The sequence below is a fragment of the Streptococcus sp. HMSC064H09 genome (assembly GCF_001812625.1).
In the GTDB taxonomy this organism is placed as follows: Bacteria; Bacillota; Bacilli; order Lactobacillales; family Streptococcaceae; genus Streptococcus.
The window spans coordinates 144,415-201,341 of the sequence record NZ_KV809556.1; the positions used below are offsets into that span (position 1 = coordinate 144,415).

A 56,927-nucleotide genomic window follows, 5' to 3' on the forward strand; every position below is an offset into this window, starting at 1 on the left:
TTTCCTGTCTTTGAAAAGTATGGTCAAGACTATAAGTTGCTCTACAAGAGGCGTTCCAAGAAGCTTCAAATAGAGTATTTGCTTATATGTTTAGGGTACTTTTGTGGACTCACTCATATTGTGATTGGTTACGCCTTTATACTCAGGAAAATTCTGGAGTCCTTAAAATTGACATTTACCGACTTTGCTAGATATCCTGCTTTTTTAGTTTATATGGTAACGATAATCGTTATCATTATGGGAAATCGTAGCTGGAAAAAAATCACAGAGAGATTAAAAGCTAGAAAAAATGTGACAGTTCTAGCTGTCGAGCATGGTTATCCTATATTTGCGACAAAAGAAGAAGCTTAAGCAGTAGGTCAACTGCTTAAGCTTTTTTGCTTATTAAGGATTTTTCAACAGTAATGTGTTGGATACCAGCTTCTTCAAAGATGTTACCGACTTCTTGATAGCCATTATTGAGGTAGAACTTAAGTGCACCGAGTTGAGCATGGAGAGAAATAGTCTGGAAGCCTTGTTCTTGTGCAAAATCTTCAACTTCTTTTAGGAGAATGCTCCCCAGACCTTGACCTTGGTAGTCAACAAGCACCGCCATACGTTGAAGGGTAACCTGAGTCAAGTCTTTATTCGGTAGTAGGCGTACGGTTGCTGCAGCCTTGCCTTTGTCATCATATAGAACAAAGTGGATGCAGTAGGCTTCATTCGCACCAATCTCGATGGAGCGAGGAACGCCTTGACCCTTTACAAAAACAGTGTTTCGGATGGCTACGGCATCGAGGTAAGTTTCTGAGAGTGTGTCTCTTGTATGTTTGATAATCATAGGGCAAGTGTAACAAAGTCTATAGTTAGTTGTCAATGAAAAAAAGCTCGATGCGAGGAGGTATCATCAAGCTTTTGATCTTGTTTTATTCTTTAATTTTTCGACCGTTTGTATCTTGGATAGGGCGGTTATTTTCAAATCCAAGGGTTTGGGTGAATTTTTCCACTTGTTCTTTGCTAACGGTTTCTTGATTCTTGAAGACAATCCAGTTAACACCCTCAGTACATGGAGGTGTTGTCAAGGAACCTTCGAAGTTGTAGTAGTCCTTGTCTTCAGGATAGAAATCGTCTAGTGATATAGCCTGAGGAAGCTCGGTTTCTGTATTGGCCGCCTGAGGCATTTTATCCCAGATTTGTTTTAAGGCTTGATTTTCATCGCCATAATTATAGAGAACTGAGATAACTGTGATTTTTCCATTATCTGTCTTATAGACGAAGTGCCCCTCTAGAGGATAAGTCTGACCATCAATTTCATTCTCACTAGGTGCGTGAAAATGAAACTGCTGTAATTTATAGACATCATCACCAATCGTTAGGGTATTCTTTGGATTTTTAAAGCTGACTTCAATCGTATGCCCGTTATTTTCAACTTGAGCTTCTGATTCTTGATTATTAAGGTTTAGTTCTGGAAGATCAACGTCCTCAGCTCCGGTGATATTGATCGGAGATTGTTCTTTACCATTTTTGCTGAGTTCATAATCTTTAGAAAGGTCATCCCAATGGTCTGGACCAGTAGCACCAGTATAACCCCATTGAACGTCCTTGGACTTTGAGGATTCGTTTTTTGTATCAGACTGGTAGGCTACGAGTAGGACAGTGCTTGCTACGAGAGAGACTAATCCAATTATCTTAAAACTTTTCTTATTCATTTGTCCTCCTTATACTCTTTAATCTTATAACAATGATAGTCTACGTGTTATTAGAAACCATCCGTTTAACAGTCATTGAGTATCGTTTCTCTAAGGTGCTTCTGAGAAGGAAGCGTTTGGAGATACCAAACGGAAACGCTCTAATTTTATAGCTAATCTGATGAAAAGTCAAATGTAAATGATAGCAGATTTAGAAAAATATAATGAAAACTAGTTTTTGGCAAAAATAAAAGAACCCGCTATTGCGAGCTCTTTAGTTATTTTATCCCAAAGCGTCGTCCATTGAAAGAACTTCGTGGAAGACACGTTGTGTCAATTCAGTTTTTTGTTCTGGAGTGAGGTATTTAGTGTTTACACAGTATCCAGAGATACGTACGATAACATCTTCACCGCTCATAATCTTTTCGTAAACGTCTGACAAGTCCATAACGTTCAAGTTAACGTGTTGTCCACCGTTTTCGAAGTATCCGTCAAGGATAGTTACGAGGTTGTCAACTTGTTCGTCGTGAGTCTTACCAAGGGCACGAGGCGATACTTGAGTAGTAAGTGAGATACCGTCAGCTGCATAACCGAAGTCAAGGCTTGCAAGTGAGTTCAAGTTTTGCAACCATCCACCTTTAGCTTTGTTAGATGGGTTAGCACCTGGTGAGAAGAATTCCAATTTAGACAAGTTCACTGAACCATCTTCGTTGAGGTATACCCCTTTGTGAACTGGAGAGTTACCAGTTTGTTTAGAGTAAGCAACGTTAGAAGTGATTGTAAGAAGTGAAACTGTAGCTTCTGCATCTTTGTAGAGTTTGTGGCTACGAAGACGAGTAGTGTAAGCTTCAATCAACCATTCTGCCAATTCGTTTGAACGTGGGTCATCTTCACCCCAACGTGGGTATTCACCGATTGTTTCGTAGTCGTAGATGTAGCCATCTTCGTCACGGATTGGTTTAACTGTAGCGTATTTGATTGCTGACAATGTATCAACAGTATTTGCGAAACCACAGATACCGAATCCCATGTTAGCACGTTGTTTAGTTGGCAAGAAGGCCATTTGAACAGCTTCATAGTTGTACTTATCAGTCATGTAGTGGATGATGTTAAGGGCATCTACGTAAGTGTCAGTCAACCAGTCAAGAGATTTTTCGAAGTTAGCTTTAACAGTGTCAAAGTCAAGAACTTCATCACGGATTGGATCGATATCAAATACTTTGTAGTCTTTATGAACATCGTCGTAACCACCGTTCAAACCAGTAAGAAGGGCTTTAAGTACGTTAACACGAGCACCGAAGTATTGGATGTTGTGACGTTGTTCTTCGTTTTCTGGGTCAAGTGGTGATACACAACATGAGATACAGCTCATTTCACCGTATCCGTCTTTAGCCATAGTAGTTACACCTTCGTATTGGATAGAAGAGTGTTTGTGGCTCATGTGCATACAGTAGCGACGGAATGAGTAAGGCAATTTGTCAGTCCAAAGAACTGTCAAGTTTGGTTCTGGAGAGTTACCGATGTTATCAAGAGTGTTCAAGAAACGGTAGTCCATCTTAGTAACACGGTGACGTCCGTCAGCACCCATACCAGCCATAGAAGTTGTGATGAATGTTGGGTCACCTGAGTACAATTGGTCGTAAGCTTTTGTACGAGCAAACTTAACTGTACGAAGTTTCATAACGAAATCATCAACGAATTCTTGGATTTCTGATTCAGTGTAAGTACCACGAGCAAGGTCACGTTCTGCGTATACGTCAAGGACGATTGGCACACGACCAAGTGAAGTAGCGGCACCGTTGATTACACGACATACTGCCATGAAAGCAATGTTTGTCCATTGGATAGCTTCTTTAGTATCGAAGGCTGGACGACGAACATCTACACCATAAAGGTCACCAAGGCGAACAACGTCTTGAAGTGCTTGGTATTGAAGGTTAACTTCTTCACGAAGACGGATAGTTTCTTCGTCGATTTCTTTGATAGCATTCCAGTCGTTAACTTTTTCTTGCATCAAGTAGTCAGCACCGTAGAGGGCAAGACGAGCGTAAACCCCGATGATACGTCCACGTGAGTAAGCATCTGGAAGACCAGTAACTGTGTGAGCGTGACGTGCACGACGGATGTTTGAAGTGTAAGCACGGAAGATACCATCGTTAACTGTAGTCACGTATTTTGTGAAAATTTCGTGTACAGCTGGGTCTGGTTCATAACCGTGTTCTTTCAAAGCAGTTTCCGCCATACGGATACCACCTTTAGGCATGAAGTTCAATTTAAAGAGCTCATCATTTTGGATACCATAGATAAGTTCATCTTCTTTTGAAATGTATCCTGCGTCAATGTCAGCGATTGAAGTTGGACGAGTATCCATTGGGAAGCGTCCTTCAGCTTCATAGCCTGCTTTAGTTTCATCTACGATTTTTTTAATTTTTAGAGAGCGTTCAGTTGGTCCTGCAAGGAAGCTTTCGTCACCATCATAAGGTGTGTAGTTTGCTTGAACGAAACGTGAAACGCTAGCTTTTTCTTTCCAGTCAGTTCCTTTAAAGCCTTCCCACGCTTTTTCAAAAACATCTGTGTTGGTTTTAACCGTTGCCATAGTTTGAATCTCCTATAATTCTAGTAACAAAATTATCTGTTACATTCTCTAGAAGTATTCTATCACACAGTAACCGCTTACACAACTTTAAAACTGTGTTTTTAGAGACATTCTTTTATAATACAGTTTTGAAAACGACAAATCTGTATTATAAATTTCTGTTTTTTGGTAGATTTTGGTATCATAAGGGGAGAATGCTTTGTAGTCCCAAAGTTTTATGTGAAAAGCTTTACAATGAGATAAATCTGAGAAAGGAGGCAGGGAGCCATGTTAGAGTTTCCTCTAATAAATGATACCAGTCGGAAAATCATCCATATTGACATGGACGCCTTTTTTGCTCAGGTCGAGATGAGGGATGACCCCAGTCTTAAGGACAAACCGGTTATTATCGGTCACGACCCTAGAAAAACAGGGGGACGTGGTGTGGTATCAACCTGTAATTACGAGGCTAGAAAATATGGTGTCCATTCAGCCATGTCTTCTAAGGAAGCCTATGAACGTTGTCCTAATGCTGTCTTTATCTCAGGAAATTATAGTCATTACCGAGAGGTAGGGATGCAGATTCGTGAGATTTTTAAACGCTATACCGACTTGGTAGAGCCTATGTCTATCGACGAAGCCTATCTTGATGTGACGATAAATAAACTTGGTATCAAATCGGCGGTTAAGGTAGCTAAACTTATCCAGTATGATATCTGGCAGGAACTTCATCTGACTTGTTCAGCAGGCGTTTCCTACAATAAATTTATCGCCAAACTAGCTTCTGATTTTCAAAAGCCTGCTGGTTTGACGGTGGTGCTTCCAGAGGAGGCTCAGGAATTTTTGGAAAAGCTCCCTATTGAAAAGTTTCATGGGGTAGGTAAAAAGTCAGTTGAACGTCTTCATGATATGGAAATATACACCGGTGCCGATCTTCTGAAGATTCCTGAGATGACGCTGATTGATCGTTTTGGACGTTTTGGATTTGATCTCTTTCGAAAGGCCAGAGGGATTTCCAATAGTCCTGTCAGGCCCAATCGCGTCCGTAAATCTATCGGAAGTGAGCGAACCTACGGCAAGCTTCTTTATAATGAAGATGACATCAAGGCTGAGTTGACTAAGAATGCTAGGCGGGTAGCTGAAAGTGCTCAGAAAAATAAAAAAGTTGGTCGAATTATTGTCATCAAGGTCCGTTATTCGGATTTCTCGACCTTAACCAAGCGTATGACCTTGGACAAATCGACTCAGGATTTCGACACCATCGAAAGAATTGCCCATACCATTTTTGATCAATTGGAGGAAAATAGCAGCGGTGTTCGCCTGCTCGGTGTGACGCTGACGGGTCTGGAAGATCAAGAAGGCAGGCAATTGGACCTAGATGATTTAGAGTCATTATAATAGTAGAGTTTTGATTTTTTCTTTTGGAAAGTGACCTTGAAGAATCATCAGACCTATGCTATCTTAAATAGTAACTAAAAGAAATGAGGGAATAATCTTAATGAAAAAAGTTCTTACCTATTTAGGACTGATTCTGGCAGCTTGCTTGCTTCTCGTAGCTTGTGCTTCCAATAAGCCAGCTGAGAAGAAAAAAGCGACACCAACTCCGACAGAACGTGCCAAGGCTGATGCGACAGTCTTAATTGATACTATGCTTGGAAAATCTAGTAACGGTTTTTCAAAACTATACGGTGAAAATTACGAAACCTGGACTGAAACGAAAGTCTTTGAAAAACAAGTTGCAGATACTATCGAAGAAAAGGGCTATACACCGGAAGAAAAGTATACATTTAAATACATTGAAGGCTATGATGCCAAGACTCCAACCCAAGTGCTTTCTAAGTTCCTTAAGGTCCGTCGTAATATGATTGGTAAGATTCAGGACTATAAGCTGAAGGATGTCAAAGTTAAAGGAAATGAAGCGACAGTTACCTTTACTTCACGCTCTGTTAGTGCCTATGGTGCTGCAGCTGCTGTTCGTACTCTCCTTATGAGTCTCTATGACAACGACATTGACAAGTTGAAACAATGGAATCAAGCTGATAACAACGATGTGGAAAAAGGTAAAGCCAAAGATCTCACAACGAAATTCCTTTATGGTGAAAACTTTAACGGAGATTTGACACAATTTAAGGATATTGATAAAGAAATGGCCTATACACCTTTGACAGGTGCTGATAATCTAGAAAAGACCTTCAAGCTTACCAAAGATGATGGAGGCAACTGGACGATTTCTATAGAAGATTATAAAGAGCTTGCCGAAGCTTTGGTCGATCATGATGAATCAGGAAGCAGAGCTGTTTACGCTGAACGCATCCATAAGAATTTATCAGATTATCAACCTGAAGACAGTAGCGATTCAAGCAGTAAGTCATCAAGTAAGGAAAAATAGAGTTTTATTGCATTTGATGTTAAACATGTACAGAAAGCTTTTTTGGGCGAGAAGAGTTGTCACACCAGTGGCAGCTCTTTTCTTATTGTTCGTTGTATCGATTCCCCTATAACCTTTATCTATCACCTCTTAGGATTTTATTATTAGACGAGTTTGTAGGAAGATGATAAACTGTTATCACTAACTATTAATGAAAGTATCGAGGATTATAGATATGAAAAAATGGCTTACAGGTTTAGGGATTCTTGGCTTGTCGGTTTTGACTTTGGCTGCTTGTGGGAACAAGAGTGACAGTAAGGCATCTGGTGAAAAGCAGACGATTACTGTTGCGACAGACTCTGATACGGCGCCTTTCACTTTCAAAAAAGGCGACGACTTCAAGGGTTATGATATTGATTTGGTCAAGGCTATTTTCAAGGATTCGGACAAGTATGAGGTCAAGTTTGTGACGACACCTTTTGATTCCATCTTGACAGGGGTGGATTCTGGACGTTATCAGATTGCGGCTAACGACTTCAACTACAATGAAGAACGTGCTCAGAAATATGGTTTCTCAGATCCGATTTCACGTTCTAACTATGCCATCACTAGTGCTGAGGGTACCAAGTTTACCAGCCTAGATGATTTGTCTGGTAAGACGACAGAGGTGCTTCCTGGCTCTAATTATGCTCAGTTGCTTGAAAATTGGAACCATGCCAATGCGGACAAGACACCAATTACTATCAACTATGCTTCTAGCTCAACGGGTCTTTCAACACGTATTCAACACATTCAAGAAGGAAAAATTGATTTTATCCTTTACGATGCCATTTCGTCTGAGTACATTGTCAAAGATCAAGGCTATAAGCTAGCTGTAAACAAGATTAAAGACGATATTGGTATGAAGACTGATGGTCTTGAATATCTTCTATTCTCAAATGATAAGCAAGGTAAGGAACTCAAGGCCTTTGTTAATAAGCGTATCAAAGAGCTTAAGAAGGATGGAACCCTTGCCAAACTCAGCAAGGAATACTTCGGTGGCGATTACGTCAGTGATTTGAAATAAGACTGTTAAAAGTTGAGACTGCTGTCTCAGCTTTGAATTGAACACAAAGCTTTCTTTTGAGGCTTTCCTGAGGTGATGACGGACGTCAGCGACCTTCGTCGAAGCTCCATGACTAAGTTTTGAGCCTAAGGTCTCAAAACTTCCGAACACCTGAAACTTTAAAGTTTCAGGTGTTTTTCTCACGTCGGAAAGCCTCGGTTTATGCTCACTTTGTTCGTGAAATAAGGAATTAGTTCAAATCTTCTTAGTCTTAATAAGGTATTGCTATCAGTGATACGATTTTCTTATCACTATGATAAGAAAAGACTATTTCACAGACTTTCTGAGTCGTGCTAAAATGAATACTATAGAATTTATGATAAGATAATTGGACGGTTAGCACTAGGCTAACCTACTTTTTTAGAAAGAAAGGGCGACATTGTGAAAAAGAGTATAGAAGCATTTAATCGGTCACCTTGGTATCTCCAAGTTATCATGGGTTTGGTTGGTTTGGCAGTAGCAGTTACTTTAGCCATTCCCTTGTCTTGGCTAGTAGAAATTCTTTGGGGTTATATTTTGCAACTGGTTACGATTGTCTTCAAGTGGATTTCATCTTGGATGCCAGCTGGTAAACTCTTCTCATGGAAGGCAGTCTTCGATGCTGTTCCTAAGATTGTGGAACGCTTGCCTTTAACTTTGGGCTTGACCATTGCAGGTGCTTTCTTCGGTTTGATTTTGGCCCTTGTCTTTGCGGTCGTTAAGATCAATCGAGTACGTATCCTTTATCCGATTCAAGCAGTTTTTGTAAGCTTCTTACGTGGGACACCAATCCTTGTACAACTCATGTTGACTTACTATGGTATTCCACTCTTCCTTCGTTACTTGAATGGTGAGTTTGGTTTAGATTGGAACATTAATGAGATTCCACCAGCTATCTTTGCCATTACAGCCTTTGCCTTTAACGAAGCAGCCTACATGAGTGAAACCATTCGTGCAGCAATTCAAGCTGTTGATGCGGGGGAAATCGAAGCAGCCCGTTCTCTTGGGATGACATCGGCACAGGTTTACCGTCGTGTTATTATTCCAAATGCCGCTGTTATTGCGACACCAAGTTTGATTAACAGTTTGATTGGTTTGACTAAGGGAACATCACTTGCCTTTAGTGCGGGTATCGTTGAAATGTATGCACAGGCTCAAATCTTGGGTGGTGCTGACTACCGTTACTTTGAACGTTATATCTCAGTAGCCCTTGTATACTGGGTAATCTCAATCTTGATTGAGTATATTGGTCGTTCGGTTGAAAATCATATGGCTATTAAGGCGCCTGAAGCGACTGACATTTCTGGAATTGGAGGGGACCGCTAATGATTAGCATCAAAAATTTGACCAAGGAATTTTCAGGCCAAAAGGTTCTTGATGGCATTAACTTCGATATTAAAAAAGGTGAAGTTGTAGCGCTTGTCGGTGCCTCTGGTGCAGGTAAGTCAACTATCCTTCGTAGCTTGAACTATTTGGAACAACCTGATTCTGGCACTATTACCATTGATGATTTTAAAGTAGACTTCAAGACTATCACTAAAGAACAAATTCTTACGCTTCGCCGTAAGTTGGCCATGGTTTTCCAACAGTTCAACCTCTTTGAACGTCGTACAGCCTTGGATAATGTTAAGGAAGGTCTTAAGATTGTTAAGAAACTTTCTGACGAAGAAGCTACTAAGATTGCCAAAGAAGAGCTTGCTAAGGTTGGACTTTCAAATCGCGAAAATCACTACCCACGTCACTTGTCAGGTGGTCAAAAGCAACGTGTGGCCTTGGCCCGTGCCCTTGCTATGAAGCCAGATGTGCTCTTGCTTGACGAACCAACATCTGCCCTTGACCCTGAGTTGGTTGGTGAGGTTGAAAAATCAATCGCTGATGCAGCTAAGTCAGGTCAAACCATGATTTTGGTCAGTCACGACATGAACTTTGTTTATCAAGTGGCTGACAAGGTACTCTTCCTTGAAAAAGGGCATATCCTTGAACAAGGAACACCTGATGAAATCTTTAACCATCCGAAAGAAGAACGAACAAAAGAATTTTTCGCTTCTTATTCAAAACAATATCTTTAAGATGGGATTTTTGTTACAATAGAAAAGGTAATGGGATGGGGCTACATTTTAGTCCATAGTTAAACTCCCACTAGGATGATTAGGAGCTTTTGAAAACCTCAAAGGTGACTAAGTGTCAAGTCAGATACTGCATCGCGCAGTTATTACTAGTCGAATTCAGAGGTTGGAGAATGTTATCTCAGCCTTTTCTATTTCTCACTTTAGGATGTTTTATGTTATTAAATATTTTTAAATTTTACCTCTTAGGCCTTGTGATTGCTTTCTTTATGTGCTTGGTGATTGGTGCCATTTGGCTTGGATGGCGTGCCTTACGTCGTGCAGACAAAACTGTTAAGGAGCGTCAAGGTGCCCTCTATGATGCTATTATGATGTCGATGGTTTCGATTCCCGTTTTGGCATTTGCTTTTATGGCGATTCTTATCGTGCTGAATGCATAATTCTAGCTTTGTTGGCACATTAGGTGTAAGATATCTCTACAAGAAAATCATATAAGGAGTTACTCATGTACGATACAATTGTTATTGGAGCTGGTCCTGCGGGGATGACTGCAGCACTCTATGCAGCACGTGCCAACCTTAAAGTGGCAACTTTGGAGCAAGGTGCTCCTGGTGGACAGATGAATAACACGTCTGATATTGAAAATTACCCTGGTTTTGAAAGTATTTCTGGTCCAGAATTGTCAATGAAGATGTTCGAACCCTTGGAAAAATTGGGCGTTGAAAATCTTTATGGTATCGTGTCTGGTATCGAAGACAAGGGTGACTATAAAGTTGTCAAAACTGGTGATGAAGAGTACCAAACCAAGACAGTTATCATTGCGACTGGTGCCAAACATCGCCACATTGGTGTTGCTGGCGAAGAAGAGTACAACAGCCGTGGGGTATCTTACTGTGCGGTCTGTGATGGTGCCTTCTTCCGTAATCAAGACCTCTTGGTCGTTGGTGGTGGAGACTCTGCCGTTGAAGAAGGAATTTATTTGACACGCTTTGCCAATAGCGTGACCATTGTTCACCGTCGTGATGAATTGCGTGCTCAAAAGGTTCTTCAAGACCGTGCCTTCGCCAATGAGAAAGTCAAGTTTATCTGGGACTCAGTCGTTGAAGAAATCAAGGGTGATGACATCAAGGTTCGCAGTGTTGATATCAAGAATGTTAAAACTGGTGAGGTGACTAACCACGAATTTGGCGGTGTCTTTGTTTATGTTGGACTTGATCCTGTTTCAGATTACTTGACTGGTCTCGATATCACTGACCAGGACGGTTGGGTGATTACAGATGATAAGATGGCGACACGTATTCCTGGTATCTTTGCTATTGGGGATGTCCGTCAGAAAGATCTTCGCCAAATCACCACAGCCGTAGGTGATGGTGCCACAGCTGGTATTGAAGCTTATAACTACGTGACTGCACTTGGTGATAAGTAAAATGAATAGAAACTCGAGGAAATCTCGAGTTTTTTGTGTTCTTTTGAAGGTCTTAAGCTTGTCTAGTCCCCTTTGGACCAACATCTATGTGTGTTTTTTGGTATAATAGAAAAGTCTTACTAAAAATCAGTAAAAACGAGGTGACCGACTTGCGTGTTGTAGCAGGTGAATTTGGCGGGCGTCCGCTTAAAACGTTAGAAGGCAAAACGACTCGTCCAACAACGGACAAGGTCAAGGGTGCCATTTTCAATATGATTGGTCCTTTCTTTGATGGAGGGCGTGTTTTGGATCTTTTCTCTGGGAGCGGTAGTCTGGCTATTGAGGCTATCAGTCGTGGCATGTCGTCTGCTGTCCTCGTGGAAAAAGACCGTCGGGCACAGGCTGTTATCCAGGAAAATATCAAGATGACCAAGAGTGAGAAGCAGTTCCAGCTTTTGAAGATGGATGCGGCGCGTGCGCTGACACAATTGACAGGTCAGTTTGACTTGGTGCTTCTAGATCCGCCTTATGCCAAAGAGCAGATTGTGGCCAATATTACTCAGTTAGAAGAGCAAGGGCTCTTGGCTGAGGAAGTTATGTTGGTTTGTGAGACGGATAAGGCTGTGGACCTGCCTGAAGAAATTTCAAACTTTGGGATTTGGAAACAGAAAACCTATGGTATCAGTAAGGTGACCGTATACGTGCGTTAGCCTTTGATAGGGAAGTTGTAGAAAGGAATGCTATGACAAAGATTGCTATGTTTACGGGGTCTTTTGATCCGATTACCAATGGGCATGTGGATATTATTGCCAGAGCCAGCAAGCTCTTTGATGAGCTTTATATCGGTCTCTTTTATAATAAAAATAAGCAGGGCTTCTGGGATGTGGAGACTCGAAAGCGTATCTTGGAAGAGGTCGTGGCAGATCTTCCCAATGTCAAGGTTATAACGGCTCACGATAGTCTGGCTGTAGATATCGCCAGAAATCTTGGGGTGACTTATTTGGTCCGAGGCCTTCGTAATACGACAGATTTTGACTATGAGGCCAATATGGACTATTTCAATAAGGGGCTGGCACCTGAAATTGAAACGGTTTATTTGATTGCTAGTCATGAGGTGACACCAGTGTCCTCGAGTCGTGTGCGTGAGTTGATTTATTTTGAGGGGGATATTAGTTCCTATGTTCCTCAAGCAGTTGTTAAGGAAGTGGAGGCCAAGCGTGGCAAAAGAGAACGCATCTAAATCGATATTAGGGAAACTTTGGCGCATCAAGTGGTGGTTATTAAGTATTTTTACGATACTTTTCCTCCTGTTTGCCCTCTTTTTCCCGCTTAATAATTATTATGTTGAGCTTCCGGGTGGTGCTTTTGATACTAAAGAAGTCTTGACTGTAGATAAGAAAGCTGATGATTCAAAGGGATCCTATAATTTTGTGGCGGTGGCTCAAACCAAGGCGACTTTGGCCCTCATGCTCTATGCTCAGCTTAATGACTTTGCAAAGCTTCAAACAGCTGAGGAGGCAACTGGAAATTACTCTGATGAAGATTTCATGCGAATCAATCAATTTTATATGGAGACTTCGCAAAATCAAGCGATTTATCAGGGTTTGACTCTGGCTGGTAAGGAGGCTAGCTTGGAGTATATGGGTGTCTATGTGCTTCAAGTGGCTGATGATTCTAGCTTTAAGGGTGTCCTCAATATTGCGGATACAGTGACTGCTGTCAATGGCAAGAGCTTTGATAATTCTACTGACTTGATCAAATACGTTCAAGGACTTAAGCTTGGTTCAAAGGTCAAGGTCACTTATACAACAGATGACAAAGAAAAGACTGCCACTGGTAAAATCATTAAGATTGCCAATGGTAAAAATGGTATCGGTATTGGTTTGACGGATCATACCGAGGTCAAGAGCCCTGAGGATGTGAAGTTTAAACTTGATGGTGTCGGAGGGCCCAGTGCGGGTCTTATGTTTACTCTGGCAATTTACGATCAGGTGTCTGGTCAAGACCTCAAGGCTGGCCGAAAGATTGCTGGAACAGGGACTATTGAAAAGGATGGCTCTGTTGGTGATATCGGTGGTGCCTACCTTAAGGTGAAATCAGCGGCTGATAGTGGTGCAGATATTTTCTTTGTGCCAAATAATCCAGTGACTAAGGAAATGAAAAAGGCTGATCCGGATGCCAAAACCAACTATCAAGAGGCCAAGGAAGCTGCTAAGAAATTGGGAACAAAGATGAAAATTGTTCCTGTTAAAACAGCTCAAGAAGCTATTGATTATTTGGAAAAAACTAAATAAGAAGAGAGAGTAGGACAGGCGGAAATCCATGATTTTTGTCTGAGTCTTACTCTCTTTTTTAGGTCAAAGTGTTATAATAGTCTTTATGAAAAAACGTTATAGAACAGTCAATGATTACTATCGTGAAATTTTTGGCGAAAAGATTTTCAAACTACCAATAGATGCGGGTTTTGATTGTCCCAACCGTGATGGCACAGTGGCTCATGGTGGCTGTACCTTTTGTACGGTATCGGGGTCTGGGGACGCCATTGTAGCTCCTGAGGCACCGATTCGTGAGCAGTTTTACCATGAGATTGACTTCATGCACCGCAAGTGGCCAGAAGTTCAGAAATATCTGGTTTATTTTCAAAACTTTACCAATACCCACGCGCCGCTTGAAGTTATCAAGGAACGCTACGAACAGGCTATCAATGAGCCTGGTGTTGTTGGTATCAATATCGGTACCCGCCCAGACTGTTTGCCAGATGATGTGATTGATTATCTGGCAGAACTCACAGAACGTATGCATGTGACCGTTGAACTTGGCTTGCAGACGACTTATGAAGAAACGTCAGAACTCATTAACCGAGCACACAGCTATGATCTTTATGTGGAGACGGTTAAGCGTGTGCGTGAGCGTGCGCCAAAGGCTGAGATTGTGTCGCATCTGATTAATGGGCTGCCAGGGGAAACCCACGAGATGATGGTGGAGAATGTTCGCCGTTGTGTGACGGACAATGACATTCAGGGGATTAAACTCCACCTCCTCCACCTGATGACCAATACGCGTATGCAAAGGGACTACCACGAGGGTCGTCTTAAATTGCTGAGTCAGGAAGAGTATGTGTCCATCATCTGTGACCAGTTGGAAATCATCCCTGAGGATATCGTCATTCATCGTATCACTGGTGATGCGCCACGAGATATGCTGATTGGTCCTATGTGGAGTCTCAACAAGTGGGAAGTCCTCAATGCCATTGACAAAGAGATGGAACGTCGCGACTCATGGCAAGGGTGCAAAGTAGCTAACGAGAAGGAGGAAAAAGCATGATTAAACGTCCGATTCATCTGTCTCATGACTTTTTAGCAGAAGTGCTGGACGATGAGAGTGTCGCTGTTGATGCAACCATGGGAAATGGGAACGATACAGCCTTTCTGGCTGGTCTTGCTAAAAAGGTTTATGCCTTTGACGTGCAGGAGCAGGCACTTGAAAAGACTCGTCAACGCTTGTTAGACTTGGAAATTGAAAATGCAGAACTTATTTTAGATGGTCATGAAAATCTGGATTGTTATGTCGCGGAACCTATTCGAGCAGCTATTTTCAATCTAGGCTATCTGCCATCTGCAGATAAGAGTGTTATTACTAAGCCCCACACGACTCTTGAGGCCATTGAGAAGATTCTTGACCGCTTAGAGGTTGGTGGTCGCTTGGCTATTATGATTTACTATGGTCATGACGGTGGTGATATGGAGAAGGATGCTGTACTTGAGTACGTTATCGGTTTGGATCAACGTGATTTTACAGCTATGCTTTACCAACCCCTTAATCAAATTAACACCCCACCATTTTTGGTGATGTTGGAGAAACTACAATGATTACAGATATTAAAGAAAAACTTGCCAATATGCAGGCCAAATATATAGATAAACAGGGCGATGAGGACACTTTGAAGAAGGTCGATAATCGTAAAACAGCTAAAATTAAGAAGAAACTAGCTAGTCTTGAGGTCGAACGTTGCCATAAACTTTTGGCCAAGGAAGACGTGACTGCTATTGATAAAAAGATTAGTAAGCAAAAAGAATTATTCTCAAATTGTTGCCATAAGGAAGGGTAGGAGGAAGGGTAGGAGGAGCTATGCATTTATCATTAGCTTTGCTTGTTCTTCTTTTTAGCTTGATATTATCGAATGTTATCAATCGTGTTTTCCCTCGTCTGCCCTTACCCTTGATTCAAATTATTTTTGGAGTGGGTATCGGTTTACTTTTTAAAGGGAAAGCTTTTGAGCTTGAAACAGAACTTTTTCTAGCGTTTATTATTGCTCCCTTGCTGTTTCGTGAAGGTGGAGAGAGTGATATTACTAGTATTTTACGCAACTGGAAGTTGATTCTATTTTTGATATTTCCAGTGATCTTTGTCTCGACGCTAGGAATCGGTTATTTTGCTAAGGCCGTCTTGCCTGCTGCTGTGCCTTTGTCTGCCTGCCTAGCCATTGGGGCGGCTCTTGGGCCAACGGATTTAGTAGCCTATTCGGCTATTTCCAAACGCTTCAGTTTTCCAAAGTGGATTAGCTACATTTTGCAGGGGGAAGGTCTTCTAAACGATGCCTCTGGCTTGGTTGCCTTTCAGGTGGCAGTGACTGCTTTGACGACAGGTGCCTTCTCCCTACTTGGTGCGAGCTGGAATTTGCTTATTTCTGTGCTTGGTGGTTTTTTAGTTGGCTTGATTACAGCCTTATTTAATCGCCTCTTTTTGACCATTTTGGACAATATGGATGCTGCAGATGTTACAGGTGCCCTCTTACTAGAGTTAGTATTACCGATTTCTTCTTACTTTGTCGCTGAGGAAATTCATGCTTCTGGAATTATTGCTGTGGTAGTAGCAGGGATCTCGCTTGCCAGTCGTTTCAAAAAAATCACCGTTTTTGATGCCAAGCTGGATAATGTTTCCCATACGATTTGGGGAACCATTACCTTTATGCTTAATGGCATGGTCTTTTTCCTCTTGGGTACGGAACTGCCGAGCTTGGCAGCTCCAGTGCTACGTAGTAGTACCTACGATAATCTCTGGATGCTTCTTGCTATCGTCCTCTTAACAGCGACTATGTTTGGCATTCGCTTTGTTATGATTAGTGCAGTTTTTGCCCAAAGATCTTGGCGGACCAAACGACCATTGAAGAAAATCTGGAAGAGTGCTACTCTTTTAACCTTTTCTGGTGTCAAAGGAACAGTTTCGATTGCAACCATTCTTTTGCTTCCGGTTGCCAATATGACTGCTCTGGAACATAGTCTCTTGCTCTTTACAGTAGCGGGTGTAACCTTATTGAGTTTCTTAACTGGTATCTTAGTCCTACCTAAGTTAGCCACTGGACCAGCTCACACGACCAACCATTATATGCAGATTGCCATTCTCAATGATGTTGTTGGAGAGCTAGAGAAGGACCTCAAGCAGTCTAAACATCAAGGGGCTATCTATGCGACTATTGACAATTATAACCAACGCTTGGAAAATCTAATCTTGGAGCAGGAATCCAATAATGTCAAAGAAGAGTTGGCTAATATCCGTGTCATGATTATGGAAATCGAGAGTGAAGGTCTAGAATATGCCTACAAGAAGGGCAAGATTTCTGAACTCGAATATAACCTTTATCAACGTTATATCAAGGGGTTGGAGCGTCGTATCAACCGTGGCTTTGTTTCTAGTCTTTCTTATGCCTTCGTTGTCTTTGTGCGTGGTCTTCGTCGACTCTTACACTTGGTTTTAACCTTTAGGTTTAGCCTTGATCATGATGAAATTCTGCGTGTTACTCGTTTGACAGAGGAGAATCGTGACCATATAGCTGAGGTATATTTGACAAATACGGAGCAAATTTTGGAAGCCTTAAGTAACTTGGAAGGTGTCTACCACTCAGACCTCTTGTCTTATATGAAACGTAGTCGTCTTCAGGAAGCTGAAATTATCCAATCAGGAGCCTTTGTAGAGCGGGTTATCACCCACCTCAATCCAGACAATATCGATGAAATGTTGCGTGGTTATTATTTGGAACGCAAGGTTATTAACGAGTATGAGCAGGCCGAACTGATCTCTAGCCGTTATGCCAAGCAGCTTCGTAAGGAAGTCAATACTTTGGAGGATTACTCTCTTAAAGAAACTAGCAATACTTTAACCTATGATATGATTAATCTTGCTCGAGGTCGAGCTTAAGCAAAGAATTTATAACACAAAAAAGCCAAATTTCCTTGGCTTTTTTTAATGTCTCTTTTTTTCCGTCTCATGGTTTGGAAAAAGAAAGCCTAGTCCTAGGCATGTTAGGATTCCTGCTACAATCAGAATACCATTTGAGATAGGGAGTATGTCATAGATTGCATTAGCAATCATTAAACCAATCAAAGTACTCATGAGGCTAGATTTATAGTCTTTTTTGATAAGATTTTCTATTGCAAAGAAGGCAAATAGAACAACAGGAAATAGTGGCCAAAGGGACACCTCTATTTGGGGGAAGCCGAGAATACTGTAAGTGATAACTGTTATTGCTGTAGCGATTAATCCAAAACCTATTACTTTAGTCATGTTTCTACCTCGTTTTCTTTGTTTGAAAGTTTTTTTGCTTTAACACCTACTAAGTTATCAAAAGGCTACCTCGCAGACAATATCATATGTCTATGTGGTTCATTCTAGAGTCTATTCGGTCAAAAAAGAGCGTCTTATGATCAAGTAAAGAAAAGTGAAAATATTTTACCATATAAATAAAACGCTTACACAAAAAAGAGTATAATGGTGTTGAAAGATGTTTTCTCTAAGATTAAATGAAAGGCGGGGTGGTTGTATGTCTAGAAAAATTCATTTTTATATACTTATCTTTTTTGAAGTATTATTGGCTCTTTCTATGCTTAGGTCTTATGGTTTGCATTTTGAGTATGAAACGCTCAATTCTGTATCCTTACTAAGTTCTCAACTTCCACAGCAAGCTATTTTAATATGGTTTGTTTTTAGGTTTATGAAGGACAAGCGGAAAGTTGAGGGCATCTTAGCTGTGTTTGCCTTCCATATTTGTCAGCTAGTTACCTATTTTATAGTACCGGCTTCCATTTTTAAACCCTGGTTGGTTTCACCAGTTTTAACTGTTATTTGCCTAATTTGGCTCGTCATTATGATGAAGAAGACAGAACTTCCGATGCTCTTAGCCTCCTTTAAAAGCCCGTCAGCTTGGCAGTCCTCTGTTCCTCTTCTTGGCTTAGGAATGATTGCTGTAATGTGGGCTACACACTACGTAAAGATTACTACAAAAGATATTAGTGGTATTTTTTACATACTGTATCCTGTTCTAGAGTGTGCAAGTATATTTTTGTTCCTTACATTAATGACTGAAATAAATCGAAAGAAATTAAGAATCTCTTCAATCCTTATCGTAGTCATTAGTTTACTTGAATTGGTTTATGGTTTCTTGGTTGACCATATCATTACTGATGTCTCTCTTTTTCTCCTAGTAGTTTCATCTTATCTTGTCTATCGCACAAACGGCAACACTTCCACACTCGTTGAAAAATGGCAGCAGAAGTATGGGTTTGAGGTTAGGAAAGATAATCTGTTGGTGGAGAAAAAGACTAAACCAGTCATTGAAAAGCGTAAGATTTATGATTATGCGGAGAGCCAGAGACAACTCAATCCTCTAAGTCTTCATTCCCCTTGGCTTTGGACTGCTTTTATTTTAGCGCTTAGGAATCTAGTTATTAATTTAACTTCTGTCTTTTACTATCCTACAAACGACCCTAATCCCTTAGCAGGTCTTGATTGGTTTATACAACTCATTCTTATGACTCCATTAATCATAATTCCTACTATGATGCTTCCAAGAGCTATAAGCACGGCTAACAAAAACCGTCTATATGTAGTTGCTGGGCTATTCATTGTTTCATATGGTTCTATAGAACAACTTATCGTTCCAGCCTTAATTTTGTATGGTGTATCGAAAATAAAAGAGGAGTAGTGATAAAAGAACAAGTCCCCCAGATAATGTCTGGGGGACTTGTGTCTTTGAGCGATTTTTATAGAAGAGGGTTAATGTAAAAACGATGGTCATCAATTGGAATAATTTGAACAGGATTTTGGTAGAAGTCAGCTAAAACTTCCGGTGTGATGATATCATTTTTTGGTCCCTGTGCCACGATTTTTCCTTGACGGAGTAGGAGGATGTGGTCCATCTTTTCAGTGATTTCTTCAGCATGGTGGGTGACGTAAAGGACCAGTGGTGCGTGAGGAAGTGAGGTGATACGGTCAATCTGACGTAAGAGCTTTTCGCGGGCAAAGAGATCCAAGCCAACAGTTGCTTCGTCAAGGATAATGATATCGGGATCTTCCATCAGACTACGAGCAATTAAACAGATTTGCTTTTCTCCCTGAGAGAGACCACGGTATTTACGACCAATCAAATCTCCAGCACCAAGTGAAGTTAGCATATCCTTGGCTTCTTGTAGCTCTTTGTCTCCATAAGCTTTATAGAGGATTGAGCTTTTGTACTTACCTGTAAGAACGATTTTTTCAGCGGTCATGTGTTGAGGCAAACGCTCAGTGATAAAGGAGCTGACAATGCCAATGTGTTGACGAAGACCTGTGATATCCCCATTACCAAAAGTGTAGCCTAGAATCTCAGCCTGACCCTCAGAAGGGAAAAATTCAGCCGTCAATAAACGTAGGAGGGTTGATTTGCCAGCACCGTTAAGTCCTAGGATAGCCCAGGTTTGTCCTTTTTCAACTGTCCAGTTAAGGTCAGACAAGAGTGTTTTTCCTTGACGGGCTAAACTGACATTTTCTAATCGTATAAGTGACATAAGTCTCTCCTTTGATGATAAATTACTCTAATTATAGCATAAAATAGACATCTTTATTGGGAAATTATGGTATAATAAAAGTCAGAATTTTTTTTAGAGGAGAAGAAAAAATGGAAGACTCTAGTGGTCAGTCCTTATTATTTCAATCTATTTTACTACTAATTTTAACCTTGCTTACAGCCTTTTTCTCAGCATCTGAGATGGCTCTCGTATCACTTAACCGCTCACGTGTAGAGCAAAAGGCAGAAGAAGGCGATAAGAAATTTATTCGCCTACTCAAGGTTCTTGAAAATCCAAACAACTTCCTATCAACTATCCAGGTTGGTATTACCTTTATTAGCCTCTTACAGGGGGCCAGTCTCTCTGCGTCACTAGGTGCAGTGATAGCGACTTGGTTTGGTCATGCGGCTTGGGCTAAGACAGCGGGTAGCATGATTTCTTTGGTTGTCTTGACCTATATCTCTATCGTTTTTGGGGAACTTTATCCAAAACGTATCGCTATGAATCTCAAGGAAAATCTAGCCATCTACTCGGCACCTGTCATTATTGTTACAGGTAAGATTGTCAGTCCCTTTGTTTGGATTCTTTCGGCCTCAACCAATCTTTTGTCTCGTTTGACACCTATGACCTTTGATGATGCAGATGAGCAGATGACACGTGATGAGATTGAGTACATGTTGACCAAGAGTGAGGATACACTTGAGGCTGAAGAAATTGAAATGCTCCAAGGGGTATTCTCTCTTGATGAATTGATGGCGCGTGAGGTTATGGTCCCTCGTACAGATGCCTTCATGATTGATATTGAAGACAATACTCAAGAAAATATCCAAGCTATTCTCAAGGAAAGTTTCTCTCGTATTCCTGTTTACGAAGATGACAAGGATAAGATCATCGGTGTCATTCATACCAAAAACCTTCTTAAAGCAGGTTTCGAACTTGGTTTCGAAAATATCAAACTTCGTCGAATCATGAATGAACCACTCTTTGTTCCTGAGACTATCTTCGTAGATGATCTCTTGGCAGCCTTTCGTAACACCAATAATCAGATGGCTATCTTGCTTGATGAATACGGTGGCGTTGCTGGTCTTGTTACCTTCGAGGACCTTTTGGAAGAAATCGTTGGTGAGATTGACGACGAAACAGATAAATCTAGTGTGGAAGTTCGTGAAATTGGTGAGAATACCTATATTGTCGAGGGAGCTATGACTCTTAACGACTTCAATGAACATTTTGATACAGAACTTGAGAGTGATGATGTTGATACTATTGCAGGTTATTATTTGACAGGTGTGGGAGCCATTCCAACTCAAGAAGTCAAGGAACACTATTCAGTTATCAACAAGGACAAACACCTCGAATTTATCAATGATAAGGTTAAGGATGGTCGTGTAACCAAACTTAAGGTAATCATCACGGCAGCTCCAGAAGAGGCAGAAGAATAGTTTTCTACATGTTTTTATTAGAAAATATTGGAACTTAAAAGCGACTATTTACTAATTAGGCACTTTCTCTCATTATGAGTGAAAGTGCTTTTTCTTATCTATCTTGGAATATCAGCTTATCAAAATAATAAGATTAGAAAATGCCTATAAAGTACGTCATAAAGCCTCTTTCACCTATCAAAACTGCCAGACTTTGTCAGAAAAAGAACTATAATTTTGGAGATGTTCTAACATATTTTAGTGTATTGATAGATTTAGAATAAAAATAAATAAGATTTTAATTAAAACAGTCTTTTATTACTTTTTTATGGTAGAATATAAATTAACTGATAAATGAAAAAAGGAGAATCTTAATGGCTTCTAAAAAATCTATATATAGTGGCTTGCTTTTACTCACCCTTACCCTAGGAGCTTTTGTACCAGTAACTTCTTTTGCGGACGATGGTATTGCGACAAATGATGCTGTTCTTACACAACCAACGACAGATCATGCAGCAACTGGTCCTTCAACAGCCCCAAGTGATGGTGACTTGGCTCGTAGCAATGATTCAAACACAGGTGCGGCAACGCCAACAACACCAACACCTACAGTTCCTGAAGTACCAGCTGAGCCAACAACACCAGCAACTCCAGAAACACCTGCGACACCGGCTCCAACAGCTGATTCATCAACAAAACCAGCTGATAAACCAACTGAGAAACCAGAAGACCCAGCTTCAGCAACTGATAAAGGGACAAGCGAAGCACCTCAAAACCCTGAAACTCCAGCAGTGAATGTTAATGGACAACCTGTTGTTACTGTAACACCAACAGCTCCAGTTATCACTGCAGCTGGCCAAACAATTGTGTCTACACAAAATAGCCAAATTGTCATCGCTAACACTGATGGTACAACAAGTGTTGTCGCTCCTGAAACGGTAGGATTCAAAGTGAATGCTGACGGTACATTGACTGGTAAAGATGCTAAAGGTAAGGAAGTTACACTTCCTAAGACTGGTGAAGCATCAACAGTAATCTTGACATTGGCAGGAACATTCTTCCTTGCTGCTGCAGCCTTTTTGGGGCTTAAGAAACGTGCCTAATAATATAGATGATAAAAGACTGGATTTTTCCAGTTTTTTTGTTTTTCTTCTGGTATAGTATAGATATCCCTTGATTTCAGATGTATTATAGTATAACCTTTGCTTGAATTCAGGCAGATATGGAGCATGTTTCCGATAAAAGAGGTATAATAAAAACATGTAAAAAGCGTTTACAAGGAGGCTGCCATGGCAGAAATTGATTACAGTCAGGTGACTGGACTTGTTCATTCAACCGAAAGTTTTGGATCCGTAGATGGTCCGGGTATCCGTTTTATTGTTTTCATGCAAGGCTGTAAGATGCGTTGCCAATATTGTCATAATCCAGATACTTGGGCTATGGAGTCAAATAAGGCTGTTGAACGTACGGTTGAAGATGTCTTAGATGAGGCTCTTCGTTTCCGTCATTTCTGGGGTGAGCATGGAGGTATCACTGTATCAGGTGGTGAGGCCATGCTTCAGATTGATTTTGTCACTGCCCTCTTTACAGAGGCTAAGAAGCTAGGAATTCACTGTACGCTTGATACTTGTGGGTTTGCTTACCGCAATACTCCTGAGTATCATGAAGTTGTTGACAAACTTTTGGCTGTAACTGACTTGGTCCTACTTGACATCAAAGAGATTGATCCTGAACAACACAAGTTTGTGACCCGTCAACCTAATAAGAATATCTTGGAATTTGCTCAATATCTGTCTGATAAACAAGTTCCAGTCTGGATTCGCCATGTCTTGGTACCTGGTTTGACAGACTTTGACGAACACTTGATTAAGCTCGGCGAGTTTGTAAAGACCTTGAAAAATGTTGATAAATTTGAAATCCTTCCCTACCATACAATGGGTGAGTTCAAATGGCGTGAGCTCGGTATTCCATATCCTTTGGAAGGGGTCAAACCACCAACAGCAGATCGGGTCAAAAATGCCAAAGCTCTCATGCACACTGAAACGTATCAAGAGTATAAAAATCGTATCGGTGTTAAAACCTTGGATTGAAAAAGAAGCTCTTGACAAGGGCTTTTTAACTTTGTTATTATTTAAGGAGCAATAAAGAGCAGGTAAATTATGTTTCGTATTTTAAAATTTGATGATGACTTTGTTTATCTCAGTCATCCTGACGGGCGACTTAAGAAAATAGATCGCACGCTTTTTGATTTTGATATAAAATTAGGAGACCGTATTGATGTCTACCAAGATGGGGACTTGACCGTTGTTACTCCGGCAGAAGTTCAAACGGACTTGAGCTTAGAGGGAGACAAATCTGTTAAATCACACCTCTTGCAAGGAATTTTAGATCTTTTCCTTGAGACTCTTAATATTCACAACAATCATTTGGGTGACTTGAAGAAGATTTTCACGCAATTATTGATTACACTCTTTATGGCTTGGAGCCTGCTAGGTGTTATTCTGGTTGAGATTCTTCTTTTCGCAGAATCGATTATTGTTTTCCTATGGAGACTCTTAGTTCGTCTTATTAAGTGGATGCATATTAAAGACAACACTAAGGTCTTGATTGATGAGACGCAAAAACGTCATGCTAAGCGTGAGCGTCAAAAAGCTCAAAGACTTGAGCAGGAAAGACGTCGCCAGGAAGAGCTAGAAGAACGTGAATACCTTCGTGAAACAGAACGTCAAAAGGAACTCATGATTGTTGAAGCTAGCCTTAGTCAGGAAGCAGAGCGTGAGAGCCTTTCAACTAGCCTTGCTTTGGAGCAAGCAGGTGCCTCAAGCCAATCTGCTAGTGAAGACTTGGTCGAAGAAAGCCAGTCAACTTCAGAGTCAGAAGTGATGTCTGAATCAGCAAAGTCTGAAAAATAGAACAAAAAAAAGAACTGAGAGTTAAAATCTCGGTTCTTTTTCATATGAGAAAAGCACCAGAGGTGCTTGTGAGAGGTGACTAAAGTGTTTTTTCAGAGTCACGAACAATGAGCAAGTCAACTTTTGCGTGACGGAGAATGTATTCAGAAGATGAACCAATAAGCAAGCGTTCAAAAGTATTGAGACCAGTGGCACCAACCATAATAAGGTCAACATTTTCCTTATCAGGGATATCAACAGCCAAGAGGCTCTTAGGATTACCGAACTCAATAACTTTGCGAATCTTGGTTAAACCAGCTTCTCTGGCTTGGCGTTCAAAGTCAGCCAAAACAGCTTTAGCTTCGTCTTCTAGTTTTTCATAGATATAAGAGTCGAAAGTCGCAACGCTTTGAAGGGCGCGTGTATCGATAACGTGTACCAATAGTAACTGAGCATTATTACGTTTTGCAACGTGCACACCTTTAATAAAGGCCAGTTCTGATTCGTAAGAACCGTCGACAGCTACCATAATACGTTCATATTGTTGAGACATAAGCTCTACCTCCTATCTTTAGCTTTATTATACTCCTTTAATCTAAAAAATGAAAGCGTTGTTATGGATTTTCTGAAATCTTTTTTTGACTGCTTACTTTAGGATGTCCGTAGTAATGTGAAGATTTCAGTATTATCTAAAAATTGAAGATTGCATGAAAAAGAGGTATAATACAATCTGTTATTAGCTTCGTAAGAAACATGATAATTAAACAATTGGAAGACAAGTCTTCAGAAATGATACCAAATGGCTGAGCCTAAATAAAGTTGGTGTCAATAAAAGTGGAAATCCCCATCAGGTGTTGAATTTTCTTATTTTCTGCTAGATGTATCTGCTTTTAGTATCTTTTGAAAGGATTAACTTATGAAAACATTTGATAAATCATCAAAGTTGGAACACGTTGCCTATGATATTCGTGGACCAGTTTTGGATGAAGCCAACCGTATGATTGCTAACGGTGAAAAGATTCTTCGTCTTAATACGGGAAATCCTGCGGAATTTGGCTTTACAGCACCGGATGAAGTCATTCGTGATTTAATTATGAATGTTCGTAACAGTGAAGGGTATTCGGATAGTAAAGGGATTTTCTCAGCTCGTAAGGCGATTATGCAGTATTGCCAGTTAAAGGGATTCCCAAATGTAGATATTGATGATATTTATATTGGTAATGGTGTTTCAGAGATGATTTCCATATCTATGCAGGCCTTGCTTGATGATGGAGATGAGGTCTTGGTCCCAATGCCAGATTATCCTCTTTGGACAGCCTGTGTCAGTCTAGCAGGCGGTAATGCCGTACACTATGTATGTGATGAAAAATCTAACTGGTATCCAGATATTGATGATATCAAATCAAAGATTACGTCAAATACTAAGGCAATTGTAGTCATCAATCCCAATAATCCTACAGGTTCGCTCTATCCTAAGGATGTTCTTGAACAGATTGTGGATATTGCTCGACAAAATGATTTGATTATCTTTGCGGATGAGATTTATGACCGCTTGGTTATGGATGGTAAGAAACATACTGCAATCGCTAGTCTTGCACCAGATGTCTTCTGCGTGTCTATGAATGGTCTTTCTAAGTCTCACCGCATCTGTGGTTTCCGTGTGGGTTGGATGGTTCTCTCTGGACCTAAAAAGAATGTCAAAGGCTATATTGAAGGGCTTAATATGTTGGCTAACATGCGTCTCTGTGCCAACGTGCTCTCTCAACACGTTATTCAGACTTCACTTGGTGGCTACCAATCCGTTGATGAGCTCTTGATTCCTGGTGGGCGTATCTATGAACAACGTGAGTTTATCACGAATACCGTAAACGCTATTCCAGGGCTATCAGCTGTTAAGCCAGATGCAGGGCTTTACATCTTCCCTAGGATTGACCGTAACATGTATGATATTGAAGATGATGAAGAATTCTGTCTTCGTCTCTTGAAGAAGGAGAAGGTTCTCCTAGTTCCAGGTAAAGGCTTTAACTGGAATGAACCAGATCACTTCCGTATTGTCTATCTTCCTCGAGTGGAAGAGTTGGCTGATCTCGGTAATAAAATCGAACGAGTCTTGTCATATTACAAGCGCTAATTCCTTAAAAAAACTGGACAATAAGGCTTGTCCGGTTTTTATTGTCTCTAAAAAGGGGATGTATTTGAGTAAAATCCGAACGTTTTTCCTAAAAATGCCATAATATACTTAATATAATGAATAGTAGAATAATAAATAATTTTCAGACAATTGTTTGCAATTTCTGGGTTAAGTGTGCTATAATGATAAGGCTAGTGGGTCTTGATGATGGCGATTGCTTCAAGACTTGATATTATTATGATTACAATAGAAAGTGAAGACAATAAATATGGCAAATTTGCTGGCTAAAACACGTAAAATTACATCTATCTTGCAACGTTCAGTGGATAGCTTGGAAGGCGATCTTCCATATAACAACATGGCTGCTCAGTTAGCAGATATCATTGATTGTAATGCTGCTATCGTCAATGGTGGTGGTGCTCTCCTTGGTTTTGCCATGAAATACAAAACCAACAATGACCGTGTAGAAGAGTTTTTTGAAGCTAAACAACTTCCAGAGGAATATACTCGTGGTATTAGTCGTGTTTATGATACTCAAGAAAACATTGGTATTGACAGTGACTTGACCATTTTCCCAGTGGAATCAAAAGATGATTTCCCAGACGGTTTGACTACAATTGCACCTATCTATGGTGGTGGTATGCGTCTCGGTTCTTTCATTATTTGGCGTAATGATCATGACTTTGTGGACGAAGACCTTATCTTAGTTGAGATTGCCTCTACGGTAGTTGGTTTGCAATTGTTGAACCTTCAAACAGAAAACTTGGAAGAAACGATTCGTAAACAAACAGCTATTAATATGGCTATCAATACCTTGTCTTACTCAGAGATTAAAGCTGTTTCAGCTATCTTGAACGAGTTGGACGGTTTGGAAGGTCGCTTGACTGCGTCTGTTATCGCTGACCGTATCGGAATTACACGTTCAGTTATCGTTAATGCCCTTCGTAAGTTGGAATCAGCTGGTATTATTGAGAGCCGTTCACTCGGTATGAAAGGTACTTATCTTAAAGTCCTTAACGAAGGTATCTACGATAAATTGAAAGAATACGAATAAGAAGAATACTGAAAGAAAGTGAGGTAGGAGGAACCTGCCCCACTTTTTTAAAAGGAGAAAGAAGCATGACAAAGGCATTGATTTCAATTGATTACTCTTATGATTTTGTGGCAGATGATGGAAAGTTGACGGCTGGAAAGCCTGCACAAGCCATTGAAGACCGTATTGCTCAGGTAACTCAAGAGGCCTATGACAATGGGGACTATATCTTCGTGGCTATGGACAGACATGATGAAGGAGATACCTTCCATCCTGAAACCAAGCTCTTCCCGCCTCATAATATCGAAGGCACATCTGGTCGTGACCTTTATGGAAAGTTAGCTGAAGTATATGATGCTATCAAGGATGATAATCGTGTTTTCTGGATGGATAAGCGTCATTATTCAGCCTTTTCTGGAACAGATTTGGATATTCGTTTGCGTGAACGTCGTGTGACGACGGTTGTTTTGACAGGAGTTTTAACGGATATTTGTGTGCTCCATACAGCTATTGATGCCTATAATTTAGGTTATGATATCGAAGTTGTGGAGAGCGCTACTGCATCCTTGACGTCAGAAGCGCATGATTTTGCTATTGGGCATTTTAAGAATGTGCTTGGAGCAACAATTGTGGAGTAGAATGATTATGGTCGAGAGTGGGTATTTGTCCTACTCTCGATTTTTTTGTCTGGAATCATAGGATAGTATCAGTATTTCGTAGTTTACTATAAGAAAACGATTGCAAATTAGTATATACTATTACTGAAATAATCTTGAATCATAAAGAGGTAGAACAATGACTAAAAAATTGACTTTTCCTGATGGATTTTTGTGGGGCGGTGCGACAGCAGCCAACCAATGTGAAGGTGCCTATGATGCTGATGGGCGTGGTTTAGCTAACGTTGACGTAGTGCCAATTGGTGAGGATCGTCTTTCAATAATCACAGGACGTCGTAAGATGTTTGATTTTGAGGACGGCTATTTCTATCCAGCTAAGGAAAGCATCGATATGTACCACCGTTACAAGGAAGATATTGCTCTCTTTGGTGAAATGGGCTTTAAGACTTATCGTCTTTCTATTGCTTGGTCACGTATTTTTCCTAAGGGTGATGAGACTGAGCCAAATGAAGCTGGGCTTGCCTTTTACGAAGACCTCTTCAAGGAATGTCATAAGCATGGGATTGAACCCTTGGTGACCATTACTCACTTCGATTGTCCAATGCACTTGATTACCGAGTATGGTGGCTGGCGTAATCGTAAGATGCTTGGCTTCTATGAAAATCTCTGCCGTACCCTTTTCACACGTTATAAAGGTTTGGTTAAGTACTGGCTCACTTTCAATGAAATCAATATGATTCTCCATGCACCATTTATGGGAGCGGGGCTTTGCTTTGAAGAAGGTGAGAATGAGGAACAGGTTAAATACCAGGCAGCTCACCATGAGTTGGTAGCTTCAGCTATGGCGACCAAGTTGGCCCATGAGATTGATCCTGAAAATAAGGTTGGTTGTATGTTGGCGGCGGGTCAATATTATCCAAATACAGCCCACCCTCGTGACTACTGGGCAGCTATGCAAGAAGACCGTAGTAGCTACTTCTTTATTGATGTTCAGGCTCGAGGAGAGTACCCAAACTATGCTAAGAAGCAATGGGAACGTGACGGCATTAAGATTGAGATGACTGAAGAAGATTTGGCTCTTCTCAAAGAGTATACTGTTGATTTTATTTCTTTCTCTTATTATTCAAGCCGTGTGGCTTCAGGTGATCCAGAAGTTAATGAAAAGACTGCTGGAAATATCTTTGCTTCTATCAAAAATCCATATTTGGAAGCTTCAGAGTGGGGTTGGCAAATTGATCCACTAGGTCTTCGTATTACCCTCAACGCTATTTGGGATCGTTATCAAAAACCGATGTTTATCGTTGAAAATGGTCTTGGTGCTGTAGATACGCCAGATGAAAATGGCTATGTTGAAGATGATTATCGTATCGACTACTTGGCAGCCCACATCAAGGCCATGCGTGATGCTATCAATGAAGATGGTGTAGAGCTTTGGGGCTACACAACATGGGGCTGTATCGACCTTGTTTCTGCTGGAACTGGTGAAATGAAGAAACGTTATGGCTTCATCTATGTAGACCGTGACAACGATGGTAATGGTAGCCTGAAACGCTCTAAGAAGAAATCATTTAACTGGTATAAAGAAGTTATCGCAAGTAACGGTGCCTCTGTAGAATAGTCTATGAGTTGAGAGGTGTTCGCTGTTTTAAACCACGTGCTAGTCTGAATTCTATTTTACGCGTTTAACGAACACTAAAAGAAAATTGATCTCCAATTAAAGTCAGCCTTAGGGTTGGCTTTTTTTGTAAGAGATAGAAATTGTAATGTTTTCTAAAAAATGATATTCTTATTAGAGTTTGAGAGGAAAAAAACATGGGGAAAAAATCAGTTGTATTTGTAGCAGAGCTATCCTATATGGAAAAGTTAGAGGTGGCTCTAAAATCTTTGTGTGCACATAAAGGGCAGTGGAAAATTTATGTGCTAAATGAGAATTTACCAACAGAATGGTTTACGCTGATGAATCGTCGTTTAGAGGCTATTGATTCCGAAATTCTCAATTGTCGTGTGTCTGCCGAAAGCTTTAAACAATTTTCACTTCCAAGTACGCATATTCATTATGCGACTTTTTTCCGTTATGCGATTCCTGAGTTTGTTCAAGAAGATCGCGTTCTCTATTTAGACTGCGATATGATTTTCACGCAAGATTTGTCACCGCTTTTTGAGGTGGATCTTGGCGGATATGGTATTGGAGCGGTAGTGGACCGTCCGACGACGACAGATGGTTTTAACGCTGGTTTGATGATTATTGATACCGATTGGTGGCGACAACACAAGGTGACAGAGTCTCTTTTTGACTTGACTAAGGAGCATCATCAAAATGTTTATGGGGATCAAGGAATCTTGAATCTTTATTTCAAGGATGCTTGGCAACAACTCCCATGGACCTATAATCTCCAAGTGGGTTCTGATAAGGACCAGTATGGTTATGGAGATTTGGAATGGTATGATGCTTTCAAAGGGGTGCCAGCGGTTATTCATTATACTTCCCACAATAAGCCATGGACCTCTAAACGTTTCAATCGTTTTAGAGATATTTGGTGGTTTTACTATGCCCTATCTTGGGAAGAAATCCTATTGAGAAAGCCGTCCTTAAAGCTCAGTTTTAGTGATATGGTAGGTGATTTCCCTTACCATACGGCCATTTACACCAACACTGCGGACATCTTTGAGTTGGAACATTTGCTGAAGGTCTTTCCAGATGTGGCTTTTCATGTTTTGGCTCATTCTCATTTCGGGTTTAATTTGGTTAAGTTGGAGCAGTATCCAAACCTTATCCTTTATCCGTCCTTTGATCCATTGACCAGTCGAAAGGTCTTGGAAAAAATCGACTTTTATTTGGATATTAACCCATTTGACGAGGTTGATCATATCACAGAAACGATTCATCAGTTGGGCCTCCCAATTTTCTCTTTTGAAGGAACCAATCATGACCAAACTGGGAAAAATCAAGTGTTCAAGAATGACCAGGTTGATCAAATGGCAAAGGCTATTCGAGACTATATAGATACGATTGAGAGATAGACCATGGAAAATAAAGAAGTAGTTAGTATTGTTATTCCCATTTATAATGTGGAAGCTTATTTAAAGCAGTGTTTGGAAACGATAGTGAATCAGACTTATCCAAACCTTGAAATCATTCTTGTCAATGATGGTTCCCCGGATAAGTCAGAGGAGATTTGCAAGGAGTTTTTCAAGCGAGATTCGCGTATTCGCTATATGCGACAAGTTAATGGTGGCCTGTCTGCAGCCCGAAATACAGGAATTGACCTAGCCACAGGTGATTACATCACTTTTGTAGACCCAGATGATTGGGTAACAGAGGATTATGTGGAGACCTTGTACACTCAGCTTAAGAAGTATGAGGCAGATGTTTCTATTGCCAACTACAACTTGTTCAACGAGAGTACCAGTAAGTTTTTGATTAAGGTAACGGAGAACGATTATTCTGAAACCCTCTATGAGGGGAGAGATATTATAGACCAGGATGCCATCCAAGAAACAAGAGATATGGCCTGGGCATGTGCTATGATGAAACTCTATAAAATCTCCTTATTTGAGGACCTTCGTTTTCCTGTTGGGAAGAATGTCGAAGACAATTTCCTTATGTACAAACTCTTGTTAAAGGCCAATCGTGTTGTTCATACTGAAAAATGTATCTACTGGTACCGAGTGGGTCGTAAGGATACGCTGTCGCAGGTATGGACAGAGAAGCGTGTCTTAGATGAGATGGAAGCCAAGAATGAAAAACTAGCTTTACTAGGTATGTTGGGCTATGATTTGACCTGGCACCGTTATATTTATAAGACACGTCTGAAACGGGCGATTGAAAAAATGGAAGAAGCTAATCTTCAAGATACTGAGACCTATAAGACGGCGCAGGTTAACTTGAGATTTTTGGAGCAATAAAGGTCGAGGGTTAAGCTATTTATTGCTTGGATTAGTCAGAAAGGATAACTATGCTTATTATTGCACAAGAACCTAGTCAGGCAACGGAAAAACTGAGAAGATTACTAGACTCCTTTGGTATCCAATCCCGTTTGTTTTACACGAATTTTGAAACGGATGTTGATAAGGACACTATTAGTTTAGCATCGTCATTTATTTATTCCTCTGAGGAAGATTATCAAGGGAAACCACTCTTTTTTAACGATTTGTCAGTTCCCATCTACTGGGAATTGTGGACTTTAGGGATTACGACCTATATTTTTGATGGTCAAGACCGCCGTGCCAGTGTCATTTTCCGTGACAATCTAAAGGAACGTACGGTCAAACAAGTCCAATGGTTTGGACAAGGGGAAAAAGTTGTTGCGGTTGATGATTATAATCGCTATGGTTGGCGTACCAAACAGCGCCTTCTGGATGATCAGGGGCAAGGCATTATGGATATTTACTTTAATCGTAATCAAGAAGAGGTCTTGCTTCACTATATTCAAGATGGATACCTGATTGATCAGGGGTCTGAAGGAAGAGATAGGATTTTTTCAGGTAGGGAAGAATTAACTAAGGCTGTTTTGAATCAGATCCTTGAGTCAGACGAAGCTATCATCTGTATGGATTCCAGTCTAATCCCGACATTGCAGACCTTGAATGCTAATCGTCTGGTTTATTGCTCCGACACTCATGATGGTCTTGAGTTTATTCAAAATCAAGTGAATCATGTTTTGGTTACTAATTATTATCCACAAGAGGAACGTAAGTCAGGAATGATTTATTTAGCTGGTGCAGAACAAGACGGTTCTCAGACTTTTGTGCCTCAAGCCATGGTGATGACTGCTTCTGAAAATATTGAGGGCCTAGCTGACTTAGTTGATGCTTTTCCGGATATTGACTTTCATATCGGAGCCCAAACTAGTATGGGACCAAAGTTGACTTGTCTCGAAGATAAGAGAAATGTCCATCTTTACCCAGGAATTCGTCAGGAGAAATATCAAGAGCTACTTAGGAATTGTTTCATTTATTTAGACTTGAATTATGGAAGTGAAGTGTCTGATGCAACTTTGGATGCGATTGAAAATGGGCAGTTGATTTTTGGCTTAGAATCAACGGTTCATCGTCCCTACTATAAGGACTTACCAACGGTCTATACTTCCTTAGAGGAACTAGAGCAAGGGTTCCGACAACTCATACAGCAAGCAGAGTTTTACCCTAAGGCTCTTGAAAGTCAGAAAGAGGTTTTGAAACTCGCCGAGAGGGAAGAAATCTTAGCTTTCTTTACTAGATTGGAGGGGGAAAAAGATGACGATTTACACCTTTAACCTATTGGTGGGCTATGAACCTAATGGTGTCGATGTGGCTCAGGCGTCTAGAGCTTTGATGCTACGTGAATTAAATGAGCCTGCTAAATTTGTCTTTACGACCTGGCCACAACCCTATAAATTAGATTATTATCTTTCTTTGGGGCATCGCTACGAGGAGCTCCTCCATGCCTATCTTAGCTTTACAGATCAAGACAGTCATATCCCATCTTTGACAGTGGGGGCCTTGCAGCAAAAATATAAGTTGACACGTCTAGATTTGAAGAGCCAAAGTGAAATAGAGTCTGTTTATGCCTGTTCTGATGGGACTTCTTTAGTCTTTAAGATGGATCCCTACCAAAAAGGTAGTGTGCGGTATGTAGACTACCACGTTAATGGCATGCTATTGAAGCGTGAGTGGTATGGAACAAGTAAATTGGTTACAGAATACTTTGAAAAAGGCATTATCATCAGGAGAAGTTATCACAATAAAGATGGTCGCATTGCCTTTGAAGAACTCAAGCAAGGAGCCAACTGGTTATATAGGCTAGGCACTGAAATTTTAGTGACCAAGACAGAGGTCATGCGTCGTTTTCTAGCAAGACTTCCTTTGACAGCTGCGGATACCTTGTTGCTGGATAGGGCTTCCTTGATGGAGTTTATGCGACCGATTTATGAACTGGATTCACCTGCAAAGCTAGGTTTTGTTTTTCATTCAGAGCATGAGTTTGAAAATGGGGACCTCTACTATGAGTATTATTACATCTTTAAGTACGCCCAACGCTTTGACTTCTTTATCACAGCTACTGAGGCACAAAAGGCTGTTTTAGAAAATACTCTGCAAAAGCAAGGTGTCACAGACGCTGCTATTTATGCCCTAGCAGTGGGACATTTGGATAAACTTAGTTTTCCAGAGGAGCAGAGGAAGCCTCTTAGTTTGATGACGGCTTCGCGATTGGACCCACGGAAACGCTTGGATTTGGCTATAAGAGCCGTTACCCTTGCCCATCAAAAAGAGCCTAACCTTCGCTTTGACATCTACGGTAAAGGTGGGGAGCAAGAGAATCTACAAGATCTAATTGATACTTTAGGGGCGAATGATTACATCCAACTTAGAGGACATGCGGATTTGCGTGACGTCTACCCTCAGTATGAACTTTATGTCACTACCTCTCAGTGGGAGACCTTTGGTTTGACCCTGATGGAAGCGGTAGGAGCAGGTTTAGCCCTGGTTGGTTTTGATGCCCGTTACGGCAATCCAACCTTCATCAAAGATGGTGAGAATGGCTATCTGGTTACTTATAGCGAGACTATGGATGAGGACCTGCTTGTTTCTCAGATGGCGGATAAAATTGTATTTGCCTTAGAGAGTGATCTTGAGTCTATGCACCAAGCCTCATATGAGTTGGCCAAACAGTATTTGAAACCTGAAATTCTAGAGGCTTGGAGAAAGCTCTTGATAGCCATACGATAAGTGTTTTGAAAAAGCTCTATCTCTGTAAACTGTAATGACAAAAAAGTTACTACAGTTTTTTTATCCTCCAAGCAAAATAGGCTAAATTATGGTAAAATAGAAGGTATTGAAAAATCATCATTTCACGAAAGGAAGCAAGATGAAAATTACGCAAGAAGAGGTAACCCACGTTGCCAATCTTTCAAAATTGAAATTCTCTCCAGAAGAGACAGCTGAGTTTGCGACAACCTTGTCTAAAATTGTCGACATGGTGGAATTGTTGGAAGAAGTGGACACAACAGGTGTTGCCCCAACAACAACCATGGCTGACCGCAAGACCGTATTGCGTCCGGATATTGCTGAAAAAGGGACTGACCGTGACCGCTTGTTTAAAAATGTACCTGAAAAAGATAACTATTACATCAAGGTACCAGCTATCCTAGAAGATGGAGGAGATGCCTAATGTCATTCAACAATAAAACCATTGAAGAGTTGCACGACCTCCTTGTCTCTAAGGAAATTTCGGCAACGGAATTGACCCAAGCAACGCTTGACGATATCAAGGCGCGTGAAGAAGCGGTCAATGCCTTTGTAACGGTGGCCGAAGAAGCTGCCCTTGCACAAGCTAAGGCCATTGATGAAAAAGGAATCGATGCAGACAACCTCCTGTCAGGGATTCCACTCGCTGTCAAAGACAATATCTCAACAGATGGCATCTTGACCACTGCGGCTTCAAAAATGCTCTATAACTACGAGCCAATCTTTGATGCGACAGCTGTTGCCAATGCCAAAGCCAAAGATATGATTGTCATCGGGAAGACCAACATGGATGAATTTGCCATGGGTGGATCTGGTGAAACATCTTACTATGGCGCGACTAAAAACGCTTGGGACCACAGCAAGGTGCCTGGTGGATCTTCTAGTGGTTCAGCAGCTTCTGTAGCTTCAGGGCAAGTCCGTTTGTCCCTTGGTTCAGATACAGGTGGTTCTATCCGTCAACCGGCTGCTTTTAACGGGATTGTTGGTCTCAAACCTACTTATGGAACAGTTTCACGTTTTGGTCTCATTGCCTTTGGTAGCTCACTTGACCAAATTGGTACTTTCTCACCAACGGTTAAGGAAAATGCCCAATTGCTTAATGTTATTGCCAGCGAAGATGCCAAGGATTCAACTTCTGCACCTGTTCGTGTAGCAGACTTTACTTCTAAGATTGGTCAAGACATTAAAGGCATGAAGATTGCCCTTCCTAAGGAATACCTCGGTGAAGGGATTGACCCAGAAGTCAAAGAAACCATCCTCAATGCGGCTAAACACTTTGAAAAATTGGGAGCAACTGTCGAAGAAGTTAGCCTTCCACACTCTAAATACGGGGTTGCTGTTTACTACATCATCGCTTCATCTGAAGCTTCTTCAAACTTGCAACGTTTCGACGGTATTCGCTATGGTTTCCGTGCAGAAGATGCTAAAAACTTGGATGATATCTACGTGAACACTCGTAGTCAAGGCTTTGGCGATGAGGTCAAACGCCGTATCATGCTTGGTACCTTTAGTTTGTCATCTGGTTACTACGATGCTTACTACAAGAAAGCTGGTCAAGTCCGTACCCTTATTATTCAAGACTTCGAAAAAGTCTTTGCGGATTATGACCTTATCCTTGGTCCAACAGCTCCAAGTGTAGCCTTTGATTTGGATTCGCTCAACCATGATCCGGTTGCCATGTACTTGGCTGACCTCTTGACCATTCCAGTCAACTTGGCAGGTCTTCCAGGGATTTCGATTCCTGCAGGTTTTGCGCAAGGTCTTCCAGTTGGTTTGCAGTTGATTGGTCCTAAGTATTCTGAAGAAACCATCTACCAAGCTGCAGCTGCCTTTGAAGCAACGACGGATTACCACAAGCAACAACCCCTTATTTTCGGAGGTGACAATTAATGAACTTTGAAACAGTCATCGGACTTGAAGTCCACGTTGAATTGAATACAAACTCAAAAATTTTCTCACCAACCGCTGCTCACTTTGGAAATGAGCAAAATGCCAATACCAATGTGATTGACTGGTCTTTCCCAGGGGTGCTTCCTGTCTTGAACAAGGGTGTTGTAGATGCTGGTATCAAGGCTGCTTTGGCGCTGAATATGGATATCCACCAGCACATGCACTTTGACCGTAAGAACTATTTTTACCCTGATAATCCAAAGGCCTATCAAATTTCGCAATTTGACGAGCCAATCGGATATAACGGTTGGATTGAAGTGCAATTGGAAGACGGCTCAACTAAGAAAATCGGGATTGAACGGGCTCACTTGGAAGAAGATGCCGGTAAGAACACCCACGGAACAGACGGTTTCTCTTATGTAGACCTCAACCGTCAAGGGGTCCCATTGATCGAAATCGTATCTGAAGCAGATATGCGTTCTCCAGAAGAAGCCTACGCTTATTTGACAGCTTTGAAAGAAGTCATCCAGTACACTGGTATTTCAGACGTCAAGATGGAAGAAGGATCGATGCGGGTGGATGCCAACATTTCCCTTCGTCCATACGGCCAAGAGGAATTCGGTACCAAGACGGAGTTGAAAAACTTGAACTCCTTCTCAAACGTCCGTAAAGGTCTTGAATACGAAGTACAGCGCCAAGCGAAAATCTTGCGATCAGGTGGGGTCATTCGTCAAGAAACACGCCGTTATGATGAAGCGAATAAGAGCACCATTCTTATGCGTGTCAAAGAAGGAGCAGCGGATTACCGTTACTTCCCAGAACCAGACCTTCCATTGTTTGAAATCTCAGATGAGTGGATCGAGGAAATGCGCACAGAGTTGCCAGAGTTTCCAAAAGACCGTCGTGCTCGCTACGTGGCAGAGCTTGGCTTGTCTGACTATGATGCCAACCAATTGACAGCGACGAAAGTTACTTCTGACTTCTTTGAAGCAGCTGTAGCCCTTGGTGGAGATGCCAAACAAGTGTCTAACTGGCTCCAAGGTGAAGTCGCGCAATTCTTGAACGCAGAAGGCAAAACGCTTGAAGAAATCAAGTTGACACCAGAAAACTTGGTCGAAATGATTGCCATCATCGAAGATGGAACCATTTCATCTAAGATTGCCAAGAAAGTCTTCGTTCACTTGGCGAAAAACGGTGGCGGTGCGCGTGAATACGTTGAAAAAGCTGGTTTGGTACAGATTTCAGATCCTGAAGTCTTGATCCCAATCATCCACCAAGTCTTTGCAGACAATGAAGCAGCCGTAGCCGACTTCAAGTCAGGTAAACGTAACGCTGACAAGGCCTTCACCGGCTTCCTCATGAAAGCAACCAAAGGCCAAGCCAACCCACAAGTAGCCCTCAAGCTACTTGCTCAAGAATTGGCTAAGTTGAAAGAAGAGTAATAGATAAACAACCAGCCGAAAGGTTGGTTTTTTCTTTGCAGGGTATACAAAAACTCCTACGAATCGACTCGTTAGGAGTTTTTGAAAAAGACTAAGTGACTTTAGAAATGAGGAAGAGCTGAAGCAACCTTCATTTCTTCAGGAACAGTGACAATAACTTGATGAGCTTTTAAATGATATTTATCAATAATCCATTGGCGAAGTTTTTCTTTAGAGACATTAGAAGTACCTCGGAATTCCTGTCCATTATCATGAGCTGTCCAGTCTCCCATTTTCTTAAAATCGGTATTCTTAAGTAAGTCAGGGTATTGATCTAGCTCCTTAAGATGAACGATAGTAAAGGTGTTATCGTCACGTACAATGACGTTTTTCTTTAAAGCCTTACTTAAGTACCAGAAGAGCATAGCAACAGCACTAACTCCAACAACAAGTCCTGCAAAAGCAATTAAAAACTGTATGAAATTCATAATATTGCCTCCTTATGGGACATAGTATACTCCTTTTATAAAACGTTTTCAAATAAAAAATAATCTGTTACTTTCCGTAGTATTATGGAAAAAGAATGCGTTTTCATTGTCGCTTGTGAAGTTTATAATAGAAGTATCAAAGTCAGGAGGAAAAACGATGACTACTTTTAAAGATGGATTTTTGTGGGGTGGTGCTGTAGCTGCTCATCAACTTGAAGGTGGATGGCAAGAAGGTGGTAAGGGTATCAGTGTTGCTGATGTCATGACAGCTGGTCGCCATGGAGTTGCCCGTGAAATTACACCAGGTGTTTTGGAAGGTAAATATTATCCAAACCATGAGGCCATAGATTTTTACCATCGTTACAAAGGTGATATAGCGCTTTTTGCTGAAATGGGATTTAAGTGCTTCCGAACATCAATTGCTTGGACACGTATTTTCCCAAAGGGTGATGAATTAGAGCCCAATGAAGAAGGGTTGCAATTTTATGATGATCTTTTTGATGAGTGCTTGAAGCATGGAATTGAACCTGTAATTACTTTATCCCATTTTGAGATGCCTTATCATTTGGTTACAGAATATGGTGGGTGGAAAAATCGCAAATTGATTGATTTCTTTGTTCGCTTTGCAGAAGTCGTATTCAAACGTTATAAAGATAAAGTTAAATACTGGATGACCTTCAATGAAATCAATAATCAGGCCAATTACCAGGAAGATTTTGCACCATTTACGAACTCAGGTATTGTATACGAGGAAGGTGACGACCGAGAAGCTATTATGTATCAAGCAGCACACTATGAGTTAGTAGCCTCTGCTCGAGCAGTAAAAATTGGCCATGAAATCAATCCAGATTTTCAAATTGGTTGTATGATTGCGATGTGTCCTATTTATCCTGCAACTTGTAATCCTAAAGACATTTTAATGGCCATGAAGGCTATGCAAAAACGTTATTACTTTACTGATGTACATGTTTTTGGTAAATATCCTGAACACATTCTCAAGTATTGGGAACGTAAAGGAATTTCAGTTGATTTTACAGATCAAGATAAAGAGGATTTACTTGGAGGAACAGTAGACTATATTGGATTTAGTTACTATATGTCTTTTGCTATCGATTCTCATCGTGAGAATAATCCTCATTTCGATTATCTTGAAACGGAAGATTTGGTCAAAAATAATTATGTTCAGGCATCTGAGTGGGAGTGGCAAATTGACCCAGAGGGCTTACGTTATGCATTAAACTGGTTTACTGATCACTATCATCTACCACTTTTTATTGTTGAAAATGGTTTTGGTGCCATAGACCAAGTTGAAGCAGATGGCATGGTTCATGATGATTATCGAATTGATTACCTAGGTGCCCATATTCGTGAAATGAAAAAAGCTGTAGTTGAAGATGGCGTTGATTTAATGGGCTATACACCTTGGGGCTGTATTGACCTGGTTTCAGCCGGTACCGGTGAGATGAGGAAACGTTACGGATTTATCTATGTGGATAAAGATGATGATGGACAGGGAAGTTATGAACGATCACCGAAGAAATCATTTAATTGGTATAAAGAAGTTATTGCATCTAATGGTGCAACGGTAGAATAAAATTAAGAAGCTGGGCGTATTCCCAGCTTCTTTAGTAAACATAGGAGAATAAATATGATTGGTAGCATTGCAGCAATTTTAACAACATTTGCCTTTTTACCACAAGTTGTGCGTGTGGTAAAAACAAAAGATACTGAATCAATTGCCTTAGGGATGTATGTTATGCAGGTTATTGGTATTGCTTTGTGGCTTGCCCATGGCCTTCATATTGGTGACTTACCTTTGATTTTGGCTAATAGTGTTTCGTTCTTGCTATCTGGTATTATTTTGATTTATAAATTGAAGTACAAATAATTATTTTCCGTATCGTTGAGGAAAAATCAGCAATGGTAATTGTAAGCGCTTTACTTTATAATTAAAGTGTAAATAAGAAATAACCCAATCAGGTATCAATTTGATGGGATTAGATTAAAGGAGAAAATCTTATGGCAAAAGCGTTGATTATTTGTGCGGCAGGAATGTCTTCATCACTCATGGCGAAGAAAACAACGGAGTTTCTAAAGGGAAAAGGTCAGGATATAGAGGTTGACGCTATTAGTGCTACTGAAGGCGGAAAAGCTATTGCAGCATCAGAGTTTGATTTGTACCTTGTAAGTCCTCAAACAAAAATGTATTTTAAACAGTTTGAAGAAGCAGGTGCTAAAGTCGGAAAACCAGTTGTTCAAATTCCACCGCAAGCTTATATTCCAATTCCAATGGGAATTGAAAAAATGGCTAATTTAATTGTAGAAAACATCTAATCTTTGATAAAGAAATAATGTTAATAACAAGGTTTGATTAATATTATCTATTAACTAAATTATAAATGATTCATAATATGACTTATGCTCAATAAAAAGAATTTAAGGTGTGAAAATATCCTATAATGGAAGGTGAGAATATCATTTTTAGGAGGATATGAGAGTGTCAAATACTAGAGAAAAAGGCATCCTTCAATTCTTGTTAAAGCACAGGGAACGTTATGTTACAAGTAAGGAACTTGCTGAATACTTGTCCTGTTCGGATAGAACTGTACGTAATCACTTGAAATCAATTGATCAAACCTTAAATCTCCAAGGTGTTAGGTTAGTGTCAAAACAAGGACAAGGCTATCGACTAATTTTTGAAAGTCAAGAAGTTTGCCAAACCTTTCGTCTAATCTATGAATTAGGCAACGATTATAGTACAAAAACGTCTATGTCTCAAGGTGATGATCGTCTAGCCTTCATTTTAAATAAGCTCTTGTTTGAACAGGTTCCGGTTCTTTTTGATGATTTAGTTGAGGAGCTATATGTTAGTCGATCAACTTTATCTAATGATTTTAAAAAGATTCGCCAGATGCTAGCTGACTATAGCTTAACTATAGAGAGTAGAGCAAATAAAGGTGTCTATGTTTCTGGTGAAGAACGTGACAAACGTCGCTTTATTATGAGTTATTTCTTGGAAAATCAGTTTTTTAAAGCATTGCATACTTATGTGAAGTCAAATTTTTTTGACCAAAATCTTCCATTAGAGGAGTTGGCAAAGATTGTTTTAGAAGAATGTCAGGAAGCTAATCTGAAGTTATCGGATTTTGTCTTACAAAATTTAGTTGTTCATATAGCATTAGCAATAGGTCGTATCAAGTCTGGTTTTGAAATTAGTAACTTAGACTGTCAGATGGTAGACAATGACATTGAACGCCAGGTTGCTAAGAGGATTCTTTCAAGAGTCAGTAGTGTAACCAATCAGGAATTTCCAGTTCAAGAGATTGATTATATTACCCTACATCTGTTAGCTAAAAGTCAGTTACCCCAAAACAATCAAACAGAGTTTTCTAAAGAGGCACTGAGAGACTCGGTGGTCCAAAGCTTTAAAACCTTAGGGTTAGATGATATATATCACTTTTCTTCGGATTTTCAGCTTATTGAGAGCCTTATAACTCATTTGATGACCTTACAGGTACGTTTAGCCAGTCATATTAATCTTAGTAATCCATTGGTAGATGAGGTTAAACAGAATTATAGTGATGTATTCTTCATGACCAAGGAAATTCTTGCAAATATGGAAGCTTTTTCACAGGCTACTATATCTGACGATGAAATAGTTTATGTCTGTCTTCATTTCTTGGCTGCTATCGAACGTCGAAAAGAAAACCATAAATTTTCAGTATTGGCGATTTGTGCGACAGGATTTGGAGCTGCTCAAATGCTTAAAAATCGTCTTGAATCTGAGCTTGGGAATCGTATAGAGGTGGTTGATGTCATAGGTTACTATGAGTTGAACCAAGAAAAAATAGACGGTATTGATTTTATTGTATCGGCTGTTGATTTATCAAACCTTTACTTTCAGATACCAGTTTTTACAGTGAGTGTTTTTCTTAAAACCGAAGAAATATCTCAGATCCGTCAGGCTATGGACCAGATGCAAGTTTCGAGAATTGGAAATCGTTCAGAAGTAGCTCGGATTAAAGACGATAATTTTAAACAATACTTTAGTCAAGATAACTTCTTTGTATGGACGAAATGCGATAAAACACGACTATTGGAAGAAATGGCTGAAGGTCTATCTGTCGGTGAATCAGATGATTTCAAACAATCTTTACTTTACGAAATTAAACAGCGTGAGGACTTAAGTTCTGTCGTCTTTTCCCAAAGAGTTGCAGTTCCACATCCCATTAGACCATTGGGGAAAGAAGTTAAAGTCTCAGTTGCTATCTGTCAAGAACCTATATCTTGGGATAATCAAAGTTCACATATTCAACTTGTTTTTCTTTTATCACCATCATTATATGGTAATGATGGGTTGAAGGATGTGACGAAGAAAATAGTTTCCTTAACAGAAAATGATGACTTACAAAAGCAATTAATCAATTGCAAGGATTTTGAAGATTTTATTACAATTTTTGAAAAAATAACATAGGAGGTTCATATGAATCAAGAAGAACTACAGGTTGCAGCCTTTGAAATTATTCTTCATTCAGGCACTGCTAGAACAGAAATTCATGAAGCGTTTGCTGATATGCGAGAAGGACGTTTTGACGAAGCGGAAGCTAAGTTAGACCATTCAAATGAAGAAATTTTAGAAGCACACCATGCACAAACAAAACTTTTGCAAGACTATGCAAGTGGTGTGGAAATCAAGATTGAAATTATTATGGTCCATGCTCAAGACCATTTAATGACTACAATGACTCTATTGGAAGTGGCAAAAGAAATGCTGGTTCTTCATAGAAAGGTTGGCTAAGCATATATAGTTAAACAAGGAGGAAGACAATGACAAAAAAAGAACAACTAGAAATCGAGCGTCAACGTCGGGAGACAGCATTAAAAAATACTTTCTTTAATCGCTACCTTCTTCTACGTTATACAATAGCACTCTTCTTTTTTGGCAATATTTATTGGCTTTTGAATCAATTTATTCGTCCTTCTTTTGTTATTGTTCTCCCTATTACATTAATTGTATTAGCGATTTTGGCTACTGTTGAGCAGTTTCGATTGTATGGCAAGCGTGATGAACGTTTGAAGGTGACTCAGATGTTTATTCGCTCACAGGCAGTTATTCAGATGGGACTACTTGTTCTAACTTGGACGAGTTTGTTCACAACTCTTTTCCCAATTTTTGAAAATAATCAAGCTGCACGTTTCTTCGTTTTCGTTATTCTTTTACTAGGTTTTGGCCTATGCTTGTTAAATCTTAAAAGAATTCAAGAAATATATGAACGTAAAGATAAGGCTTATCAACGCTTTATCCAGTTAGAAAAGAGTTCTGTGACCTTATAGCACCTTGCAAAAGGATAACTATTGAAATAAATTTATAATTATTATTAAGGAGGTCCGATTATGGATCAACAAAACGGATTATTTGGTTTCCTTGAAAATCATGTCATGGGACCAATGGGGAAACTTGCTCAGTTTAAAGTTGTACGTGCAATCACGGCAGCAGGTATGGCAGCTGTACCATTTACTATTGTTGGCTCAATGTTCTTGGTATTTAGTATTTTGCCACAAGCCTTCTCATTCTGGCCAATTGTAGCTGATATTTTCTCAGCTTCATTTGATAAGTTTACTTCTCTATACATGGTTGCTAACTATGCTACTATGGGTTCTCTCTCACTTTACTTTGTTCTCTCACTTGCTTATGAGTTAACCAAAATCTATGCAGAAGAAGAAGAACTAAATATGAATCCTCTTAACGGTGCTCTTCTTGCGCTCATGGCTTTCATTATGACAGTTCCACAAATCATTTTTGACGGTGGGATGATGAAGGCTGTAGGTAGCCTAAAAGAAGGTGCAGTCGTTGTTGACGGTTGGGCAATGGGTAATGGAGTTACTCGCTTTGGTACTACTGGTATTTTCACAGCTATTATCATGGCTATTGTGACAGTCCTTATTTATCGTACATGTGTAAAACGTAATTGGGTTATTAAAATGCCTGAAGCTGTTCCAGAAGGAGTTTCACGTGGATTTACAGCCTTGATTCCAGGATTCGTCGTTGCATTTGTAGTTATCTTTATTAATGGTGCACTCGTAGCGCTGGGAACTGACATCTTTAAAGTTATTGCTATTCCATTTGGGTTTGTTGCTAACCTAACTAACTCATGGATTGGATTGATGATTATTTATCTTTTAACTCAGCTTCTCTGGATTGTAGGGATTCATGGAGCTAACATTATCTTTGCTTTCGTTAATCCTATCGCACTTGCTAACATGGCAGAAAATGCTGCTGGTGGACACTATGCTGTAGCTGGTGAATTTTCTAACATGTTTGTTATCGCTGGTGGATCAGGTGCAACTCTCGGTTTGTGTCTCTACATTGCTTTTGCTGCCAAGTCAGAGCAACTAAAAGCGATTGGACGTGCCTCAGTTGTTCCAGCATTGTTCAACATTAATGAACCTTTGATTTTTGGTTTGCCAATTATCTATAATCCAGCATTAGCAATTCCATTTATCTTGGCGCCAATGGTTACAGCTACTATTTACTACTTTGTTAATGCATTGCATTTGATTAATCCTGTTATTGCACAGGTTCCATGGCCAACCCCAGTGGGAATCGGAGCTTTCTTAGGAACTGCAGATCTCCGTGCTGTCCTAGTTGCTCTTGTCTGTGCAGTTGCTGCCTTCCTTGTTTACTTCCCATTCATCCGTGTTTACGATAAGAAATTGTTGAAAGAAGAACAAGAAGCTTAATTTTTGATTAAAGATCTCAACTCTGGTTGAGGTCTTTTTTGTTATACTAGTGATATTCAATTAAGCATATTTTAAACAGGAGCAAAGCAATGAACAAATTCTTAAGAGTCTTATTTATCCTAGTCATCATCGCCATGACTGGTGCCATTATTTTTCAGCTATTCTTTCCCACCTATATGGGAAGTCATTCGGGTTACGGTATTTCAGTTGGATGGCAGAGGGAGATTGGTATTTGGAATGTGGCGGTTCTGGTCATCCTCCTTGCCGTTAACCTAAAGTACGATTGGTTTTATCTGAGAGCAGTTCTGATTGCTTTGATTCTGGGAGGCCTAGGTATTGGAACCAATCATTTCCTTAGCTATCTTCAATACCATCACTCTGTTAATGCTGTTGGAGCTTTTGAGAATTATCTTTTAGTTCTTGGCTGGATTGTCGGTTGGTGGCTAGAAAATTCTTCAAGAAAAACAGTTTAATTTTTCTGAAGTTATCGCTTGGCTGGCAACTCCCTGTGTTATAATAAATAGGCATTATCATAATCGAGGAAAACACATGTCTAAACAATTAAAAGGTAGTCTGATGGTCATAACTGCTGGGATTGCCTGGGGAATTTCAGGAGTTTCTGGTCAATACCTGATGGCTCATGGGGTTAATGTCAATCTTTTGACGAGTTTACGTTTGATTCTGGCTGGTACTTTACTAACGGCTTCGGTCTTTTTTAGGCAGCGAGACAAATTAGTACAAGCCATTAAAGATAGGAAAACCTTAGTAAGTATCGCCTTATTTGCTCTCTTTGGTCTGGTCTTGAATCAGTATGCCTATCTCAGTGCTATTCAGTACACCAACGCTGGAACTGCGACAGTCTTACAGTATGTCACGCCAGTCCTTATTCTGGCTTTTGTGTGTGCAAAGAACCGCAGATTTCCAACGGTCTCAGAGTTAGTGGCGATTATCATGGCTATTGCGGGAACCTTTATTATCGCCACGCATGGTCAGGTGACAGAGTTGGCTATCACACCTATTGGCTTGTTCTGGGGCCTCTTCTCGGCAGTAACCTATGCACTCTATATCTTACTGCCTGCTAAAGCTATTGAAAAGTGGGGCAGTCTGATTGTCATCGGTCTAGGAATGTTACTCGGTGGTCTGATCTTTCCAATTGCTATCCAAGCCTGGAAGTATGAGTTCCCCTTGACTGGTGGCAATCTTTTAGCACTCTTTGGGTTGGTCTTCATCGGGACAGTTTTTGCTTATACAGTTTTCCTCAAGGGAACAACCATGGTTGGCGCTGTAAAAGGAAGTCTTCTGGCATCGGTAGAACCAGTGGCATCGGTCATTTTAACGGTCTTAATCATGGGTGACCACTTCTTTGCCATTGATGTGCTTGGAATGATTTTAATTGTTCTTGCTGTCATCCTCATTTCACTTAAGGATTTAGTAGCCCTTAAAAAACAAGAAAAAATTCAAAGATAAGAATGGAGCCTGAGTGATTGTGGCTCTTTTCTTTATTGTTCTGTAAAGGATGTTCTTAAAAAATAGGACTTAAGTCCCACACATAAACCTTAAAAATATGGTAAAATAAGAGGTAAACTAACATTTTGGAGAGAAAATGAGTATAGACGATTACAGGCCCCATTTTATGGTGGAGGCTGTTTATGATTTGAAACCTGACCAGCTACGTGAACACGGTATTCGTGCTGTCTTGGTCGATTTGGATAATACCTTGATTGCTTGGAACAACCCTGATGGGACTCCTGAGCTACGTGCTTGGTTAGATGAAATGACAGAGGCTGACATTCCGGTGGTTGTGGTCTCTAACAACAAACATGAACGTGTTGAACGTGCGGTTGCCAATTTCCATGTGGATTTCGTGAGTCGTGCCATGAAACCTTTTACTAAAGGGATTAATGAAGCGATTGAACGTTACCACTTTAATCGAGACGAGGTCGTTATGGTGGGAGACCAGCTAATGACTGACATCAGAGCTAGCCACAGAGCCGGAATTCGATCGATTTTGGTCAAGCCTTTGGTGAAATCAGATGCTTGGGTAACCAAGTTTAACCGTTGGCGTGAACGTCGCATGTGGAAAAAGATTGAAAAAGCATATGGTCCAATGACCTTCAACAAAGGAATTTAATGGAAGAATTATTTTGTATTGGGTGTGGAGCCCAAATTCAAACAGAAGATAAAGAAAAGGCTGGTTACACACCCGCTAGCTCTATAAAAAAAGCTGAAGAAACAGGTGAGTTGTACTGTCAACGTTGTTTCCGCCTTCGTCATTACAATGAAATTGTGGATGTCCACATTACAGATGACGAGTTTTTAAAATTGCTTCATGAAGTTGGAGACAGTGACGCCCTCGTTGTCAATGTTGTTGATATTTTCGATTTTAATGGGTCAATCATTCCAGGCTTGTCACGCTTTGTTTCTGGGAATGATGTGCTCTTGGTCGGAAATAAAAAGGATATCCTACCTAAATCCGTTAAAGATGGTAAGGTAACCCAATGGTTGACAGAGCGTGCCCATGAAGAAGGTATGCGTCCTGTGGATGTCATGTTGACGTCTGCCCAAAACCACCACGCCATTAAAGAGCTAATTCAACGTATTGAAAAACTCCGTAAGGGTCGTGATGTCTATGTTGTTGGTGTGACGAATGTTGGTAAATCAACCTTAATCAATGCCATTATCAAAGAAATTACTGGTGATAAAGATGTTATCACAACCTCTCGTTTCCCTGGAACGACCCTTGATAAGATTGAAATCCCATTGGATGACGGTAGCTATATTTTTGATACACCAGGAATTATTCACCGACACCAGATGGCGCACTATCTGTCAGCGAAGGATCTCAAGTACGTTAGTCCTAAGAAGGAAATTAAGCCAAAAACTTACCAGTTAAATGCAGGCCAAAGCCTATTCCTAGGCGGTCTTGGACGCTTTGACTTTATTGATGGTGATAAACAAGGATTTACAGCCTTCTTTGACAATAATCTAAAGCTTCATCGTACCAAACTAGAAGGCGCAGATGCCTTCTATGATAAGCATGTTGGAAGTCTCCTCATGCCTCCTGGGCCAAAGGAATTGGCTGATTTTCCAAAACTTGTTCGTCATGAATTTACTGTTAAAGATAAGACAGACATTGTCTTCTCAGGATTAGGATGGATCCGTGTCCAAGGAAAAGCTGACCAACCAACCATCGTTGCTGCTTGGGCACCAGAAGGTGTTGGCGTTGTCGTACGAAAAGCGATTATTTAAAATTAATTAAGTAGTTAAAAGGAATAAACATGTCATTAACATCAAAACAACGTGCCTTCCTCAAATCGGAAGCACACACACTTAAACCTATTGTACAAATCGGGAAAAACGGTCTTAACGACCATATCAAAACTAGCGTTCGCAACGCCCTTGATGCCCGTGAATTGATCAAAGTAACCCTACTCCAAAACACTATGGAAGATATTCATGAGGTTGCTGAAATCTTGGAAGAAGAAATTGGCTGTGATACAGTTCTTAAGATTGGACGTATCTTGATTCTCTATAAAGAGTCAGCTAAAAAAGAAAATCGTAAGTTGTCACCAAAGGTCAAAGCTATTCAAAAATAGTTGCCGACTTTGCTTGGTGAAGGATAAACTAAGGTATAGGAACACTTTTGAAGCATCAGCTAGCCTTAAGTCAGTTGTATAATGCTTGAAAAAGAGGAGGCGTACATGGCACTGGATCTCGTAACCCCATTTACAAAGGTTCAACTAGAAGAAGAAATCAAAGATACTGGCCGTAAGCAGGTGGGAATATTAGGTGGAAATTTCAACCCTGTTCACAATGCTCACTTGGTTGTTGCGGACCAGGTGCGTCAGCAGTTAGGTCTTGACGAAGTTCTTCTCATGCCTGAGTTTGAGCCACCTCATGTCGATAAAAAAGAGACTATTGATGAACAACATCGCCTAAATATGCTCATGTTGGCTATTAACGGCATTGAAGGTTTGGATATTGAGACCATCGAGTTGGAACGTAAGGGAATCAGCTATACCTATGACACCATGAAGCTTTTGACAGAAGCCAATCCTGATACGGATTATTACTTTATTATTGGAGCGGATATGGTCGAATACCTACCAAAATGGCATCGTATTGATGAGCTAATCGAGATGGTCCAATTTGTTGGTGTTCAGCGTCCTAAGTATAAGGCTGGAACCTCTTACCCAGTTATTTGGGTGGATGTGCCCCTTATGGATATTAGTTCGAGTGCAGTCAGGGCCTACATTAAGAAGGATCGTACACCTAACTTTATGGTGCCCCAGTCTGTACTTGCCTACATCAAGAAAGCGGGGCTCTATAAATGACCTATGAAAAATATCTAGACTATTCTCGTGAAGAACTCCTTGAAAAAGTTCGAGCGGTCATGAGTCCTAAACGCTTCAATCATGTTTTGGGTGTTGAACGAGCTGCTGTTGCTCTTGCTGAAAAGTATGGTTACGATACTGAAAAAGCTGGTTTGGCTGGCCTCCTTCATGATTATGCCAAGGAACTTCCAAATCAGGAATTCTTGGAGCTTATCGATAAATATAAGCTTGATCCTGAATTGAAAAAATGGGGAAACAATGTCTGGCATGGCATGGTTGGGATTTACAAAATCCAAGAAGATTTGGGTTTGACTGATTCTGAGATTCTACGCAGTATTGAGATCCATACCGTCGGAAGCCATGAAATGTCAACCCTAGATAAGATTGTCTATGTGGCTGATTATATTGAGCATAACCGTAATTTCCCTTTGGTAGAGGAAGCTAGACAAGTAGCTGAGCAATCCTTGGATAAGGTCGTTGCTTTTGAAACAGTCCATACGGTAGAACACTTGGCCCACCAAGCTCTACCGATTTTCCCACAAACCTTAGAAACCTATAATGCTTTTGTGCATTGCTTGAAAGAGGATTAGTAAGTGCAAACAGCTTTTATTATTATTGATGTACAAAATATCTTAGTAGAAACAGGTTTTGAAACACAAAAGCTGTTAGAGAAAATCTCTTATTTACAAGATCAGGCTAGAAAACAGCAGATTGAAATTATCTATATTCAGCATATTGAAACGGAAGAGGCTCTAGCCTCGGAAGATTGGAAATTATCGCCATTATTAAAGAGACAGTCTGATGAAAAGGTTTTTCAGAAGCGATACAATAGCATGTTTAAAGAGACTGGATTAAAGGAATACTTGGATCAACAAGGAATTGAGAAACTAGTCTTATGCGGTATGCAGACGGAGTATTGTGTTGATACATCCGTTAAAGTTGCTTTCGAACATGGCTACAAGCTAGTTGTTCCCGAAGGTACTGTTACAACCTTTGATGGAGACGACATTCCAGCAGAAACGATTAATGAATTTTACGAGAACATTTGGGATGAACGTTTTGCAGATGTCTTAGATTACAAAACGATTTTTTAATGAAAGAGGATTAAATGAAAGAAGAATTACTTGAATTGGTTGTCAAAGCTGCTGATGAAAAGCGAGCTGAAGACATTGTTGCCCTTGATTTGTACGGCCTTACAAGTCTAACAGATTATTTTGTTATTTTGAGTGCAATGAACAGCCGTCAGTTGGAAGCTATTGCCGACAACATCCGTGAGAAAGTGAAAGAAGCTGGCCTTGATGCTAGTCACATGGAAGGTGACAATAAGGGTGGTTGGATTCTTTTGGATCTTAACGATGTTGTTGTTCACATCTTTACAGAAGATGAACGTGCACACTATAACCTCGAAAAACTCTGGCATGAAGCACCAATGGTGGATGTGTCAGCTTATTTGGCATAAAATCTGAACTCAGTTGGCGACAACTGGGTTTTGTTGCTTAAACTAAAGATTTAATAGGAAGGATAGAGCCTTGTGTTTGGTTGGTTTGTCAACTGAACACGAGCTAAAAGCTGTGAGAAAAAGATAAACTTTCTTTGTATCTAGCGATACGGCAGAAAGTTTCCTATTTTTTCTTTGCTTTTGACGCTCTTTGTATCTTGATTTATGGCTACTTATGAAACTTTTGCGGCGGTCTATGACGCTGTTATGGATGATAGTCTTTACGATTTGTGGACGGATTTTTCGCTTCGTCATTTGCCAAAGACTAAGGATAAAAAGAAATTGCTTGAATTGGCTTGTGGAACTGGGATTCAATCTGTACGTTTTTCTCAAGCTGGTTTTGATGTAACTGGACTCGATTTGAGTGCTGATATGTTGAAGATTGCGGAGAAGCGTGCGGCTTCCGCCAAACAGAAAATTGACTTTATTGAAGGCAACATGTTGAATTTATCGCAAGCTGGTAAGTACGACTTTGTGACTTGTTACTCAGATTCTATCTGCTATATGCAGGACGAAGTAGAGGTTGGGGATGTCTTCAAAGAGGTTTATAATGCACTGAATGAAGATGGCGTCTTTATCTTTGATGTGCACTCAACCTATCAGACGGATGAGGTTTTCCCTGGCTATTCCTACCATGAAAATGCAGAAGACTTTGCTATGCTCTGGGATACCTATGAGGATGCGGCTCCGCATTCTATTGTCCATGAATTAACTTTCTTTGTCCAAGAGGAAGATGGAAGCTTTAGCCGTCATGATGAGGTGCATGAGGAACGCACCTATGAGGTCTTGACTTATGATATCTTGCTGGAGCAGGCTGGCTTCAAATCCTTCAAGCTTTACGCCGATTTTGAGGATAAGGAACCGACAGAAACTAGTGCACGTTGGTTCTTTGTGGCCCAAAAGTAAGAGCCTATGACAGTTACAGGTATTATTGCTGAGTTCAATCCTTTTCATAACGGTCACAAGTATCTCTTGGATCAGGCTGAAGGCGTAAAAATCGTTGCCATGTCCGGGAATTTTGTCCAGAGAGGTGAGCCAGCTATTGTGGATAAGTGGACTAGGACTCAGATGGCTTTGGAAAATGGGGCAGACCTTGTGGTTGAGTTGCCTTTCTTGACGTCAGTCCAGTCTGCCGATTATTTTGCTGCTGGGGCCGTCGATATCTTATCCCGACTGGGGATTGATAGCCTTACTTTTGGAACGGAAGAAGTCCTAGACTATCAGTCTATAGCGGATGTCTATGCTGAAAAGTCTGAGGACATGGAAGCCTTTGTGGAAAACTTACCGAGTGACCTATCTTATCCACAAAAGACACAAAAAATGTGGGAAAAGTTTGCTGGTGTAGCCTTTACTGGCAATACACCCAATCATATCCTAGGCTTAGCCTATGCCAAAGCTTGTGCTGGTAAGGGCATTAAGTTGAATCCTATCCAGAGACAAGGAGCCGGCTATCATTCCTCAAATAAGGAAGTATCTTTCGCCTCAGCGACCAGTCTACGTCTCCACAAGCAAGATAGTGATTTTGTGGATAAGTTCATGCCCAATAGTAAACTTTTTCAGACTTCTCCACAGGTTTCTTGGGATAATTATTTCCAATTGTTGGTTTATCAGATTCTTACAAACCCTGATTTGACTAGTGTTTTCCAGGTGAATGAAGAGATTGCCAGTCGTTTAAAAGCTGCTATTCGTGAGGTTTCTTCTGTGGAGGAACTAGTGGATAAGGTGGCGACCAAACGCTATACAAAAGCACGGGTACGTCGTATTTTGACCTATATCCTGGTCGGAGCTGTGGACAATCCTTTACCCCAGGCTGTTCATGTCCTTGGATTTTCTCAAAAAGGGCAGTCTCATCTCAAATCTGTGAAAAAGACTGTGGATATAGTGGCTCGGATTGGAAGGGAACCTTGGGATATGCTTACACAGCAAGCAGATAATGTTTATCAATTAGGCAACCCCGAGCTTTTTCAACAAAACTTTGGACGAATACCGCATAGAGTAAAATAGTTTTATAGAAGGTCTACCTCTGGTAGGCTTTTTAAATCTTTTTTCGAATAAATATTGTAGAAAGGATAAACTTGTCAGGAACTTGTACAAGTTTATACTTTTGGTATATAATAAAAGAAAAGAGGAAATTGAGGTATGCTAATGGAAGCAGTCGTCTATTCAACGTTTCGAAATCATTTGAAGGATTATATGAAAAAGGTTAATGATGAATTTGAACCTCTAGCTGTAGTCAATAAAAATCCTGATGAAGATATTGTAGTGGTCTCAAAGAGTGAGTGGGATAGCATTCAAGAAACATTGCGTATTGTTAAAAATAAAGAACTATCAGACAAGGTTTTAAGAGGAATGGCTCAGGTACGTGCTGGAGAGACTCAAGAGCATGCACTAAAGGAGTAGAAAATGTTACTCACTTTCACTGAAGATGCATGGATGGATTATTGTTATTGGCAAAATCAGGATAGGAAGACACTTAAGCGAATCAATAAGCTGATTAAAGACATTCAACGGGATCCTTTTTCAGGTATTGGGAAACCAGAACCCTTGAAGTATGACTTTCAAGGAGCTTGGTCTCGACGAATTGATGCTGAAAATCGTTTGATTTATATGATTGATGGTAAGAGTGTCGCCTTTCTCTCTTTTAAAGATCATTATTAGGTCTATCTTTGGTAGGCTTTTTTTTACTTTCCGTAAATTATTTTCAAAAAGGTCAAAAAAGATCAAATAAAACTATTGACCTTTACTGACTAATGGTGTATTATAATCTCATAAGGAATAGCTTCCTTATGAGATTGCAGGACTAGCCTAAATCCTTGTAAAAAGGTAATTATAGCTTGCCTGCAAAAATATTTACAACAAAGGTCAAAAAAAGTCAAAAAAGATATTGACTAATACTGACCAATGTTGTACAATATAAACATAAGGAATTGAAATCCTTATGAAGGCTGTCAAAACAGTCCATATATCGATATGAAAAGATTGCAGCTTGTCTGCTTAAATTTTCATTAAAAAGGTCAGTAAAAGTCAAAACTAAATTCTTGACCCAAGCAGATGAAAGGTATATGATAAAGCTATAAGGAAAAAGGTTTCCTTAATCTACAAGTTTCTTTCTGAAAGAGGCTTAGAAGTTAGCTATATTGAGAGATTCACAGAAAGAAGGTGGCTCTTATGCTAAATGACAATTTATTTAAGACTGTGAAAGTTCTCAGTCTCCTACCAAGAGCAAAACCTGAAATTATTAGAAGAGTAGTTGAAGCTACTAAAAATTTTTAGGGTTTTGGTCAGTAAAAGTCAAAAAACACATTAACATAAAAATAACACTTAAAAAATTTCACAAGAAAACACAAAACGAGGTAATTATATGAACAACAACTTTAACAATATGGACGATCTTTTCAATCAATTGATGGGTAACATGGGTGGTTACCGTTCAGAAAACCGTCGCTACATGATTAACGGTCGTGAAGTGACACCTGAAGAATTTGCGATTTACCGTCAAACAGGTCAATTGCCTGGTAATGAAGGTGAAGCAGTGAACCCAACTCAACAACAAGGTAAAGGACCTAAACAAGATGGTATTCTTGCTAAACTTGGTCGTAACTTGACTGAAGAAGCTCGCGAAGGTAAATTGGATCCTGTTATCGGACGTAACAAAGAAATCCAAGAAGCTTGCGAAATCTTGGCTCGCCGTACCAAGAACAACCCAGTCCTTGTCGGGGATGCTGGGGTTGGTAAAACAGCCGTAGTTGAAGGTTTGGCTCAAGCCATCGTTAATGGTGATGTCCCAGCTGCTATCAAGAATAAAGAAATCATTTCAATTGATATTTCTGGACTTGAAGCTGGTACTCAATACCGTGGTAGCTTTGAAGAAAACATTCAAAACTTGGTAAATGAAGTCAAAGAGGCTGGAAACATTATCCTCTTCTTCGATGAAATCCACCAAATTCTTGGTGCCGGAAGCACTGGTGATGGTCAAGGGTCTAAAGGTCTTGCTGATATCTTGAAACCTGCTCTTTCACGTGGTGAATTGACAGTGATTGGTGCAACAACTCAGGATGAATACCGTAACACTATCTTGAAGAACGCTGCCCTAGCTCGTCGTTTCAACGAAGTTAAGGTCAATGCTCCTTCTGCTGAAGATACTTTCAAGATTCTCCAAGGTATCCGTGATCTTTATGAAAAACACCACAATGTTATCTTGCCAGATGATGTTTTGAAGGCAGCGGTAGATTTCTCTGTACAATACATTCCACAACGTAGCTTGCCAGATAAGGCTATCGACCTTGTCGATGTAACAGCTGCTCACTTGGCTGCTCAACACCCAGTGACTGATGTGAATGCTGTTGAACATGAAATTGAAGCTGAAAAAGCTAAACAAGAAGCTGCAGCTGCCAAAGAAGACTACGAAGCAGCTCTAAACGCTAAGGTTCGTATTGAAGAACTTGAAAAGAAAATTGCTAACCATACAGCAGACCTTAAAGTCACTGCAACTGTTAACGATGTGGCTGAATCTGTAGAACGTATGACTGGTATCCCAGTATCGCAAATGGGAGCAACTGATATCGAACGTTTGAAAGATATGGGCCACCGTTTGCAAACTAAAGTTATCGGTCAAGATAAGGCCGTTGAAGCAGTGGCACGTGCCATCCGTCGTAACCGTGCAGGATTTGACGAAGGTAACCGCCCAATCGGTAGCTTCCTCTTTGTAGGACCTACTGGTGTTGGTAAAACTGAGTTGGCTAAACAATTGGCTCTTGATATGTTCGGTACTAAAGATGCCATTATCCGTTTGGACATGTCAGAATACAGCGACCGCACAGCCGTTTCTAAATTGATTGGTACAACAGCTGGTTATGTTGGTTATGATGACAATAGCAATACTTTGACAGAACGTGTTCGCCGTAACCCATACTCAATCGTTCTTCTCGACGAAATTGAAAAGGCTGACCCTCAAGTCATCACACTTCTCCTCCAAGTTTTGGACGATGGTCGTTTGACAGATGGTCAAGGTAACACTGTAAACTTCAAGAATACTGTGATTATCGCAACTTCAAACGCAGGCTTTGGTTACGAAGCTAACTTGACAGAAGATGCTGATAAACCAGAACTTATGGATCGTTTGAAACCTTACTTCCGTCCAGAATTCCTTAACCGTTTCAATGCTGTCATCGAATTCTCACACTTGAGCAAAGAAGATCTTTCTAAGATTGTAGACCTTATGTTGGTTGAAGTTAACAAGACGCTTTCTAAGAAAGACATTGACTTGGCAGTTAGCGAAGCTGCTAAAGAATACATGACTGAAGAAGGCTACGACGAAGTCATGGGTGTTCGTCCACTCCGTCGTGTGGTTGAACAACAAATCCGTGACAAAGTCACAGACTTCCACTTGGATAACCTTGATGCTAAACATCTAGAAGCTGATATGGAAGATGGTGTCTTGGTTATCAAAGAAAAAGATGCTAAATAAAAAGCATAAAACCTCCTAATCCTATTTATGAAGCAGAGATGTTAGTAGACATCTCTGTTTTTTTCTTTAAGACTTTCCTTGGGTGCTACGGACGGAAGCGACTTCCTAACGGAATTCCATTCCTAAGATTTGAGCCTGGGTCTCAAATCTTCCGAGTGAGAGAAGCAATGGTGCTTCTCTCACCTTTAGCACAGCGGAAAGTCTTGTTTTGTGTATAGCTGTGACTTTTATATTTATTCTTAAATATAAAATGAGATAAAATTATTTAAATTATAATAATATGAT

The 56,927-nt window shown here is 40.3% G+C and carries 58 protein-coding genes and 1 pseudogene; 52 read left to right on the forward strand and 7 right to left on the reverse strand.

Going from position 1 to position 56,927, the window contains the following annotated elements:
- A pseudogene (locus HMPREF2867_RS11300) lies at positions 1 to 351 on the forward strand (hypothetical protein); the annotation flags it as partial.
- Between the two features lie 16 nt (positions 352 to 367).
- Here HMPREF2867_RS11300 and HMPREF2867_RS02065 read toward each other — a convergent pair.
- From HMPREF2867_RS02065 to pflB, 3 genes are all read right to left on the reverse strand, one after another.
- Positions 368 to 820, reverse strand: a complete 453-nt coding sequence (locus tag HMPREF2867_RS02065) for a GNAT family N-acetyltransferase (RefSeq protein ID WP_037602498.1) — start codon at positions 818 to 820, stop codon at positions 368 to 370.
- 85 nt (positions 821 to 905) lie between these two features.
- Positions 906 to 1,688 (reverse strand): carbonic anhydrase, encoded by a 783-nt coding sequence (locus HMPREF2867_RS02070; protein WP_070575423.1) that lies wholly within the window; start codon positions 1,686 to 1,688, stop codon positions 906 to 908.
- 262 nt (positions 1,689 to 1,950) lie between these two features.
- Entirely contained in the window at positions 1,951 to 4,263 is a 2,313-nt protein-coding gene (pflB, locus tag HMPREF2867_RS02075) for a formate C-acetyltransferase (RefSeq protein ID WP_002891716.1), read from the reverse strand.
- A 267-nt stretch (positions 4,264 to 4,530) separates the two neighbouring features.
- Between pflB and dinB the strand changes: the two genes are divergently transcribed.
- The 14 genes from dinB to HMPREF2867_RS02145 all read left to right on the forward strand — a co-directional run bounded on the left by dinB (position 4,531) and on the right by HMPREF2867_RS02145 (position 17,360).
- Positions 4,531 to 5,640: a DNA polymerase IV gene (dinB, locus tag HMPREF2867_RS02080; protein ID WP_014634976.1), complete on the forward strand. Its 1,110-nt coding sequence runs from the start codon at positions 4,531 to 4,533 to the stop codon at positions 5,638 to 5,640.
- 100 nt (positions 5,641 to 5,740) lie between these two features.
- Entirely contained in the window at positions 5,741 to 6,631 is an 891-nt protein-coding gene (locus HMPREF2867_RS02085) for a hypothetical protein (RefSeq protein WP_014634975.1), read from the forward strand.
- A 214-nt stretch (positions 6,632 to 6,845) separates the two neighbouring features.
- Positions 6,846 to 7,676, forward strand: a complete 831-nt coding sequence (locus HMPREF2867_RS02090; RefSeq protein WP_014634974.1) for a transporter substrate-binding domain-containing protein — start codon at positions 6,846 to 6,848, stop codon at positions 7,674 to 7,676.
- A 597-nt stretch (positions 7,677 to 8,273) separates the two neighbouring features.
- Positions 8,274 to 9,020, forward strand: coding sequence for an amino acid ABC transporter permease (locus tag HMPREF2867_RS02095; protein ID WP_118189357.1), 747 nt, complete (start codon positions 8,274 to 8,276; stop codon positions 9,018 to 9,020).
- The gene (locus HMPREF2867_RS02100; RefSeq protein WP_022495903.1) at positions 9,020 to 9,763 is read left to right on the forward strand and encodes an amino acid ABC transporter ATP-binding protein; all 744 of its coding nucleotides are present in this window, start codon (positions 9,020 to 9,022) and stop codon (positions 9,761 to 9,763) included. The genes HMPREF2867_RS02095 and HMPREF2867_RS02100 overlap by 1 nt, the downstream gene beginning before the upstream one ends.
- Positions 9,764 to 9,975: 212 nt before the next feature.
- Positions 9,976 to 10,200, forward strand: coding sequence for a DUF4059 family protein (locus HMPREF2867_RS02105; protein WP_022495904.1), 225 nt, complete (start codon positions 9,976 to 9,978; stop codon positions 10,198 to 10,200).
- 32 nt (positions 10,201 to 10,232) lie between these two features.
- The gene (trxB, locus tag HMPREF2867_RS02110; protein ID WP_255296714.1) at positions 10,233 to 11,186 is read left to right on the forward strand and encodes a thioredoxin-disulfide reductase; all 954 of its coding nucleotides are present in this window, start codon (positions 10,233 to 10,235) and stop codon (positions 11,184 to 11,186) included.
- 140 nt (positions 11,187 to 11,326) lie between these two features.
- A complete protein-coding gene (rsmD, locus tag HMPREF2867_RS02115) occupies positions 11,327 to 11,875 on the forward strand; it encodes a 16S rRNA (guanine(966)-N(2))-methyltransferase RsmD (protein ID WP_230955163.1) in 549 nt (182 codons plus the stop codon).
- Positions 11,876 to 11,907: 32 nt separating this feature from the next.
- Positions 11,908 to 12,405: a pantetheine-phosphate adenylyltransferase gene (gene coaD, locus HMPREF2867_RS02120; protein WP_038676687.1), complete on the forward strand. Its 498-nt coding sequence runs from the start codon at positions 11,908 to 11,910 to the stop codon at positions 12,403 to 12,405.
- Positions 12,344 to 13,459, forward strand: coding sequence for a SepM family pheromone-processing serine protease (locus tag HMPREF2867_RS02125; protein WP_282185844.1), 1,116 nt, complete (start codon positions 12,344 to 12,346; stop codon positions 13,457 to 13,459). Before coaD ends, HMPREF2867_RS02125 begins: the two co-directional genes overlap by 62 nt.
- An 85-nt stretch (positions 13,460 to 13,544) precedes the next feature.
- Positions 13,545 to 14,489, forward strand: coding sequence for a tRNA modification radical SAM protein MnmL/YtqA (locus HMPREF2867_RS02130; RefSeq protein ID WP_004183328.1), 945 nt, complete (start codon positions 13,545 to 13,547; stop codon positions 14,487 to 14,489).
- Positions 14,486 to 15,034: a tRNA 5-(aminomethyl)-2-thiouridylate-methyltransferase MnmM gene (locus HMPREF2867_RS02135; RefSeq protein ID WP_070575429.1), complete on the forward strand. Its 549-nt coding sequence runs from the start codon at positions 14,486 to 14,488 to the stop codon at positions 15,032 to 15,034. Before HMPREF2867_RS02130 ends, HMPREF2867_RS02135 begins: the two co-directional genes overlap by 4 nt.
- On the forward strand, positions 15,031 to 15,273 hold the full coding sequence (locus HMPREF2867_RS02140) for a hypothetical protein (RefSeq protein WP_022495909.1): 243 nt from the start codon (positions 15,031 to 15,033) through the stop codon (positions 15,271 to 15,273). Before HMPREF2867_RS02135 ends, HMPREF2867_RS02140 begins: the two co-directional genes overlap by 4 nt.
- 20 nt (positions 15,274 to 15,293) lie before the next feature.
- Entirely contained in the window at positions 15,294 to 17,360 is a 2,067-nt protein-coding gene (locus tag HMPREF2867_RS02145; RefSeq protein ID WP_070575432.1) for a cation:proton antiporter, read from the forward strand.
- Between the two features lie 45 nt (positions 17,361 to 17,405).
- Here HMPREF2867_RS02145 and HMPREF2867_RS02150 read toward each other — a convergent pair whose 3' ends face one another.
- A complete protein-coding gene (locus HMPREF2867_RS02150) occupies positions 17,406 to 17,726 on the reverse strand; it encodes a hypothetical protein (protein ID WP_070575435.1) in 321 nt (106 codons plus the stop codon).
- A 256-nt stretch (positions 17,727 to 17,982) separates the two neighbouring features.
- On the opposite strand from HMPREF2867_RS02150, the gene HMPREF2867_RS02155 reads away from it, so the two are divergent.
- Positions 17,983 to 19,143 carry a hypothetical protein gene (locus HMPREF2867_RS02155; protein WP_038676676.1) on the forward strand — a complete coding sequence of 387 codons (1,161 nt, stop codon included), beginning with the start codon at positions 17,983 to 17,985 and terminating at the stop codon, positions 19,141 to 19,143.
- Positions 19,144 to 19,201: 58 nt separating this feature from the next.
- Here the strand turns inward: HMPREF2867_RS02155 and HMPREF2867_RS02160 are convergent, their stop codons facing one another.
- Entirely contained in the window at positions 19,202 to 19,984 is a 783-nt protein-coding gene (locus HMPREF2867_RS02160; RefSeq protein ID WP_070575438.1) for an ABC transporter ATP-binding protein, read from the reverse strand.
- Between the two features lie 110 nt (positions 19,985 to 20,094).
- On the opposite strand from HMPREF2867_RS02160, the gene HMPREF2867_RS02165 reads away from it, so the two are divergent.
- From HMPREF2867_RS02165 to HMPREF2867_RS02180, 4 genes are all read left to right on the forward strand, one after another.
- Positions 20,095 to 21,426, forward strand: a complete 1,332-nt coding sequence (locus HMPREF2867_RS02165) for a hemolysin family protein (protein ID WP_014632682.1) — start codon at positions 20,095 to 20,097, stop codon at positions 21,424 to 21,426.
- A gap of 353 nt (positions 21,427 to 21,779) precedes the next feature.
- Complete coding sequence (locus HMPREF2867_RS02170; protein ID WP_022495913.1) at positions 21,780 to 22,508, forward strand: LPXTG cell wall anchor domain-containing protein; 729 nt, start codon at positions 21,780 to 21,782, stop codon at positions 22,506 to 22,508.
- Between the two features lie 186 nt (positions 22,509 to 22,694).
- On the forward strand, positions 22,695 to 23,495 hold the full coding sequence (pflA, locus tag HMPREF2867_RS02175; RefSeq protein ID WP_002891689.1) for a pyruvate formate-lyase-activating protein: 801 nt from the start codon (positions 22,695 to 22,697) through the stop codon (positions 23,493 to 23,495).
- Between the two features lie 69 nt (positions 23,496 to 23,564).
- Positions 23,565 to 24,317, forward strand: coding sequence for a hypothetical protein (locus tag HMPREF2867_RS02180; RefSeq protein WP_004183318.1), 753 nt, complete (start codon positions 23,565 to 23,567; stop codon positions 24,315 to 24,317).
- Between the two features lie 79 nt (positions 24,318 to 24,396).
- On the opposite strand, the gene HMPREF2867_RS02185 is transcribed toward HMPREF2867_RS02180, so the two are convergent.
- Positions 24,397 to 24,849: a universal stress protein gene (locus HMPREF2867_RS02185; protein ID WP_002884397.1), complete on the reverse strand. Its 453-nt coding sequence runs from the start codon at positions 24,847 to 24,849 to the stop codon at positions 24,397 to 24,399.
- A gap of 363 nt (positions 24,850 to 25,212) precedes the next feature.
- Between HMPREF2867_RS02185 and HMPREF2867_RS02190 the strand changes: the two genes are divergently transcribed.
- From HMPREF2867_RS02190 to gatB, 11 genes are all read left to right on the forward strand, one after another.
- The gene (locus HMPREF2867_RS02190) at positions 25,213 to 26,427 is read left to right on the forward strand and encodes a pyridoxal phosphate-dependent aminotransferase (RefSeq protein ID WP_004183315.1); all 1,215 of its coding nucleotides are present in this window, start codon (positions 25,213 to 25,215) and stop codon (positions 26,425 to 26,427) included.
- 268 nt (positions 26,428 to 26,695) lie between these two features.
- The gene (codY, locus tag HMPREF2867_RS02195; RefSeq protein ID WP_002884784.1) at positions 26,696 to 27,481 is read left to right on the forward strand and encodes a GTP-sensing pleiotropic transcriptional regulator CodY; all 786 of its coding nucleotides are present in this window, start codon (positions 26,696 to 26,698) and stop codon (positions 27,479 to 27,481) included.
- Positions 27,482 to 27,546: 65 nt separating this feature from the next.
- A complete protein-coding gene (locus tag HMPREF2867_RS02200) occupies positions 27,547 to 28,098 on the forward strand; it encodes a cysteine hydrolase family protein (protein ID WP_070575441.1) in 552 nt (183 codons plus the stop codon).
- Positions 28,099 to 28,255: 157 nt separating this feature from the next.
- Positions 28,256 to 29,695: a 6-phospho-beta-glucosidase gene (locus HMPREF2867_RS02205; RefSeq protein WP_070575443.1), complete on the forward strand. Its 1,440-nt coding sequence runs from the start codon at positions 28,256 to 28,258 to the stop codon at positions 29,693 to 29,695.
- A gap of 194 nt (positions 29,696 to 29,889) precedes the next feature.
- Entirely contained in the window at positions 29,890 to 31,098 is a 1,209-nt protein-coding gene (locus HMPREF2867_RS02210; protein WP_070575445.1) for a glycosyltransferase, read from the forward strand.
- 3 nt (positions 31,099 to 31,101) lie between these two features.
- Entirely contained in the window at positions 31,102 to 31,983 is an 882-nt protein-coding gene (locus tag HMPREF2867_RS02215; protein WP_070575447.1) for a glycosyltransferase family 2 protein, read from the forward strand.
- A 50-nt stretch (positions 31,984 to 32,033) separates the two neighbouring features.
- Entirely contained in the window at positions 32,034 to 33,332 is a 1,299-nt protein-coding gene (locus HMPREF2867_RS02220; RefSeq protein WP_070575449.1) for a glycosyltransferase family protein, read from the forward strand.
- Entirely contained in the window at positions 33,313 to 34,785 is a 1,473-nt protein-coding gene (locus tag HMPREF2867_RS02225) for a glycosyltransferase (RefSeq protein ID WP_022496411.1), read from the forward strand. Before HMPREF2867_RS02220 ends, HMPREF2867_RS02225 begins: the two co-directional genes overlap by 20 nt.
- A 139-nt stretch (positions 34,786 to 34,924) precedes the next feature.
- A complete protein-coding gene (gene gatC, locus HMPREF2867_RS02230) occupies positions 34,925 to 35,227 on the forward strand; it encodes an Asp-tRNA(Asn)/Glu-tRNA(Gln) amidotransferase subunit GatC (protein ID WP_070575453.1) in 303 nt (100 codons plus the stop codon).
- Positions 35,227 to 36,693, forward strand: coding sequence for an Asp-tRNA(Asn)/Glu-tRNA(Gln) amidotransferase subunit GatA (gatA, locus tag HMPREF2867_RS02235; RefSeq protein WP_064523870.1), 1,467 nt, complete (start codon positions 35,227 to 35,229; stop codon positions 36,691 to 36,693). The genes gatC and gatA overlap by 1 nt, the downstream gene beginning before the upstream one ends.
- Positions 36,693 to 38,135, forward strand: a complete 1,443-nt coding sequence (gatB, locus tag HMPREF2867_RS02240; RefSeq protein ID WP_070575455.1) for an Asp-tRNA(Asn)/Glu-tRNA(Gln) amidotransferase subunit GatB — start codon at positions 36,693 to 36,695, stop codon at positions 38,133 to 38,135. Before gatA ends, gatB begins: the two co-directional genes overlap by 1 nt.
- Before the next feature lie 101 nt (positions 38,136 to 38,236).
- Here the strand turns inward: gatB and HMPREF2867_RS02245 are convergent, their stop codons facing one another.
- Positions 38,237 to 38,602 carry a hypothetical protein gene (locus HMPREF2867_RS02245; RefSeq protein WP_037599146.1) on the reverse strand — a complete coding sequence of 122 codons (366 nt, stop codon included), beginning with the start codon at positions 38,600 to 38,602 and terminating at the stop codon, positions 38,237 to 38,239.
- Positions 38,603 to 38,759: 157 nt separating this feature from the next.
- Between HMPREF2867_RS02245 and HMPREF2867_RS02250 the strand changes: the two genes are divergently transcribed.
- The 21 genes from HMPREF2867_RS02250 (at position 38,760) to HMPREF2867_RS02350 (ending at position 56,642) form a co-directional block, all read left to right on the forward strand.
- On the forward strand, positions 38,760 to 40,196 hold the full coding sequence (locus HMPREF2867_RS02250; protein WP_037599147.1) for a 6-phospho-beta-glucosidase: 1,437 nt from the start codon (positions 38,760 to 38,762) through the stop codon (positions 40,194 to 40,196).
- Positions 40,197 to 40,250: 54 nt separating this feature from the next.
- Positions 40,251 to 40,490, forward strand: coding sequence for a SemiSWEET transporter (locus HMPREF2867_RS02255; RefSeq protein WP_004183305.1), 240 nt, complete (start codon positions 40,251 to 40,253; stop codon positions 40,488 to 40,490).
- 131 nt (positions 40,491 to 40,621) lie between these two features.
- The gene (locus tag HMPREF2867_RS02260) at positions 40,622 to 40,936 is read left to right on the forward strand and encodes a PTS cellobiose transporter subunit IIB (RefSeq protein WP_003096262.1); all 315 of its coding nucleotides are present in this window, start codon (positions 40,622 to 40,624) and stop codon (positions 40,934 to 40,936) included.
- Between the two features lie 157 nt (positions 40,937 to 41,093).
- Entirely contained in the window at positions 41,094 to 43,076 is a 1,983-nt protein-coding gene (locus HMPREF2867_RS02265; RefSeq protein ID WP_155123762.1) for a BglG family transcription antiterminator, read from the forward strand.
- A 9-nt stretch (positions 43,077 to 43,085) separates the two neighbouring features.
- Positions 43,086 to 43,400 (forward strand): PTS cellobiose transporter subunit IIA, encoded by a 315-nt coding sequence (locus tag HMPREF2867_RS02270; protein ID WP_003096270.1) that lies wholly within the window; start codon positions 43,086 to 43,088, stop codon positions 43,398 to 43,400.
- A 29-nt stretch (positions 43,401 to 43,429) separates the two neighbouring features.
- Positions 43,430 to 43,936, forward strand: a complete 507-nt coding sequence (locus HMPREF2867_RS02275) for a hypothetical protein (RefSeq protein ID WP_004183299.1) — start codon at positions 43,430 to 43,432, stop codon at positions 43,934 to 43,936.
- 60 nt (positions 43,937 to 43,996) lie between these two features.
- Entirely contained in the window at positions 43,997 to 45,343 is a 1,347-nt protein-coding gene (gene celB, locus HMPREF2867_RS02280; protein ID WP_048674742.1) for a PTS cellobiose transporter subunit IIC, read from the forward strand.
- 89 nt (positions 45,344 to 45,432) lie between these two features.
- On the forward strand, positions 45,433 to 45,816 hold the full coding sequence (locus tag HMPREF2867_RS02285; RefSeq protein ID WP_037611907.1) for a hypothetical protein: 384 nt from the start codon (positions 45,433 to 45,435) through the stop codon (positions 45,814 to 45,816).
- Between the two features lie 76 nt (positions 45,817 to 45,892).
- A complete protein-coding gene (locus HMPREF2867_RS02290; RefSeq protein WP_037611905.1) occupies positions 45,893 to 46,810 on the forward strand; it encodes a DMT family transporter in 918 nt (305 codons plus the stop codon).
- Positions 46,811 to 46,946: 136 nt separating this feature from the next.
- A complete protein-coding gene (locus tag HMPREF2867_RS02295) occupies positions 46,947 to 47,474 on the forward strand; it encodes a YqeG family HAD IIIA-type phosphatase (RefSeq protein WP_003094053.1) in 528 nt (175 codons plus the stop codon).
- Complete coding sequence (gene yqeH / locus HMPREF2867_RS02300; RefSeq protein ID WP_070575458.1) at positions 47,474 to 48,592, forward strand: ribosome biogenesis GTPase YqeH; 1,119 nt, start codon at positions 47,474 to 47,476, stop codon at positions 48,590 to 48,592. The genes HMPREF2867_RS02295 and yqeH overlap by 1 nt, the downstream gene beginning before the upstream one ends.
- Positions 48,593 to 48,621: 29 nt before the next feature.
- Entirely contained in the window at positions 48,622 to 48,939 is a 318-nt protein-coding gene (gene yhbY / locus HMPREF2867_RS02305; RefSeq protein WP_002884193.1) for a ribosome assembly RNA-binding protein YhbY, read from the forward strand.
- Positions 48,940 to 49,044: 105 nt separating this feature from the next.
- Positions 49,045 to 49,677, forward strand: coding sequence for a nicotinate-nucleotide adenylyltransferase (locus HMPREF2867_RS02310; protein WP_021143701.1), 633 nt, complete (start codon positions 49,045 to 49,047; stop codon positions 49,675 to 49,677).
- A complete protein-coding gene (yqeK, locus tag HMPREF2867_RS02315; protein WP_070575460.1) occupies positions 49,674 to 50,267 on the forward strand; it encodes a bis(5'-nucleosyl)-tetraphosphatase (symmetrical) YqeK in 594 nt (197 codons plus the stop codon). The genes HMPREF2867_RS02310 and yqeK overlap by 4 nt, the downstream gene beginning before the upstream one ends.
- 3 nt (positions 50,268 to 50,270) lie before the next feature.
- On the forward strand, positions 50,271 to 50,771 hold the full coding sequence (locus tag HMPREF2867_RS02320) for a cysteine hydrolase family protein (protein ID WP_070575463.1): 501 nt from the start codon (positions 50,271 to 50,273) through the stop codon (positions 50,769 to 50,771).
- Positions 50,772 to 50,785: 14 nt separating this feature from the next.
- Positions 50,786 to 51,136 carry a ribosome silencing factor gene (gene rsfS / locus HMPREF2867_RS02325; RefSeq protein ID WP_002891669.1) on the forward strand — a complete coding sequence of 117 codons (351 nt, stop codon included), beginning with the start codon at positions 50,786 to 50,788 and terminating at the stop codon, positions 51,134 to 51,136.
- A 204-nt stretch (positions 51,137 to 51,340) separates the two neighbouring features.
- On the forward strand, positions 51,341 to 52,081 hold the full coding sequence (locus tag HMPREF2867_RS02330; RefSeq protein WP_004183284.1) for a class I SAM-dependent DNA methyltransferase: 741 nt from the start codon (positions 51,341 to 51,343) through the stop codon (positions 52,079 to 52,081).
- A 6-nt stretch (positions 52,082 to 52,087) separates the two neighbouring features.
- Positions 52,088 to 53,179 (forward strand): nucleotidyltransferase, encoded by a 1,092-nt coding sequence (locus HMPREF2867_RS02335; protein WP_070575465.1) that lies wholly within the window; start codon positions 52,088 to 52,090, stop codon positions 53,177 to 53,179.
- Positions 53,180 to 53,320: 141 nt separating this feature from the next.
- The gene (locus HMPREF2867_RS02340; RefSeq protein ID WP_105257737.1) at positions 53,321 to 53,575 is read left to right on the forward strand and encodes a type II toxin-antitoxin system Phd/YefM family antitoxin; all 255 of its coding nucleotides are present in this window, start codon (positions 53,321 to 53,323) and stop codon (positions 53,573 to 53,575) included.
- Between the two features lie 3 nt (positions 53,576 to 53,578).
- Positions 53,579 to 53,833: a Txe/YoeB family addiction module toxin gene (locus HMPREF2867_RS02345; protein WP_021143706.1), complete on the forward strand. Its 255-nt coding sequence runs from the start codon at positions 53,579 to 53,581 to the stop codon at positions 53,831 to 53,833.
- 703 nt (positions 53,834 to 54,536) lie between these two features.
- Positions 54,537 to 56,642, forward strand: coding sequence for an AAA family ATPase (locus HMPREF2867_RS02350; protein WP_060971902.1), 2,106 nt, complete (start codon positions 54,537 to 54,539; stop codon positions 56,640 to 56,642).
- Positions 56,643 to 56,927 lie beyond the last annotated feature (285 nt).

Coding starts and splice junctions, on each gene's coding strand:
- HMPREF2867_RS02155 (WP_038676676.1), top strand. CDS start 17,983: ATGTCTAGAAAAATTCATTTTTATATACTTATCTTTTTTGAAGTATTA.
- HMPREF2867_RS02330 (WP_004183284.1), top strand. CDS start 51,341: ATGGCTACTTATGAAACTTTTGCGGCGGTCTATGACGCTGTTATGGAT.
- HMPREF2867_RS02160 (WP_070575438.1), bottom strand. CDS start 19,984: ATGTCACTTATACGATTAGAAAATGTCAGTTTAGCCCGTCAAGGAAAA.
- HMPREF2867_RS02105 (WP_022495904.1), top strand. CDS start 9,976: ATGTTATTAAATATTTTTAAATTTTACCTCTTAGGCCTTGTGATTGCT.
- HMPREF2867_RS02220 (WP_070575449.1), top strand. CDS start 32,034: ATGCTTATTATTGCACAAGAACCTAGTCAGGCAACGGAAAAACTGAGA.
- HMPREF2867_RS02100 (WP_022495903.1), top strand. CDS start 9,020: ATGATTAGCATCAAAAATTTGACCAAGGAATTTTCAGGCCAAAAGGTT.
- coaD (WP_038676687.1), top strand. CDS start 11,908: ATGACAAAGATTGCTATGTTTACGGGGTCTTTTGATCCGATTACCAAT.
- HMPREF2867_RS02350 (WP_060971902.1), top strand. CDS start 54,537: ATGAACAACAACTTTAACAATATGGACGATCTTTTCAATCAATTGATG.
- HMPREF2867_RS02130 (WP_004183328.1), top strand. CDS start 13,545: ATGAAAAAACGTTATAGAACAGTCAATGATTACTATCGTGAAATTTTT.
- pflB (WP_002891716.1), bottom strand. CDS start 4,263: ATGGCAACGGTTAAAACCAACACAGATGTTTTTGAAAAAGCGTGGGAA.
- HMPREF2867_RS02145 (WP_070575432.1), top strand. CDS start 15,294: ATGCATTTATCATTAGCTTTGCTTGTTCTTCTTTTTAGCTTGATATTA.
- gatB (WP_070575455.1), top strand. CDS start 36,693: ATGAACTTTGAAACAGTCATCGGACTTGAAGTCCACGTTGAATTGAAT.
- HMPREF2867_RS02200 (WP_070575441.1), top strand. CDS start 27,547: ATGACAAAGGCATTGATTTCAATTGATTACTCTTATGATTTTGTGGCA.
- HMPREF2867_RS02275 (WP_004183299.1), top strand. CDS start 43,430: ATGACAAAAAAAGAACAACTAGAAATCGAGCGTCAACGTCGGGAGACA.
- HMPREF2867_RS02245 (WP_037599146.1), bottom strand. CDS start 38,602: ATGAATTTCATACAGTTTTTAATTGCTTTTGCAGGACTTGTTGTTGGA.
- HMPREF2867_RS02090 (WP_014634974.1), top strand. CDS start 6,846: ATGAAAAAATGGCTTACAGGTTTAGGGATTCTTGGCTTGTCGGTTTTG.
- yhbY (WP_002884193.1), top strand. CDS start 48,622: ATGTCATTAACATCAAAACAACGTGCCTTCCTCAAATCGGAAGCACAC.
- HMPREF2867_RS02335 (WP_070575465.1), top strand. CDS start 52,088: ATGACAGTTACAGGTATTATTGCTGAGTTCAATCCTTTTCATAACGGT.
- HMPREF2867_RS02070 (WP_070575423.1), bottom strand. CDS start 1,688: ATGAATAAGAAAAGTTTTAAGATAATTGGATTAGTCTCTCTCGTAGCA.
- HMPREF2867_RS02180 (WP_004183318.1), top strand. CDS start 23,565: ATGTTTCGTATTTTAAAATTTGATGATGACTTTGTTTATCTCAGTCAT.
- HMPREF2867_RS02205 (WP_070575443.1), top strand. CDS start 28,256: ATGACTAAAAAATTGACTTTTCCTGATGGATTTTTGTGGGGCGGTGCG.
- HMPREF2867_RS02295 (WP_003094053.1), top strand. CDS start 46,947: ATGAGTATAGACGATTACAGGCCCCATTTTATGGTGGAGGCTGTTTAT.
- HMPREF2867_RS02210 (WP_070575445.1), top strand. CDS start 29,890: ATGGGGAAAAAATCAGTTGTATTTGTAGCAGAGCTATCCTATATGGAA.
- HMPREF2867_RS02065 (WP_037602498.1), bottom strand. CDS start 820: ATGATTATCAAACATACAAGAGACACACTCTCAGAAACTTACCTCGAT.
- HMPREF2867_RS02085 (WP_014634975.1), top strand. CDS start 5,741: ATGAAAAAAGTTCTTACCTATTTAGGACTGATTCTGGCAGCTTGCTTG.
- HMPREF2867_RS02290 (WP_037611905.1), top strand. CDS start 45,893: ATGTCTAAACAATTAAAAGGTAGTCTGATGGTCATAACTGCTGGGATT.
- HMPREF2867_RS02135 (WP_070575429.1), top strand. CDS start 14,486: ATGATTAAACGTCCGATTCATCTGTCTCATGACTTTTTAGCAGAAGTG.
- HMPREF2867_RS02125 (WP_282185844.1), top strand. CDS start 12,344: ATGTTCCTCAAGCAGTTGTTAAGGAAGTGGAGGCCAAGCGTGGCAAAA.
- HMPREF2867_RS02185 (WP_002884397.1), bottom strand. CDS start 24,849: ATGTCTCAACAATATGAACGTATTATGGTAGCTGTCGACGGTTCTTAC.
- HMPREF2867_RS02095 (WP_118189357.1), top strand. CDS start 8,274: ATGCCAGCTGGTAAACTCTTCTCATGGAAGGCAGTCTTCGATGCTGTT.
- HMPREF2867_RS02140 (WP_022495909.1), top strand. CDS start 15,031: ATGATTACAGATATTAAAGAAAAACTTGCCAATATGCAGGCCAAATAT.
- HMPREF2867_RS02270 (WP_003096270.1), top strand. CDS start 43,086: ATGAATCAAGAAGAACTACAGGTTGCAGCCTTTGAAATTATTCTTCAT.
- HMPREF2867_RS02340 (WP_105257737.1), top strand. CDS start 53,321: ATGGAAGCAGTCGTCTATTCAACGTTTCGAAATCATTTGAAGGATTAT.
- HMPREF2867_RS02285 (WP_037611907.1), top strand. CDS start 45,433: ATGAACAAATTCTTAAGAGTCTTATTTATCCTAGTCATCATCGCCATG.
- HMPREF2867_RS02310 (WP_021143701.1), top strand. CDS start 49,045: ATGGCACTGGATCTCGTAACCCCATTTACAAAGGTTCAACTAGAAGAA.
- HMPREF2867_RS02265 (WP_155123762.1), top strand. CDS start 41,094: ATGAGAGTGTCAAATACTAGAGAAAAAGGCATCCTTCAATTCTTGTTA.
- HMPREF2867_RS02215 (WP_070575447.1), top strand. CDS start 31,102: ATGGAAAATAAAGAAGTAGTTAGTATTGTTATTCCCATTTATAATGTG.
- HMPREF2867_RS02165 (WP_014632682.1), top strand. CDS start 20,095: ATGGAAGACTCTAGTGGTCAGTCCTTATTATTTCAATCTATTTTACTA.
- HMPREF2867_RS02170 (WP_022495913.1), top strand. CDS start 21,780: ATGGCTTCTAAAAAATCTATATATAGTGGCTTGCTTTTACTCACCCTT.
- HMPREF2867_RS02190 (WP_004183315.1), top strand. CDS start 25,213: ATGAAAACATTTGATAAATCATCAAAGTTGGAACACGTTGCCTATGAT.
- yqeK (WP_070575460.1), top strand. CDS start 49,674: ATGACCTATGAAAAATATCTAGACTATTCTCGTGAAGAACTCCTTGAA.
- HMPREF2867_RS02255 (WP_004183305.1), top strand. CDS start 40,251: ATGATTGGTAGCATTGCAGCAATTTTAACAACATTTGCCTTTTTACCA.
- codY (WP_002884784.1), top strand. CDS start 26,696: ATGGCAAATTTGCTGGCTAAAACACGTAAAATTACATCTATCTTGCAA.
- gatA (WP_064523870.1), top strand. CDS start 35,227: ATGTCATTCAACAATAAAACCATTGAAGAGTTGCACGACCTCCTTGTC.
- HMPREF2867_RS02345 (WP_021143706.1), top strand. CDS start 53,579: ATGTTACTCACTTTCACTGAAGATGCATGGATGGATTATTGTTATTGG.
- yqeH (WP_070575458.1), top strand. CDS start 47,474: ATGGAAGAATTATTTTGTATTGGGTGTGGAGCCCAAATTCAAACAGAA.
- pflA (WP_002891689.1), top strand. CDS start 22,695: ATGGCAGAAATTGATTACAGTCAGGTGACTGGACTTGTTCATTCAACC.
- dinB (WP_014634976.1), top strand. CDS start 4,531: ATGTTAGAGTTTCCTCTAATAAATGATACCAGTCGGAAAATCATCCAT.
- HMPREF2867_RS02150 (WP_070575435.1), bottom strand. CDS start 17,726: ATGACTAAAGTAATAGGTTTTGGATTAATCGCTACAGCAATAACAGTT.
- celB (WP_048674742.1), top strand. CDS start 43,997: ATGGATCAACAAAACGGATTATTTGGTTTCCTTGAAAATCATGTCATG.
- gatC (WP_070575453.1), top strand. CDS start 34,925: ATGAAAATTACGCAAGAAGAGGTAACCCACGTTGCCAATCTTTCAAAA.
- HMPREF2867_RS02260 (WP_003096262.1), top strand. CDS start 40,622: ATGGCAAAAGCGTTGATTATTTGTGCGGCAGGAATGTCTTCATCACTC.
- HMPREF2867_RS02250 (WP_037599147.1), top strand. CDS start 38,760: ATGACTACTTTTAAAGATGGATTTTTGTGGGGTGGTGCTGTAGCTGCT.
- rsfS (WP_002891669.1), top strand. CDS start 50,786: ATGAAAGAAGAATTACTTGAATTGGTTGTCAAAGCTGCTGATGAAAAG.
- HMPREF2867_RS02225 (WP_022496411.1), top strand. CDS start 33,313: ATGACGATTTACACCTTTAACCTATTGGTGGGCTATGAACCTAATGGT.